We start from the raw sequence: 55,843 nt of genomic DNA, 5'->3' as shown, positions 1-55,843 counted from the left end.
CCGCAAGCGCCCAACCGCGGTCGGGATCGCGCGTGGCGCGAAGATAATCGCCGATCAGGCGAAGCTTGGCATTGCGCGAACGCGTATAGATCAGCCGGTCGAGCAAGTCTGCAAAGGCGCGCATTTCACCGTCATGGTTCGCATGCGGACACCAGGAAAGCGCCCGCAAGGGGCCGACGCGCAGCCCCTTGCGGTTGTTCCAAGATCAACCCTTGCGGCTGGCTTCGAACAGGAACCAAGCGCGCTCTTCGGCCTGATCGGTCCATTCGTCGACCACGCCGCTGGTAGCATTGTCGTTGGCCTCTTCGGCTGCGGCCTTCACAATGCGGAAGCTCTCGACAAGCTTGAGATTGTCGTCGCGGAGTTCGGCCAGCATGTCGGCGGCGGAGACGAAATCGGCGTCGTTGTCGCGGATCGTCTGCCGGCGGGCGATGTCGCCGATCGAGCGCAGCGTGGTGTTGCCCGTCTTGCGCACGCGCTCGGCAATGGCGTCGGTCACGCCCAGAATTTGGCTTGCCTGATCATCGAGCATCAGGTGGTAATCGCGGAAATGCGGACCCGAGACGTGCCAGTGGAAGTTCTTGGTCTTGAGATACAGCGTGTAGCAATCAGCCAGCGCGCTGTTCAGCGCGTCGGCGACGCTGCGCGTGTCGTTGCGGTTGAGGTCGGTAGGCGTCTGAAGCGCCCCTTTCGTGTCGGTCATGATCAGTCTCCACAGATCGGTTCGGATGCTCAACGAAGCCGATATAGTGTCGGCTCCCTTGCCGGCCATGGCTTATTTCCATCAGCCTGATCGAGGCAGCCAACGTCAGACCAGCCGAAGGGCTCCCAATCCGATGAAGATGCCGACACACAGGAACAGCATCGCCGCGGCGTTGCGGATCAGCCGAAGCGGCAGCGCGGACCAGCGAGCCTCCCCGCGAAAGGCACCAACGGCGCTGACGATGGTGGCACCCAGGGTTGCGCCGGTCGCCGCAAGCCACGGATCGTCATTGGCCGAGAGGGCGAAGGTGAAGAATTGCGTGCGTTCGCCGAGTGCCAGGATGAACAGCCCGAACGCCGCCGTGGCGAACGCGCCGAGCCGCCAGCGGTGCAGCCGGCTGGGGAGCTTGGGCGTCCACAGCCCCGTCAATCCGCCGAAGATGAGCGCCACCGCGAGCAGCAGCGACTTGGCCTCGGGCGTCAGTGTCGGCGCCAGCCCAGCGCCGACCGCGGCGGCGATAGCGTTGCCGGCGGCGTGCGCGAGAGCGGCGGCAACGATGATGGTGGCCGGGTGCCGATACCGGTCTGACAGAATCGCAGCGAGCAGCGGCGGGCGATCGCCGACCTGGCTGAGCAGCGCCAGCAGAAAGGCGGGGACGAGCGCTTCCATGCGTGGGTGCTAGAGCATACAGGGGCGGGAGGATAGCGGGGGCGGTCGCAGCTGGATGGCGTGTCTAGCCCTTTCCCTCGGGAGTGGATTGAAGCGACTCGTGTAGGGCTGCTCACCCTCGCCCAGCCCTCTCCCACAGCGGGAGACGGCTTTCAGGCCTGCGCGCGCGGAGAGAGCATTGGCCGCCCGCTGCGCCTTAGCCTTGACTTTCGCGGCGGAGTGGCGCATCCGCCCGCACCTGTCAGCGGTGCGCAGACGCGCGCCGCTTTTCCATTTTTGCAATCAAGGGTTTCGGGTCATGGCCAAGCCGACCACTGTCAAGATCAAGCTCGTCAGCTCGGCGGACACGGGTTTCTTCTACGTTACCAAGAAGAATCCGCGCACGCAGACCGAGAAGCTGAACTTCCGCAAGTATGACCCGGTCGTGCGCAAGCACGTCGAGTTCAAGGAAGCCAAGATCAAGTAAGTGCCTGCGGGGGACTTATTCCCCCGTATCGTCTGCTTCCTCTTCCTCCAGCTCTTCGGTGCTGCCCGGCACCAGCGCGCGTACTTCCTCCATGAAGCGCGCCAGCGAAATTGGCTTGGACACGTAGGCATTCGCGCCGGCGGCGCGAATGCGTTCCTCGTCCTCGCGCCCGGCATAAGCGGTCACCGCCATGATCGGGATCGTGTGCAGTTCGGTGTCTCGCTTCATCTCGCGAATCAGCTCCAATCCGGTTACGTGCGGCATCTGGATGTCCATGACGACTAGGTCGGGGTTGAATTCGCGTGTCTTGGCCACGGCCTCGCGCCCGTCCTTCACCGGCTCCACCGCGAAGCGATGCGCCCGCAGCAGATCGCAGAACAGTTTCAGATTGAGTTCGTTGTCCTCGACAACGAGCACCCTTTTTGCCACGCCAGCACCCGTAATGATTACAAGGACCTGTTAGGCGATGGTGCCCGCTGAGACAAATGCCGATGCGTTGGCGTTGCAGGCGCTGGTGTGGACGCTGGGCGATTCGGGGCGTGCGAATCGCTTGCTCGACCTGACCGGTCTTACGCCCGAGGAGCTGCGCGCCCGGATTGGCGATCCTGCGCTGCTCGCCGCCGCGCTCGGCTTCCTGGAAGCGCATGAGCCCGATCTGATCGCCTGTGCCGTCGAGATCGGCAGCACCCCCGCCGAACTCGTCGCCGCACGCGCGATGCTGGAGCGTGCATGAAGCCCCTGTTGATCACCGATTGCGACGAAGTGCTGCTCCATATGGTCCGCCATTTTGGCACTTGGCTGGACGAAGCGCACGACATCGAATTGTCGCTGGCCCTGGGTGGATTCGAGAATGCGATGCGCCGCCGCGCCGATGACAGCATCGTTGAGGCCCCGCGCATGTGGGAGTTGCTCGATGGCTTCTTTCCTGACGAGATGGCCCGGCAGACGCTGGTGCCGCACGCCCGCGGGGCCCTGGCCGCCATTGCCGAGCGGGCGGACATCGTCGTACTGACCAACTTGCGCGACCATTGCCGCCCCCATCGCATTGCCCAGTTGGACGAGCATGACATCGCCTATCGGGTCGAGTGCAATCAGGGACCTAAGGGGCCGGCAGTGGCGCGGCTGGTGGCCGAGTTCGGCAATCCCGTAACGGTGTTCGTCGACGATCTGCCCCAGCATCACGAATCGGTCGCACGCACCGTGCCGCAGGTCCACCGCCTACACATGGTGTCCGAGCCCGACATGGCGCCGCACATCGCACCTGCGCCGCACGCCCATGCCCGCATCGACGACTGGAAGGAGGCGCAAGGGTGGATTGAAGCGCGCTTCGCGCAAGGCTTGACCGCCGCCGCGTCTGGTGGTTCAGCGTCGGCATGACTGCTGTCATCGACGCAAAGCTGGCCGAACTCGGCCTTTCTCTTCCCGAAGCGGCCGCGCCAGTCGCGGCCTATGTTCCTGCCGTGGAGGCGGGCGGCATGCTGCATCTGTCCGGGCAGTTGCCGTTCAAGGACGGCGAACTGATGACCGGCCGGCTGGGCGAGGATCGCGATCTGACCTTTGGCCAGGAAGCGGCGCAGCGCTGTGGCCTGATGGTCGTCACGCAGATCAAGAAGGCGCTCGGCGGCGATCTGTCGCGCGTCGAGCGAATAGTGAAGCTTGGAGTGTTCGTTAACTCGGCGGCGGGCTTCACCGATCAGCCCAAGGTGGCTAACGGCGCTTCGGAACTGATGCAGGCGCTGTTCGGTGATGCCGGGCGCCATGCCCGTAGCGCCGTGGGCGTGCCGGTGCTGCCATTGGGCGCAGCGGTGGAGATCGACGCAGTGGTGCAGATCCGCAGCTGATCACGGCAACGGCGAGAGTGCGCCGAAAGGGCCGGGTATAACGCCTCGGCGTTCTTACCCCGAAGCCGCGCGGCTTTTAAAGCAGCCGCCGGAAGCCGTGGGTTGAGCCGAACTGGACGTGTCGGCGTGGCGTTTCGCCGTTTCTCGCGCGACGCGGCCAGGCGCGGGTATGTTCTTGAAGGCGCTACGGATTCTACTTACTCCCGAATCGATCCGACAATCTCTAGATCGCGAGCGAAGGGGGCAGGCATGCTGATCGACGAGCTTTGCGCGGAACATCGGGAGTTGGAAGCGCTGGCCGCCGAATTGTCGCGCGTGGTCACGGCGCAATTGCCCGATAGCGCCAGTGTGGCGGGATTACGCTGGCGCGTGATGCGGGTGCTGAGCGATCATTGCGAGCGCGAGGACCGCTGCGTCTACGATCCGCTGCTCTACTCCGGCGACGCGGTCGCGACCGTGCTCGCGCTGCGCTGCCGCCAGGAACATGGTGTGCTCGTCGAATGGTTTCGCACCTATGTACTTGATTGGCCGGTGGACCGGATCAACCGCGAATGGGGAGATTTCGGTGTGGCCACACGAGCCGTGCTGTCGTGCGTCGCCGCGCGCGGGGCGATGGAGGAAGCTCAGCTGTATCCGCACGCCGACCGAGTGATGACACGGTGCGCCGCGTGAACGGTTGAGGCCTGCGCGTGCTTACCGCATAAGCGGGGCATGCGTCCTGTTCTTGTGCAAAGCCTGACCTTCGTTGCGCTGCTCGCGCTGGCGGGCTGCGTCGCCCCGAGCGAGCCCGCCCCGCGCGCCGCGCCGCCGATTCCGGTCCCCACGCCCGCAGCCCCGCCGCCCCCGGCGTCGCGTCCGGCCCCGTCGGCTGATTGGCGGGACTGGGCGTTGACGCCCGGCACCTGGACCTATCGGCGCGAGGGGGCGGGCAGCGTCGCAGCGTTTGGTCGGTTGGGCGCGGCGCCGGTGCTTACGCTGCGCTGCAATTCCAGCGCGGGCGGGGTGCTGTTGTCACGCGCAGGCGCGGGGACAGGGGCCGCGTCGGCGACGATCCGGACCAGTTCAACCGTGCGCGCAGTGCAGCTTGTCCCCGGTGGCGATGGACAACTGTCCGCCAGCCTTGGCGCGCGCGACGGATTGATTGACGCGATGGGCTTCAGCCGCGGGCGCTTCATCGTGGAAATGGCCGGGCAGCCGCCGCTGGTGGTGCCGGCCTGGCCGGAGATTCTTCGCGTGGCGGAGGATTGCCGGCGCTAAGGCAGCGATCCATTTGGCCCAGAACTCCAGAGTTGCGCAGAAAGAAATGCAAAACAAGGCTTGTTCTGAAACGCGCCGTGATTCACATTCGCAGCGTGTCGAAAGGCACAGGCTCTTCAACTAGCGAAAGGAGGTGATCCGATGTCTCATGGTTCAGCAGTGAGGTCGGTTCAGTTCGTTCGGGAGACGCGCCGCTAACGCCGGGTGCGGACGGGCAGATGCCTTCCGCAACGCCGGCAACGCGGCCCGCATGGTCTCCCGGGCTGGAACACTCCGGCCGCTGACCATGTCGGAGGTCGCCGGGTGCCCTGACGGGTGCTCGGCGGCCTCTTTCATTTTGGGCTTGTGACAATCCTGAGAGGATGCAGCGCGATGATGCCGACGAGACGCGCAGTGTTGGGAGGCGGCGTGGCGCTGTTGGGCGGGGCCGCGGGACCAGGAGCGACGGCGCAGCTTGGTGTTGGCGACGAAGTGGTGCGGCTGTGGCCCGGCCGACCGCCCGGATATCGCGGGGCCGCCATCATGCGGAAAGCGGCCGACCAGTCGAAGCGTCCGGGCCATAGCGACCGCTGGGTTACGGGCATCGACGAGCCGGCGGTGGTGGTGCGGCGGCCGCGCCGGCCGAACGGCAGCGCGGCGCTACTGGTGCCGGGGGGCGGCTATGGTTTTCTGGCCTATGACAATGAGGGCGTTGAGCAGGCGGCGTGGCTGAATGCGCGCGGCGTCACGGCCTTCATCCTGCTCTATCGCTTGCCGGGCGAGGGGTGGGAAAAGCGCGAACTGGTGCCACTGCAGGACGCGCAGCGGGCCATGCGGGTAATCCGCCAGCAGGCGGCGCGGTTTGGCGTCGATCCCGAGCGCGTCGCCGTGCTGGGGTTCTCGGCGGGCGGCCATCTGGCCGGATCGCTGGCGACGCGACATGGCGAGGCGGTATATGCGCCGGTCGACCCCGCGGACCAACTGCCGGCGCGACCTGATCTCGCCGGGCTGGTCTACCCAGTGATCAACCTGGATGCAGCGATCACGCATGCCGGTTCGCGGGACAATCTGCTGGGACCGAACGCCACGCGTGAGGCGCTGCGCCACGCGTCGGTCGAGCAGCGGGTGGGGGCGGACACGCCACCACTGTTCCTGGTGCATGCCGTCGATGATGACGTGGTGCCCGTGGCAAACAGCCTGGCGCTCTACGATGCGGCGCTGAAGGCCGGGCGCAAGGGGGAGATGCACCTGTTCGACGAAGGCGGGCATGGCTTTGGCGTGCGCTTGCCGAAGGAGTTGCCCGGATCGGCGTGGCCCGGGCTGTTCCATGCCTATGGCGCACGCAAGGGCGTGTTCCGCGGCTGAGCGGCTCAGTCGCCGGCCAACGCCTTTAGCCGGTAGAGTACTTCAAGCGCCTCGCGCGGGCTGAGCGCATCGAGGTCGAGCGCGCCCAGTTCGCTGCGCAGTGCGTCTACCTGTGCTTCCTCCTGCTGCGCCATGGCGGCGAAGAGGGGCAAGTCGTCTAGCCCCGCTGCGAGTCCGCCGGTCTTCTCGCGGCCTGCTTCCAGCTTCTCGAGCACAGCCTTGGCCCGTTTGATCGCGCTGGGCGGCATGCCCGCGAGGCGCGCGACAGCGATGCCATAGCTGCGGTCGGCGGGACCGTCGGCAAGTTCGTGAAGGAGGACGAGGTTCCCCTTCCACTCGCGCGCGCGGACATGGTGGAGGCTCAAAGCGTCGCAGCGCTCGGCTAGGCGAGTCAGTTCGTGATAGTGCGTGGCGAACAGGCAGCGGCAGCGATTCTCCTCATGGATCGCTTCCACCACCGACCAGGCGATGGCTAGGCCGTCATAGGTCGACGTTCCGCGCCCGACCTCATCAAGGATCACGAAGCTGCGCGGCGTGGCCTGAGCGAGGATGGCGGCCGTCTCGACCATCTCGACCATGAAGGTCGAGCGCCCGCGCGCGAGATTGTCCGACGCGCCGACGCGGCTGAACAGCCGGTCGACCAGGCCCAATGTCGCACTGGTGGCGGGTACATAGCTGCCGGCCTGGGCGAGCACGGCGAGCAGCGCGTTCTGGCGCAGAAAGGTTGATTTGCCGCCCATGTTGGGGCCGGTGACGAGCCATAGCCGCGAGCTTTCCGACAGCTTGCAGTCGTTGGCGACGAAGCGGCCGCCGGAGCGTGCCACGGCGTCTTCGACCACGGGATGGCGACCGCCCTCCACGTCGAAGCAGCTATGCTCGACCAAAGCGGGGCGGGCCCAGTTGCTCTCCGCCGCGCGTTCGGCGAGCCCGGCGACGACGTCGATGCGGGCGAGCGCGTCGGCGGTCGCGGCGATGGCCTCGCGGCGGTCTAGTGCTTTGGTGGTAAGATCCTCGAGATGCGCGGCTTCGGCGGCGAGCGCATGGGCGCCGGCCTGAGTCACTTTTACCGCTACCTCGTGCAGTTCCGGGGCGTTGAAGCGGACCACGCCTGCCAGCGTCTGGCGATGCGTGAAGCCGCTGTCGGGCGCCATCAGCGCGTCGGCGGCGCGCGCGGGGACTTCGATATGATAGCCAAGCACGCCGTTGTGGCGAATCTTGAGCGCGCCGATGCCGGTCCGCCTGCGATAGTGGGCCTCCAGCGCGGCAATTGCGCGCCGCCCGCCGGCGCCCGCATCACGCAGATCATCGAGCGCGGCGTCATAGCGCTCCGTGATGTATCCACCATGCGCGGCGTCCACCGGCGGCTCGGGCACCAGCGCGCGCGACAGCAGGTCGATAAGCGCGCCGTGCCCACGCAGCTGCGGGATCAGCCGGCCGAGCAGCGCGGGCACATCCTTCAGCGCGGCGAGCCGCTCGCCCAGCCGCCACGCGCCGTCGAGTCCGTCGCGGAGCTGGCCAAGGTCGCGCGGCGACCCTCGTCCAGCAGCGAGCCGGCCCAGCGCGCGGCCAATGTCAGGCAATGCACGCAAGGCGCCGCGCACCATGTCGCGCACGCCAGCATCTTCGTGGAAGCGTTGAACCAGGTCGAGCCGCGCATCGATTGCAGCGCGGTCCATCAGCGGCGTCGCGATATCCTGTCCCAGCAACCGCGCACCTGCACCGGTTACCGTGCGATCGACGCTGTCGAGCAGGCTGCCCTTACGCACGCCGGCCTGGCTGACACACAGTTCCAGACTCTCACGCGTCGCTGCGTCGATCGCCATGAACGCCTCGGTCCGGCTCAGTCGCGGCGGGCGCAGGAAGGGGAGCGAGCCCTTGGCAGTGTGATCAAGATAGGCGACCAGCCCGCCTGCCGCGGCCAGCGCCGCGCGCGAGAAGCTGCCGAAACCGTCCAGGGTGGCAACGCCGAACAGCGACTTCAGCCGTTCCTCACCGCCGGCGCTGTCGAAGCCTTGGCGCGGGCGCAGCACGGTCGCGAGTGCGTCGAAGGCCGAAGCATCGCAGGCAATGGTTTCCGCGGGCGAGAGGCGGGCGATCTCGGCCGAGACGCGCTCGGAATCCGTTTCGATGATCTCGAAGCGCCCGGTGGAGATGTCGGCACAAGCAATGGCAACGCTGCCGCCCGCCTCGCCGATCGCGGCGCACCAATTCACCGAGCGGCTGTCGAGCAGGGTTTCCTCGGTAAGCGTGCCGGCGGTCACCACCCGGACGATGTCGCGCGCGACCAGCGCTTTCGATCCGGCGCGCTTCTTGGCTTGTTCGGGCGTTTCGGTCTGTTCGGCGATGGCGACGCGGTGGCCGGCCTTGATCAACCGCGCGAGGTAGCCCTCCATCGCATGCACCGGCACGCCGCACATCGGGATGCGCTCGCCCTCGTGCTCACCTCGCGCGGTCAATGCAATATCGAGGCAGGCGCTGGCCACCTTGGCATCGTCGAAGAACAGCTCGAAGAAGTCGCCCATGCGGTAAAACAGGAGGCAGTCCTCGGCCTCGGCCTTCAAGGCGAGATACTGCGTCATCATCGGCGTGGGGGCAGCGGAAGACATGCAGTGTTCGGTAGCCGATGCGCCGCGCCGATCAACACCCGGCTGCCGCTTTCCTGGGGACGACTCGGCGGGCAACAATTCGTTTCCCGGTGAAGGGCATCGCCCGATTGCAGCTACGGAACCGTCACCCTAAAGGAAGGAGACCAGGAGAGTTGAATGTCTGAGGAATCGAAGGTCCAGTTTTCCGAGCGCGAGGCACTGCGCTACCATTCGGAAGGGCGGCCCGGTAAAATCGAAATCGTCGCATCCAAGCCGATGGCGACTCAGCGCGACTTGGCGCTCGCCTATTCGCCCGGCGTCGCGGTGCCGGTGCGCGCCATCGCTGAGGATCCCTCGCTCGCCTATGACTATACCGCCAAGGGCAATCTGGTCGCGGTGATCTCCAACGGCACGGCCATTCTGGGCCTCGGCAATCTCGGCGCGCTCGCGTCCAAGCCGGTGATGGAAGGCAAGGCGGTGCTGTTCAAGCGCTTCGCCGATGTCGATTCGATCGATATCGAATTGAAGACGGAGGACGTGAACCGCTTCATCGACGCGGTCGAACTGATGGAGCCGAGCTTTGGCGGCATCAATCTGGAAGACATCAAGTCCCCCGAATGCTTCGTGATCGAGCAGACGCTTCGGGAGCGCATGAACATTCCGGTGTTCCATGACGATCAGCATGGCACCGCGATCATTGCCGCCGCCGGCTTGATCAACGCGCTGCACCTGACAGGGCGCGACATCAAGCATACCAAGGTAGTGATGCTGGGCGCCGGCGCCGCCGCGATCGCGTGCGCGGAACTGATCAAGGCGATGGGCCTGCCGCACGACCATCTGCTGATGTGCGACCTGAACGGCGTGATCTATCAGGGCCGCGAAGAGAGCATGAACCAGTGGAAGTCGGCGCACGCCGTGGCCACGGACAAGCGCACCTTTGCCGAGGCGATCGACGGCGCCGATGTGTTCGTCGGCCTGGCCTCGGCCAACTCGCTGCCGCCCGAGTTGCTGAAAACCATGGCGCCGCGGCCGATCGTGTTCGCGATGGCAAATCCCGATCCGGAGATTAGCCCACCGTTGGCCAAGGAAGCGCGCCCGGATGCGATCATCGCCACCGGCCGCTCGGATTATCCAAACCAAGTCAACAACGTGCTGGGCTTCCCGTTCATCTTCCGCGGTGCGCTTGACGTGCGCGCGACGACGATCAACGACGCGATGAAGGTCGCCGCAGCCCGCGCCCTGGCCGAACTGGCCCGCCAGCAGGTGCCAGAGGAAGTCGCTGCCGCCTATGGCACACAGCACAGCTTCGGCCCCGATTATATCATCCCGGCGCCGTTCGATCCGCGGCTGATGGAGATCGTTCCCGCCGCCGTTGCCCAGGCGGCGATGGATTCGGGCGTGGCGACCAAGCCGATCACCGACATGGCGGCGTATCGCCAGTCGCTGCGCGCACGCCTGAATCCGACCACCTCGGTGCTCAGTCTGGCCTATGAGGGCGCGCGCGCGCATCCCAAGCGAGTGATCTTCGCCGAGGGCGAGGAAGAAGTGGTGCTGCGCGCTGCCATCGCCTTCAAGGAAGGCGGCTATGGCATTCCGGTGCTGGTCGGCCGCGAGTCGGTGCATGATCGGTTGAAGGCGCTGGGCGCCGACCCCGAAGGCTTCGAGCTCCACAACAGTGTCAATTCGCCGCTGGTGCCACGAATGGTCGAGTTCCTCTACGAACGGCTCCAGCGCCGCGGCTATCTGCGCCGCGACATCGAACGGCTGGTCAACCGCGACCGCAACATCTTCGGCGCGCTGTTGCTCCAGCTGGGGGAGGGTGACGCCATGCTGACCGGCGTCACGCGCACCTATGCCGAGACGATGCGCCAGGTGCGCCGCGTGATCGACTATGCGCCGGGCCGCACCGCCTTTGGCATGCACGTGCTGGTCGGCCAGTCGCATACCGTGTTCATCGCCGACACTACGGTGAACGAGCGCCCGAGCGCCGAGGAGCTGGCGCAGATCGCCGAGGGCACCGCACAGGTTGCGCGGCGCATGGGCCACGAACCCCGCGTCGCATTTCTGAGCTATTCGACCTTTGGCAATCCCGAGGGCCGCTGGCTCGAGCATGTGCGCGGCGCGATTAAGCTGCTCGACGAGCGCAAGCCCGAGTTCGAATATGAAGGCGAGATGTCTGCGGACGTGGCGCTCAACTCGAAGCAGCTGGCGAACTATCCGTTCGCGCGGCTGTCCGGTCCGGCGAACGTGCTGATCATGCCGGGGCTTCAATCGGCGAATATCTCGGCAAAGCTGCTGCGCGAGCTGGGCGGCGATTCCACGATCGGTCCGATGCTGATCGGCATGGAAAAGCCCGTGCAGATCGCGCCGATGACCGCGACCGCCAGCGAACTGGTGACGTTGGCGGTGCTCGCCGCAGGCGGCATCGCGCGCTGAACAAGATCCTCCAGCTTGCTGGGAGAGGGGGACCGCCGCCGAAGGCGGTGGTGGAGAGTGCGGTGGGTTACCGCCGCCCTGCGGCGGCTCTCCACCATGCTGCGCACGGTCCGCCTCCCCGAGCAAGCTCAGGGAGGATTTCGTTATGCGTCGATGCTGCCGCCCAGGCTGGCATTGACCAAACCGCCATCCACTGTGAGCGTCTCGCCGACGACGTAATCGCCAGCGCGGCTGGCGAGGTAGATGGCGGCCCCGGCCATGTCCTCTTCCATGCCGATCCGTCCTGCCGGGATCCGCTTGGCGACGCCGTCACCATGATCGCGCGCGGCCTTGTTCATGTCGCTGGGAAAGGCGCCGGGGGCAAGCGAGGAGACGACGATCTGGTCGCGGATCAGCCGGGCGGCCATGCGGCGGGTCAAGTGGATCAGCGCCGCCTTGGACGCCTGGTAGCTGTAGGTCTCCCAGGGATTTACCCGCTGGCCGTCGACCGAGGTGATGTTGATCACCTTGGCCGGGCGGCCCTGCGCGCCCGACGCCTTCAACAGCCCATGCAACGCCTGGGTGAGAAAGAAGGGCGATTTCACGTTCAGCTCCATAACCTTGTCCCAGCCTTTTTCGGGAAAGATGTCGAACGCTTCGCCCCACGCCGAGCCGGCATTGTTGACGAGGATGTCGAGCTGCTGTTCGCGGGCGGCGAGTGCAGCGGCGAGCGCCTGACAGCCTTCCACGGTCGCCACGTCCATCGGCAGCGCGATGCAATTGGGGCCGAGCGCGGAAGCGGTCTCCTCGCATGCTTCGGCCTTGCGCGACGACACATACACCTTCGCGCCCTGGGCGACGAAGCCGGCGGCGATCATCCTGCCGATCCCGCGCGAGCCGCCCGTGACGAGCGCAACGCGGTTGTCGAGGCGAAACAGGCTGTTCGTGTCCATGTGCTTCTCCTCGCGCGCTCGTCCCGCTTGGGATCTCGTAGTGTCATTCCTGAACGCGAATTCGTAGCGGCAGAGCGCCGCCGCGCGTTCCTGTTGTTCTAAGCGGGTCAGGCTACCGCGCTATCGGAGTGGTAACAAGCCATACCCGATCTTCCAAGGTATTCGGCGGGTCGTATCGCGTTCAGCGCTGGCTGGCCATCAGGCGGGGGATATGGGGCAACAGTTCGCGGCCGAGAAAACCGAGCTGGCCGATCTGCTCGGCACAGCGGCGGCCAGCCTCGCCATGAAGCCACACTCCCCAGGCGGCCGCCGTACGCGGGGGCGTGCCGCGGGACAGCAGTCCGCCGATGATGCCGGCGAGCACGTCGCCCGATCCACCGGTGGCGAGGCCTGGACCGCCCCCGGCGAAACGGAGTACCGGCTGGTTTGGGCAGGCGATCCAGGTCTGCGCGCCTTTGAGCAGCACGGTGGCGCCGAAGCGTTCGGCCGCTTCGCAGGCTAGGGCTTCGGGATCGTCCTCGGGGCGACTTTTGTCGCGCTGCATCAGTTGCGCCATTTCGCCCGGGTGTGGGGTAAGGACGACACGACCTTCATGCGCGCGGACAGCGTTGGGCATGTCGGCGCATGCCCCCAGCGCAGCGGCGTCGATCACGAGCGACAAGCCTTTGCGCGGTTCGCCGATTACGGCCGACAGAATCGCGGTAGCGGCTGCCTCGGCGCCCATGCCGGGGCCGAGCACTAGTGTGTCGCAGCGGTCCAGATAGCCGGCCAGCACTGAGCCCGCGGCGGCGCCGAGCTCGCCGGCATCGTTGGCGGGCAGCGGAAATGTCGCCGCCTCCGGCATGGTTAGGCCAAGCGCCAGTGCGGCGCGCTCCACCGTGGCGAGTTGCACCTTGCCAGCGCCGGCGCGAAACGCGGCTTCGCCGGTGAGGCGGAGCGCGGCGGGGACGGTTTCTGACCCGCCGGCGACGAGCACGCGGCCGCGGCTGTTCTTGTCGATGTCGCCGTCGGGTTGGGGCAGCGGGCGTGCCGCCAGCCAGCTGCTATCGAGCGGTGTCATCCGCGCGCCGCCACTGGCAGGTCGGGCTCCGAGGTGACTTGGGCGACCGCGTCCTGCTCGACGGGGGCGGTGACGTTATAGCGCACCAGCGTCATGCCGCCATCCTTGCCGGCCTGGGGGTCGAAGGCATATTCGGTGACCGAGCAATTGGCGACGTCGCCAGCCTTGTCGATCGCTAGGATCTCCGTCTCCGAAAGGTTTTCGATGATGTAGCGCAGGCACAGCACGACAACCTGGTGCGCGACAATCATTACCTGTCGACCGCCGTAATGCAGGGACACCGTGTCCAGCAGCGAGCGCAGGCGGAAGATGACGTCGCACCAGCTCTCGCCGCCCGGTGGGCGGTGATAGAATTTGCCGAGCAGGCGGCGGAACTCGGCCTGGTCGGGCTGAAGCGCGTGGATGCCCGCGGTGGTGAGCCCGTCGAGGATGCCGAACTCCTTCTCGCGCAGGCGCTCGTCGGCACAAATTGGCTCGTCGGCGTGCGCACCCCCCGCGTCGCGCACGCGGCGGGCGGTTTCCCGAGCGCGGATATAGGGGCTGGCGAGGATCACGTCGGGTTGGCCATTGCCCTTGCCCGTTGCGAACCAGCGGCCGAGCGCGTCGGCCTGCTGCTCGCCAAGCTGCGACAACGGCACATCGACGTCGCGGATGTCGATGCCGATGCGGTGCTCGCCAGATTCGTGCGCACGGTCGCGAGCGACGTTGCCGGCGCTCTGGCCGTGGCGGACGATCCAGAGGCGCGTCGGCCAGCGGGGATGGGTCTGATCAGGCATTGCTGGGGAAAATGCCGGGGGAGGGGTTTGGTTCACTTGAGTACGAGGTCGAGCGTGCGCTGGCCTCAGCTATTGTCAGATGTCCGCCGTCGTGAGGCGGTCGAGCTGGTCGGCGGTCAGCGTCACATTCCAGGCGTCCAGCAGTTCATCGAGCTGCTCGATGGACGTGGCGCTGGCGATCGGCGCGGTGACGCCGTCCTGCGCGGCAAGCCAGGAGAGGGCGATCTGGGCATGGCTGGCCCCGGTTTCGGCGGCCACTGCGCCCATCGCGGCCAGCACCGCGCCGCCCTTGCCCTTGAGCAATTCGCCCATGCGGCCGCCGCGCACGCTTTTGCTGAGATCGGCGTCGCTGCGGTACTTGCCGGTCAGGAAGCCCGAGGCGAGTCCGTAATAGGGCAGCACACCGATATTGTGCGTGACGCACAGGTTCTGGAGCTCGCCTTCAAACTTGTGGCGGCTCACCAGATTATACTCGGGCTGGAGCACTCGGTAGTGTGGCAGCCCCTCGCGCGCGGCGATGTCGAGTGCCGCTTTGAAGCGAACCGCGTGGAAGTTCGAGGCGCCGAGCACGCGCACCTTGCCGGCGTCGATCAGCGCGCCGAACGCGGCGAGCACGTCCTCTTGGGGAACGCTGTCGTCGTCCTGGTGTGCGTAATAGAGGTCGATCGTGTCGACGCCCAGCCGCTGCAGCGAGGCTTCGGCAGCGGCGGCGATGCGGGCGGGCGCGAGGCCGGTGCCGCCTTCGCCCGGCAGCATGCCAACCTTGGTGGCGAGCAGCACCTGGTCCCGCTTGGCCGAGGTGCGGAGCCATTCGCCGATGATCGTCTCGGACTCGCCGCCCTGGTGACCGGAGACCCAGGCCGAATAGACGTCGGCGGTGTCGATCATCACCCCGCCGGCTTCGGCGAAGCGGTCGAGGATGCGGAAGCTCTGCGCCTTGTCGATTGTCCAGCCGAAGACGTTGCCGCCGAGCACCAGCGGAGGAATGGTCAAGCCGCTGGCGCCGAGTTCGCGGGTGGGGGTCATTGGGCGTCCTCCGAAAGATTGACGGGCGTGCTGGAATTGATGTCGATCGCCGCCGCCGCTTCGTTCAGCCGACGCGCCTCATCGGGGCTCAACCCGCTGGGGTCTTCGTCAGCCCGCCCGCAGGCAGTGAGCGCCAGGGCGAGGGGCAGCAACCGCAAGACACGCATCCTGCTTCTCCTATATGAGGACCCCCAACGGTTAGTCGGTGATGTCGTTGCCTGCCACGCCTTCGTCGGTGACATTGGCTTCGTAGCTGTTCTCGGCAGCGTCGAAGGCGGCGTCGGTCGCCGCATTGGCGGCGTTCACGTCGGCGACTGCTTCACCCATGGTGTTGCTGTCGCCGGTGATGGTCTCATTGGCTTCGGCGGCTTCGTTCTGCGCCTTGTTGTTGCAGGCCGAGAGCGCGAGCAGTGCGAGGGCGGGAAAGAGGAGGGTGCGCATAAAGTATACCTTCTTGTCGACGCGGAAAACGGAGGTATCCGGCGTCGACCCGCGAGGCAATGGGCGTGCTAGATTGACCTGATATAAAGATATCTTTATATCTATATTCCACATGAACTCGGCCCTTTCCATCTTCCGCGCGCTGGCGGATTCGACGCGGTTGCGGATCGTGGCGCTGCTGCGTTCGATGGAGCTGAGCGTCGGTGAACTCGCCCAGGTGCTCGGCCAAAGCCAGCCGCGGGTGTCGCGCCATGTGAAGATCCTGTGCGACGCGGGGCTCACCGAGCGACGCAAGGAAGGTAGCTGGGTGTTCGTCGCGTTGGGCGCGGACCACAAGGTGCAGCCGATCCTCCAAGCGTTCGACAGCTGGAACGAGCAGGATCACTGGACGATCGCCGACGAGGCGCGGCTGGCTGCGGTGCGCGCCGACCGGGCGAGCGCGGCGGCGGAGTGGTTCGAAACGAACGCCGGGCAGTGGGACGCGATCCGGTCGCTCCACGTCGCCGAAAGCCAGGTCGAGGCCGCGATGGCGAGAGCGCTGGGCGACGGGTCGCTCGGTCAGCTGGTCGATATCGGCACCGGCACCGGACGCATGATCGAACTGTTCGGGCCCAAGGCGCGCCAGGCGCTGGGCATCGACCGGTCGTCCGAGATGCTGCGGCTGGCACGGGTGAAGCTGTCCGAACAAGGGCTCGACAACACCGAGTTGCGCCAGGCCGACCTGTATGCGCTGCCGCTAAGCGATGGCGGCGCGGACACTGCGATCCTGCACCACGTACTTCACTTCGCGCAGCAGCCCGGTGCGGCGATCGGGGAGGCCGGGCGGGTGCTGAGCGATGGAGGACGGCTGCTGATCGTCGATTTCGCCCCGCACGAGCGCGAGGAACTGCGCACCCGCGACGCGCATGCCCGGCTGGGCTTTTCCGACGAGCAGGTGCTGGGCTGGTTCGCCTCGGCCGGGCTGTCCCCGGTCTCGGTGGAAACCCTGGAGGGCGGCGAACTCACCGTGAAACTATGGCTGGGTCGCAAGACCGGCGAAGAAATAAGGGAAGTGAAGGCGGCATGAGCAACGTGGATCCTTTGGCCCCGCCGCTGTTCGCCGATGTGGCTGGCGACATCGATGTGAGCTTCGAATTCTTCCCGCCCAAAAGCGAGAAGATGGAAGAAACGCTGTGGGATTCGGTCCAGACGCTGTCGCCGCTGGGGCCGCGCTTCGTCAGCGTGACCTATGGCGCGGGCGGCACCACCCGCGAGCGGACCCACAACACGGTGGCGCGGATCGCCCGCGAGACGGCGATTCCGGCCGCCGCGCACTTGACCTGTGTCGAGGCGACGCGCGAGGAGATCGATCAGGTCGCGCAGGAATATTGGGCGGCCGGCGTTCGCCACATCGTCGCGCTGCGCGGAGATTCGCCGCGCGCCGGCGAGAAATATGCGACCCATCCGGGCGGCTATGAGAATGCCGCCGATCTGGTCGCGGGGCTCCGCAAGCTGCACCCGTTCGAGATTTCGGTCGCGGCCTATCCCGAATGCCATCCGGATTCCGAGCATGCGCAGGCCGATCTCGACAATCTGAAGCGCAAGATCGATGCCGGCGCGAACCGGGCGATCACGCAATTCTTCTTTGAGCCCGAGACGTTTTTTCGATTTCGCGATGACGCCGCGAAGGCGGGGATCAACGCCGAGATCGTGCCCGGGATCATGCCGGTGATGAACTATGCCAGCGTCGTGCGCATGTCGGCGATGTGCGGCACGGCAGTGCCCGGGTGGATGGAGACGCTGTTCGAGGGATTGGACGACCATCCCGCCGCGCGTCAGCTGGTGGCGGCGACCCTGACGGCGGAATTGTGCCGCAAGCTGTATGCTGGCGGCGTGCGGCAGTTCCATTTCTACACGCTCAATCGGGCGGAGCTTAGCTACGCGATCTGCCACTTGTTGGGGGTTCGGCCCCGGGCGGCTGCGGGGATGATCGCGGCTTAATAACCCTCCCGGGAACGGGGAGGGGCCAAGGCGCGAAGCGGCTTGGTGGAGGGGGCCCTCCACCAGCAGAGAACTATGAGGAGGGCCCCCTCCACCACCAGCTTGCGCTGGCGGTCCCCCTCCCCGGTCCGGGAGGCATGAGAGTGAAACGATGACTGCACGCGAAAAACTGCTGGCTGAGGCCGCCAAGCGCATTCTGATCACCGACGGCGCGTTCGGGACCGAGATCCAGAACTGGAAGCTCGACGAAGCGGCCTATGCCGGCGATCTGGGGCTGAGCCACGACCAGAAGGGCAACAACGATATCCTGGCGCTGACCAAGCCCGAGGTGCCGGCGTCGATCCACCGCGCCTATTTCGAGGCGGGCGCCGACATCGCCGAGACCAACACCTTTTCGGCCAACCGGATCAGCCAGGCCGATTATGGCGCCGAGCATCTGGTGCGGGCGATCAATGTCGAAAGCGCCAAGCTCGCCCGGACCATTGCCGACGAGTTCGAAGCAAGGGACGGCCGCCCGCGCTTCGTTGCCGGGGCGCTGGGGCCGACGAACAAGACGCTGTCGCTGTCGCCGGACGTCAACGATCCGGGCTATCGCGAGATCGACTTCGATCATCTGAAGGACGTGTATCGCGAGCAGATCGACGCGCTGGTCGAGGGTGGGGTGGACTTCATCCTGATCGAGACAGTGTTCGACACGCTGAACGCCAAGGCGGGGATCATGGCGGCGATCGAGGCGGGCGAGGCGCTGGGGCGCGATCTGCCGATCATGCTGTCGATGACGCTCACCGACCTTTCTGGGCGCAACCTGTCGGGCCACACGGTGGAGGCGTTCTGGCACGCGGTGCGGCATGCCCGGCCGGTCACGATCGGGCTTAATTGCTCGTTCGGCGCGGAACAGCTGCGGCCGCATGTGAAGACGCTCTCGGCGCTCTGCGATACGCTGATCATGGTTTATCCCAATGCCGGGCTGCCCAACGAACTCGGTGCCTATGATGAGGAACCGGCGACGACTGCCGGGCTGGTCAAGGAATGGGCCGATGCGGGGCAGGTGAATGTGCTCGGCGGATGCTGCGGATCCACGCCAGCGCATATCAAGGCGATCGCCGACGCCGTGCAGGCTCTGCCGCCGCGCGCGATTCCCAAGCCGCCAGTGCAGACGCGATTGGCCGGGCTCGAGCCGTTCACGATGGTGGCGGCCTGAGCCGATGCCGGACACACATTGGACAGTATGTGAGGCGGGGCTTGCCGACGCACCCGCGCTTGCGGTGATCGGCGCTGCATCCTTTCTCGACACCTTTGCTGGCGTGCTGTCGGGATCAGCGATCGTGGAGCATTGCCTGGGCGCGAACAGTGCCGAGCGCTATGCGCAATATCTGAGCGACGGTGGCCGCGCATGGCTTGCCAAGATCGCGCCGGGCGCGGCCCCGATCGGGTTCGCCCTTCTCACCAAGCCCCAGATCGAGGGCGCGCAGGATGGCGATATTGAACTCAAGCGTATCTACACCCTGTCCCGCTTCCACGGAACGGGAGTGGGCGCTGCCCTGATGCAGGCCGTGGTCGCCGGAGCGCAGGGCCATGCGCGGCTGCTGCTCGGCGTTTACGGGGCCAACGAACGCGCCATCGCCTTTTACCGCAAGAACGGCTTTGACCAGATCGCCACGCGCAAGTTCGACATCGGCGGAACGCTGTATGACGATGTTGTCCTTGCGCGCCCGCTCGCTGCCTGACCTCCAAGATAGAATAGACCCATGACCAACCTTTCCACAGGCTTCGTCAATATCGGCGAGCGCACCAACGTCACCGGCTCCGCGCGCTTCAAGAAGCTGATCATGAACGGCGACTATGCCGCCGCGGTGGAAGTCGCGCTGCAGCAGGTCGAGGCTGGCGCGCAGGTGCTCGACGTCAACATGGACGAGGGCCTGCTCGACGCGCACGAGGCAATGACCACTTTTCTCAAGCTGATCCAGGCTGAGCCCGACATCGCCCGCATCCCAGTGATGGTGGATTCGTCCAAGTGGGACGTGATCGAGGCGGGGCTGAAGTGCGTGTCCGGCAAGCCGATCGTCAACTCGATCAGCATGAAGGAAGGCGTCGATCAGTTCCTCGACCATGCGCGCAAATGCATGGCCTATGGCGCCGCGGTGGTGGTGATGGCGTTCGACGAAGTGGGCCAGGCCGATACCAAGGAGCGCAAGGTCGAGATCTGCGCGCGCGCCTATGACCTGCTGGTCGGGATCGGCTTCCCGCCGGAGGACATCATCTTCGATCCCAATGTGTTCGCGGTCGCGACGGGGATCGAGGAACATAATAATTACGGCGTCGACTTCATCGAGGCATGCCGCGAGATCAAGGCGCGCTGCCCGCATTGCCATATCTCGGGGGGGCTTTCGAACCTGAGCTTCTCGTTCCGCGGCAACGAGCCGGTCCGGAAAGCGATGCACTCGGTGTTCCTATACCACGCGATCCCCGCGGGCATGGACATGGCGATCGTCAATGCCGGCCAGCTCGATGTCTATGACCAGATCGAGCCCGAGCTGCGCCAGGCGTGCGAGGACGTCATCCTCAACCGCGACCCCGATGCGGGCGAGCGGCTGGTCGCGCTGGCCGAGAAGTTTCGCGGCACCGATGCGGTGGCGGAGAAGGCAGCGGCGGAATGGCGCAGCCTGCCGGTTACCAAGCGGCTCGAATATGCGCTGGTGAAGGGCATCGACGCGCATGTCGTCGACGATACCGAGGAATGCCGCCAAGCATTCGCGCGGCCGATCGAAGTGATCGAAGGCCCGCTGATGGACGGCATGAACGTGGTCGGTGACCTGTTCGGATCGGGCAAGATGTTCCTGCCCCAGGTGGTGAAATCCGCGCGCGTGATGAAGAAGGCGGTGGCGCATCTGTTGCCGTTCATCGAGGCCGCCAAGGAGCCCGGCGCCAAGGGCAAGGGCAAGGTCATCATGGCCACGGTAAAGGGCGACGTCCACGACATCGGCAAGAACATCGTCGGCGTGGTGCTCCAGTGCAACGGCTTCGACGTGGTCGATCTGGGCGTCATGGTGCCCTGGTCGAAGATCATCGAGGCGGCGAACGAGAATGACGCCGACATGATCGGCTTGTCGGGGCTGATCACCCCGTCGCTGGACGAAATGGTGACCGTGGCCGAGGAGATGCAGCGATCGGCGATGACCATGCCGCTGCTGATCGGCGGAGCGACCACCAGTCGCGTCCACACCGCGCTCAAGATCGAGCCGATGTACAAGGGACCGGTGGTGCATGTGCTCGACGCGTCGCGCGCGGTGGGCGTGGCCACGGCTCTGGTCTCCGACACGCAGCGCGACGATTATGTGGCGAAGATCGCCGCCGAATATGAGCAGGTGCGCGTGGCGCGTGCCGGCAAGGGACAGAGCGAATTGCTGCCGCTCGCCGTAGCGCGCGAAAAAGCGTTTGTCGCCGACATGGCGCTGAAGCCGGGCAAGCCGAACCAGCCCGGCGTGCATGTGTTCGAGGATTGGGATCTGTCCGACCTGCGCGCTTATATCGATTGGACGCCGTTCTTCCGCGCCTGGGAACTGGCGGGCAATTATCCCGCCATCCTCCAGGACGAAGTGGTGGGCGAAAGCGCGACCAGCCTGTTCGCCGATGCGCAGAAGATGCTCGACCAGATCATCGCCGAAAAATGGCTGACCGCCCGCGGTGTTGCCGGGCTGTGGCCGTGCCACCGCCATGGCGACGACATCTGGGTGCAGACGCAGCATCCCGAGGCGCATCGCAGCCCGGATGGCGCGAGCGTGCCTGAATTCTTTCATGTCCCCAATCTCGACCGCAGCAAGGAAGCGAGCGTTCGCCTGCCGATGCTGCGTCAGCAGATCGCCAAGCGCGAGGGCCGGGCCAACATGTGCCTTGCCGATTTCATCGACGAACATGGCGACTGGATGGGCGGCTTTGCCGTATCGATCCATGGCATCGAGCCGCATCTGGAACGCTTCAAGGCAGCGATCGACGATTACTCGGACATCCTGCTGAAGGCTTTGGCCGATCGCCTGGCCGAGGCGTTCGCCGAGCGGCTGCACCAGCATGTGCGCACCACTTTGTGGGGCTATGCCGTGGGCGAGCAGCTGGACAATGAAGCCTTGGTCCGCGAGCAGTATCGCGGCATCCGCCCCGCACCGGGCTATCCGGCCTGCCCCGAGCACAGCCTGAAGCCAATCCTGTTCGAGATGCTGGAAGCGCAGGCGAACACCGGCGCGACGCTGACCGAGAGCTTTGCGATGCTGCCGACCGCGGCGGTGTCGGGCTTCTATTTCGGGCACCCGCAGGCGGAGTATTTCGGCGTGGCGCGGGTGGGGCGCGACCAGCTCGAGGACTATGCGGCGCGCCGCGGCGTGAGCCTGGAACAGGCCGAGCGCTGGCTGCGGCCGAATCTGGACTGACAGGTGGAGCCCCATCGGCTTTGCGTCGTGGCCTGCGGGTCGCTAACCGAAGCCGATGACCTCCTCCCCCCTTCGCCTGCGGCTCGATGGCGCCGCCCTGATCCATAACTGGAAGACGCTTGCCGTGATGAGCGGCGCCGCGGCGTGCGGCGCGGCAGTTAAGGCAGACGGCTATGGCCTGGGCGCGCGCGAAGTGGTTCGGCGGCTGGCGCAGGCGGGGTGCCGCGACTTCTTCGTCGCGCATTGGAGCGAGGCGCGCGCGCTTGCCGATCTGGGTGTGCAATTGTCGGTGCTGCACGGCGTGCGCGCGGAGGACATGGCCGATCGGCCCGAGGGCGTGCGCCCGGTGCTCAACACCGCCGAGCAGGTGCGGCGCTGGCGGGATGCGGACGGCGGACCGTGCGACGTGATGGTCGATACCGGCATGAATCGGCTGGGCGTGTCGGTGGAGGATGTCGCGGCGGGGCTGCTCGACGGGTTGCAGATCGAGACGCTGATGAGCCACCTCGCCTGCGCCGACGAAGACAGCGCGATGAACGCGCGCCAGCAGGCGCGGTTCGCGGGCTTGCACGGTCGGACGGCGGCGCGGCGGATGAGCCTGGCCAACTCGGCGGGGATCGCATTGGGCGCAGACTATCGGTTCGACCTGACCCGGCCCGGGCTGGCGCTGTATGGCGGCGTTGCCCGCCGCGAACTGGCCGGCGCTATCCGCCAGGTCGTGCGGCTCGAGGCGCAGGTGCTGCAACGCCGCTTGGTGAAGGCGGGCGAGAGCGTGGGGTACAACGCGACGTTCACCGCGACGGCCGATACCGAGGTTGCGATCCTCAACATCGGCTATGCCGACGGGTACCTGCGGTGCTTTTCGGGGAAGGGGCGGGCGCGGTTCGGGGAAGTGGCGCTTGCGGTACTCGGCCGCGTGTCGATGGATCTGCTAGCGATCTGCGCGGACGGTGCGCCCGCGCTGCGCGAGGGCGACTGGGTCGAACTGTGCTATGCGCTGCCGGAAACCGCCGCGGTAAGCGGGTTGTCGCAATATGAGCTGCTGACTGGACTTGGCCAGCGTTATGCGAGGATGTGGGGCTGAGGCTCAGGCGGCGCTTTCGGGCCCGCTCCAGACGTCGAACGGACGCGCGCGAATCCAGCGGGTTGCGAGCCATTTCACACCCTGTGTGACTGGGGCGCCTGCATGAATAGCACGTGGGTCGGGCGATCCGCCCGGAAGCGTGTTGCGGAACAGGATCGCGTCGCCCATCCTTGGTTTCACGTCCAAACCATAGGTCGGAAAGCGCGTTTCACCGCCATTCGTGTCGTTCAGATAGACTAATACCGTGATGACGCGCTGATTGTGGGTGTTGGGCAGCGCATCGAGATGGGGGCGGAACTCCTGCCCCGGCGCGTAGCGGAGCACGATCAACGCTTCGCCTTGTTCAGTGGCCGTGCCGCTGATTGCGGCAATGCGCTGGTTGATCGCGCGGATCGGAAGGGTTTCCCGGGTTGGCCCCAACACCGCGCCGTCGGAGGTACGATGCGGATGCCGAACCTGCTGGCCGGTTCGCGGATCGACCACCACCGCGGGCTCCAGCCATCCGGCAGCCGCTTGCGCGATCAGTTCGCACTCGCCGGCGGTCAGCAGGTTTTGGAAGCGGATGACAGCGCCGTCGGGTACGAGTTGTTCCGCTTTGGGCAGGCGGGTGGGCTTCCCATCGTCCGCTAGGTCCATGGCCTCGACAAGCTTCAGTTCGGCCGCTGCCGTGGAGTTTCGCAGCGCTGCGCCGCGCAGGAGGCGAAGTGCGCCAGACCAGTCCGCCGGTGCTCCGGTACCGTTGGCGGTCAGCGCTATTTCCATCGCGGCGGCATCGGCATCGCCCAGTTCGCGGGCGGCGCGTAGATAGGCGCGCGTGCGCGCCAGGTCGCGTGGAACGAACCGGCCTGCAAGGTGCCACAAAGCCAGAGAGAAACATGCGTCGGGGTCCTTGCTCGCCGCGGCATCGTGCAAGAGCGCCAGCGCTTCCGGCACTCTGCCGTTCTGCGCCAGTATTTCGGCGCGCCCTCCGATTGGCATCTGGTTTGTCATCGAAGCTTAGGTGCCATGCTCAGCCTGGGCACGCCATCCTAAAGCAGCGCTCGGCCAGGCAAACGAAAGGGGACCGGAACATTGTTCCGATCCCCCCGAGTAAGTGCTTGCTCTGGCTTAGAAGCGCGCGCGGAAGCCCGCGTACACCTTACGGCCGAAGGCGTCGTAGATTGCGGCGTTGCCGGTCCCGCGGTCGCCGTTGGCGCCCACAGTGCCGGTGCCAGAAAGGCCGAGCGGCGGGTGCGTGTTGAGGATGTTGTCGGCCCCGACATAGAACTCGAACTTCTTGTTCACGAGATACGCGAAGCGCAGATCGTGGTAGAATACCGACGGGAACTCCTCCGGGCTGACCACGTCCAGGTTGTTCGGCGGGCACGTGGTAGGCGTGGAGCAAGCGCTCGGAAGCGGTTGGAAGTTCTCGTATAGGCTGGTGTACATCGGACCGATGTAGCGCATGCGATAGCCCAGCGTGAACGCACCGATCCCGATATCAGTATCCCAGCGGAACTCGTCCTTGGGATCGCCCAGTTCACCCAGAACTCGGTTCTCGAAGTCCGGCAGAGCAGGATTCTCAAAATTGCTGATCTGGAGATTGTGCGTGTAGATCACATTCGTGCTCAGCGTGACATCACCGCCCAGATTGGTGCGGTATGCCAGGTTGGTGTCGATGCCGCGACGCTTACGCGCTGCGAAGTTGACACCCGCCTGGATCAGCGTGTTACCCGCAATCTGTCCCTGCACTTCGGCGAGAGGGCCCGGCGTCGGGCCGAGGTAGCGCTGGAAGAGGCTGCAGAACACATTGTCGGTCGTCGGCTGATCCACGCAGTTGTTGGCGATCGCTTGCGCGCCTAGCGAGACGATCACGTTCTCAACCTTGATGTTGTAATAGTCGACGCTGAGCGAGAGCCCCGGAACGAACCGGGGCTGGAACACGCCGCCGAAAGTCCAGGAAGACGACTTTTCTTCCTCAAGGTTGGGATTGCTGCCGCTGATCACCGCCAGCGACTGCGTCACGTTGGGAATCCCGGCGAGGATCGCGGCATTGCCGCCGACCTGCGCCAAGCAGTTAGCTGGACGGTTCGGATTGTTTGCGAGCTGGTTGGGCGAGCAGGGATCCACAAAGCCGGGCGCGAAATTGGCCACCGGGGGGAAGTACAGCTCGGACAGGTTCGGAGAACGAACCGCACGGCTGTAGTTTGCGCGTAGGCGCAGATCCTGCACCGGCGCCCAATCGACACCTGCATTGTACGTCCACACGGTGCCGGTAGCGTTGTTGTAGTCCGCCACGCGCGCCGCGCCGCTGAGGCTTAGTTCGTGCAGCAGGAACACGTCCTTGACGAGGGGCAAGCGAAGTTCGCCGAACAGCTCCTTCACAACGAAGGCGGGCGGATCGAAGTTGCCAATCACAACTGCGTTGGTGTTGCTCTGCGTCCCCGCAGCGGCGTTGCCCTCGCCGACGAACGCATCGTCGAAATAGGTGCCGTCTTCGCGCCGATATTCCGCGCCGATTGCAAAGCCGATCGGACCGCCGGGCAGTTCGAACAATTGGCTCAGGTCACCTGACACGAACGCCGATGCGACGAACTGCTCCAGCGACGCGTCGGTGTGCGCGCGGCGCGTGAAATAATCCACAGCAGCCTGATTATTGGCTGCGCCGAACGGGTTATACGCCACGCAGGCGGCGATGTCAGAGGCAAGCCGCCCCGGCTGGCCGGGACTGGTGCGCGACGCTGCGCCCGTCCGGAACGCACCCGAGTCGAACGCGACGGCGGCAGTCGGGTCGAACTGCGAACGGCACTGGACTGCGCCCGTCACCGGGTTGCGTCCGGCGTCGAGTGCCAGCATGAAACGCTGACGATCGACATAGCCATTCGTGTCGACGGTCTGCTCGAACTTCCCGTAGTTCAATGAGACTTCGTAGCCCCAATCCTCGTTGAACGTGCCGCGCACGCCGCCGACGATCCGGTACGTGTCACGCCGGAAGACTTCGTCGCGATTGCCGACGTCCTCAAGCGACCGCGCGGTGACGAAGCGATAGGTGCCCGCATTGATCGCGGCGATGTCCGCCGCGTTGAGCTGACCGCCCGTGCCCTGTCCTGCCGTGGTCGACCGTGCAGCGGCGCAAGAGACCTGAAGGCTCGGGTTGCATCCCGAAGCGAGGAGCAGATTCGCAATTTGCGTGCGTTGAGCAGGCGTCAGGAAGGGATTGTCGAGCCGCGTCCGCTCACGGAAGTCAAACTGGCTGAAAGTGCCTTGGATGCCAGTCGGGCTCGCGTTGTTACCGACTGCATCCACGCGGGTGTACTTCGCCTCAACAAAAGGCTCGAAGGCTTCGCTGATGGCAAAGTGCGCCAGCAGATTGAAGTTGTACCGCTTCACTTCAGGCTGGATCGAGAGGAGCTTGCCCTCCCGTCCGGTTTGACCATTGCCGCCAAGAATGCCGCCGATCACGCCGGTGCCATAGCGAGAACCGGTTTGCGTGACGAAAGCGCCGTCAGGCTGGAACAAGTACGTGCAATTAAAGGGCGTTCCGCCCACCGAGGATGTCGCGCCATTGCTGGCGCCCGCACCGATGCCGCAACCAGCTTGGGCTGCGCTCTGATTGATGGGCACCAGGCCGAAGCGATTGATCGAGGCGCTGCGAATGTCGCGAAGGAAGATCGAGTCCGGAAAACCGTCGCTGCCGTTCGGCAAACCGGAGGGATCGACGTCGACGACGGCCGTGCCGTCCACACGACGGAGCCAAGGAAGCTCCGACCCGAACACGCGATCCTGATTGGAGTATTCTGCGTGCAGCGTGACGTTGCCCCGACCTTCCGCAAAGTTCTGGCCGACCATGCCAGAGATGTACTGATTGGCACCGAAACCATCGGGCGAGATGCCGGTCTGGCCGCGGACCTGCACGCCGTCGAAGTCGCGGCGCAAGACGAAGTTGACGACCCCAGCTATGGCGTCCGAGCCGTAGATGGCAGAGTTACCGCCTGTAACGATGTCGACGCGCTCAATCAGATCGTTCGGAATGCTGTTGATGTCGGGTGAGACGGCGTTGTTCAGGATGTCCGCAGCGACGTGTCGGCGGCCGTTGACCAGCACCAGCGTACGCGCCGTTCCTAGGCCGCGCAGATCAAGCAGGTTGAGCCCGGCGATGCCGATGCCGAGACCGGGGTTCTGCTGCGAGAAGGTGCTGCGCAGCTGCGGTAATTCGTTCAGCGTGTCGCCGATGTTCGAATCGCCCTGTGCGAAGAACTGCTCGCCCGACAACGAGGTGACCGGAACCGTGGATTCCAGGTTCGGACGACGAATGCGCGAACCGGTGATGGTCACGGTACCTGACTCGGCTTCGGCCCCAGTTGCATCCTGCACGCAGTTCGGATCGCCGTTCGGATCCTCATTGCACGGCGCCGCCTCGATGGGCTGGCTGGCCTGCGCAAGCGCGATCTGAGGGAAGAGGAACGCCGCACTCGCCAGCGCGGTAGCTCCCATCAGATTAGAGATTTTCATTCGTTTATTGCCCCTGTGCTTCATGCAAGGCGCAATGAAATGCTTTCTTCGAAAAGCGGCAAGCAGGATTATTCTAACGCGCCAATTTCCGCTCTCATGTGTTGCAGCAATGTTACTATGAATTTCCGTTAGTTACGATCACCACGGGCAGTGCGCAACATTAATTCAAGGTTCATATTGGTACTACCGTTACCGTTCCAAACACATCGCGATTCCCATGCCGCCGCCGATGCACAGAGTCGCCAAACCCTTCTTCGCGTCGCGCTTCCCCATTTCGTAGAGGAGCGTCGTCAGCACCCGCGCGCCGCTGGCGCCGATCGGGTGGCCGATGGCGATGGCGCCGCCATTGACGTTGACCTTGTCTGCATCCCAGTCGAGTTCCTTGCCGACCGCAAGTGCTTGTGCGGCAAAGGCTTCGTTGGCTTCGATCAGGTCGAGGTCGGCGACCTCCCAGCCTGCCTTTTCCAGCGCGCGGCGGCTGGCCGGAACCGGGCCGATGCCCATCACCGAGGGGTCAACGCCGACGCTGGCCCAGCTGGCGATCCGCGCCAGGATCGGGGCGCCGCGGCGTTCGGCCTCGTCGCGTCGCATGACCACCAATGCGGCGGCACCGTCGTTGATGCCGGACGCGTTGGCGGCAGTGACGGTGCCGTCCTTCTTGAAGGCCGGGCGCAGGCCCGACACGCCTTCCACCGTGGCGCCGGCGCGAATATACTCGTCCTGGCCGACGATGGTGTCGCTCTTGCGTCCCTTGATCGTCACCGGTGCGATCTCGTCGGCGAAGCGGCCTTCGGCGCGGGCGCGCTCGGCCAGGTTCTGCGAGCGGACGGCGAAGCTGTCCTGGTCCTCACGGGTAATCTGATACTGTTCAGCCAGGTTCTCGGCGGTGATCCCCATGTGATAGCCGTTGAAGACGTCGGTCAGGCCGTCCTTGATCATGGTATCGACCAGGCTGAGGTCGCCCATCTTGGTGCCGGGCCGCAGCGACTGGGCATGCGGGCTCATCGACATCGATTCCTGTCCTCCGGCGACGACGATCGTGGCATCGCCCGTTGCGATCGCCTGATAGGCGAGCGCCACCGCGCGCAGGCCCGAGCCACAGACCTGCTGCACGCCCCAGGCGGGCACTTGCTTGGGAATACCCGCCGCCATCGAGGCCTGACGCGCCGGGTTCTGGCCCTGCGCGGCGGTGAGTACCTGCCCTAGGATCACTTCGGAAACCTCTTCGCCCGCGACACCGGCCTGCGCCAGCGCGGCTTCGATCGCGACGCGGCCAAGCTCATGCGCGGGCGTGTTCGCGAACGCACCCAGGAAGCTGCCCACCGGAGTGCGCTTGGCGGCGGTGATGACGATGTCGTGGGGCGAAGACATGGGCGCGCTCCTGCAGTCTCTATTTTCTTGGGCCGCTATCTAGGCTGGGCAACGGCGCTTAGCCAGTCCGCCAGCGGCTGCCACAGCGCGGCGCGCGCGCGGCTGCCCACGACCATGCCGACATGGCCGAGCGTGGTTTCGAATATGGTGTCGGCCGGCGGTGCGCTGCTGGCCGGAGCAATGCGGTCGGTGGAGGACACGAACGCCAGGCTGGGGCAGGCGAGCGCGCGCGGATCGACGGCGCGCCCCTCCACCTGCCAGCCGCCGGTGCCGGGCAGGTCGCGGGTGAAGAAGTCGCCGAACAGCTGGCTTGCCGCGCCCAGGGTCAGCGGCGCCCCCTCATTGGCCCAATCCTCGAGCGCGACAAACGCGCGCGCCGTCGCACTTGCCGGCGGCAGGCGGCCGAAGCGTTCGAACTTCGCCACCGTGCTGGCGGGATCGAGCTGCCAGAAGCCGGCCTGAAGCACTTCCATCGGCATCAGGCCAAGCTGCTCGCTGGCCGCGCGCACTCGTTCCCAGAGCTGGACGGCTGGACCGACGGCATCACCATAGCCGGCGAAGCGCCAGGGCGCGGCGATCGTCACCAGCCCGGACACCCGAATGGCGGATGCCGCAGCGATCGCCAACGTTCCGCCCAGGCAATAGCCGACCAGTATCGGCGGACGCGCAAGGTTGCGGAGCATCGGCAGCAGCAGCCGTTCGACATGCGCGGTGATGTCCATGCCGCGATCAGTGGGCGACGGTGTGCCCCAGTCGACCAGCATCGGGCGGACGCCCTGCCGGCTCAGCCAGCGCAGCAGCGAATTGCCTCGCGCCAGATCGAGCACCAGCGGGGGATTGATCAGCGACGGCACGAAAACGATCGGCATGCCGCTGCCGCCATAATCGAGCAGGCGCGCGCGCCCGGCGGCCGCAATCGCCGGCTTGGGAGCGCGCGGGGTAGGGCGGAGCGCGTGCTGATAGCGGCGCAGGCCTGCCAGTGCGGCGGCGCGGCGACCGGGCGATGCTGCGGTTTCCTTGTGCAGCATTGCCAGAAACAAGGGCAGCGGACGCGGTCCGTGTTGCGGCGCAGAATGAAAGTCTGATAGGTATGCTTCAATCACGCGAGAGGGTCCCCATGAAGAAGGCAGCACCTGGAAGCGGTCCGGTCATCATAAAGAAATACGCGAACCGGCGGCTCTACAATACCGAGACTTCGTCCTACATCACGCTGGAGCATCTTGCCGCGATGACGCGCGAAGGCCGCGACTTCAAGGTGGTCGACGCCAAGACCGACGACGACATCACGCACAATGTGCTCACCCAGATCATCATGGAAGAAGAGTCGCGGGGCCAGACGATGCTGCCGGTCAGCTTCCTGCGGCAGTTGATCTCGCTATACGGCGACTCGATGCAGGCGATGGTGCCGGGCTATCTGGAAGCGTCGATGGACAGCTTTCGCCACAATCAGGAGCAGTTCCGCACCGCAGTGGAAGGCGCGTTCGCAGGGTCGCCCTTTGCCGAACTGGCCAAGCGCAACATGGCGATGTTTGAAGCCGCGGCGAGCGCGTTTAAACCCGCCAATGCACCCGTAGCGGCCGCGCCCGGCGGCACTGCCCCCGAAAGCGGCGGCGGAGACGATGTCGCGGCGCTCAAGGCCGAACTGGCACGGCTTCAGGACAAGATCGAGAAGCTGGCCGGGTAACGCTCAGCGCGCCCGGCGTTCCCTGAGCCCGCCGAGCGACGCCAGGATCTCGTCCGCGCTCAGCATCTTCTGCTCGATCACGCAGCGCAGGCCGAGCCCGTCGAATCCGTGATACTCCGACGCCGAGGCATAGGCGACCGTTGCGTCCGCGCGCGCCTCCGCGCCGCGGACAGCGCGGGCCGGCAGGGCGATGGTCTCGCCATAGCGCGAGCCCGACGAGTCGGCGACGATGCGCGCGTCCTCGTCGATGATGGAGATGCGGGTGCGGTCCCAATCCTTGTCGCCGAACAGCGTCCGATCGGAGATGATGGCAGGGATGTGCCCCTCCCAATCGAATTCCAAATAGAAGACGCCGGCCGGGGTGCCCGACTGGCCGTGCGGGCGGATGCCGGTGACGAACACCAGCACGGCGCGGTGATCGGACCAGGGGTTCTGCCAGACCGCGTCGGTGAACCATTGCTCGCGCTGGGTGCTCGCCATCGCCTTCAGGAACTGCGCCGCGGTGGCGAGATTGGTCGTTCGGACCCGGGCATGGGGATCGGAGGTAAGGAGGACCCGGCCATCGGCGTCGGCAACGAAAGCGTTGAGATAATAAGGCGAGGTGGCGGTGAAGAGCGCGAGGCGCGCCTGGGCCGCCGCCAGCTTTTCGGGCGTGGGGTCGAGCGTCGCCGCGACGATCTCGGCGTCGGACGCCATGATGCGCAGGTCGATGCTGCGGCCATAGAGGTGTCGGGTGACGTTCTGAATCAGCGCCTGGGCAAGCTCGACCAGGCGTGTGCCTTCGATTTCGCTGACCATTTCGTCGGCAATCCCCGCGCCGAGCGCAAGGCGCTCGCGGACTTCCGAACGAAACTCGTGGCTCGCGCTCCGCGCCTGCTGCGCAAGTGCCTTTACTTCCTGGGCAACGACGGAGAAGCCGCGGCCTGCCTCGCCCGAGCGCGCCGCCTCGATAGCGGCGTTCAGCGCAAGCAGGTTGGTCCGCGCGGCGATTTCCTCGCTCGTGCTGGCATAGGTGTCGACTTCATCGCGAAGGACCGACAAGAGGGAGCGGATTCGGCGGGGCACGAGCGTTGGTGGTAAAGCGTAATGGTTAAAGCTTTGTTTGCTACGGATATTCGTTGCGATGAGGTTTCGTTGCCGGCGGCAGGCGCGGGGGGTCATGCACGCTGAACTGTGGGCCGGGGCAGGCGCGGCGCTTGCACTCGCGGTGGTGAGCGGAATCGGCGAACATCGCCGCAGCCACCGCCGCGATCTGGACCGCGTCGGGCTGATCCCCTGGCCGCTGATCCAGCTGCTTGCGCTGTTGCTCGCGATCGTGTGCGTCAGCGTCGCGCTGAACTTGCGCTAGGCTAGTAGAAACGGCGCAGTGTCAGCGCCCGCCTTGTGCCGTCGCACAGTGTGAGCCGCACCGTCGTGCCCGGCGCGCCGGCGCCCCAGTTGATCGCGCCGCCCAGCCGCGTCATGTCCGCAACCGCGACGCCGTTCACCTCACAGATTGTTTCGCCGTCGCGCCACCCGGCATGCGCGGCGGGCGAGTTGCGCATGACGTGAACCACCCGAAGCTGCGTCGCGTCCTGGTGCATCAGCAACCCGCTGGTGGAGCGAATGACGGGCGCGCCGATCTGCTTGCCGGGCTGAAGCACCATGCGACCGGCGCCGGGATCGAGCAGCACGCGGAAGCGCATCAGCAGGCCCGTGCCGACCCGGCCCGCACTGCCGCTGACAGTGAGAAAGCCGCCCGGGTCCTCGATGCGCAGCTCCGATTCGTGCACGCTGAGGTTGCCGAAGCTCACCGACGACACCACGGCGGTGTCAGCGACCGATACGCCTCCCATGCCCCAGCCGAGCGTCGTGGTGAGCCGCGCTCCCTTGTACCCGGCTGCAACCCAATTGGCGCGGCTGACGGTCAGGCTGGAGCCGTCGCCCGTGTCGATCACGACCGGTCGGACACGGCGGCCGGCGACAGCGATTTCGGACCGGAAGAGCCCGGTGCTCGCCCGGGAAAGCGGGAGGGTAGTGCCGGTGAACGGCATGCGACCGCTGGGCAACAGCCGGAAGCGGCGATTGTCGTGATCGATGTCCAGCGCGCAGCATGACAGCACGTCCGCCCCCACGAACATGTCCGCTCCGAACGGGAACAGGCCGTCGGCACCCGAGATACCGATCCGACTGGCGGTGCGGGTAAGTCCGCCAAAGGCGATGGTGCCGCCGCGCGCCCAGCCGATCTCGACTGAGCCGCCGATCGCGGTCGCCTGTTCGTGACTGCGCGCCTTGAGGCCGATGCGGCCGGCAAAGGCAGCGGTGACGAAGCTATCGGTCACCCCGCTGTCGAGGATCGCGGTCGCCGGCCTGCCATTGACCTGGATCGTGAAGCGAAGCTGGTTCCCCTCGCTCAGTTCGAAAGGAACCCAGCGCGCTTCGGTGTCCGGCGACAGGCTGGTACTCGCCTGCGGCTGGGCGGCGACAAGGGCGGGCAGCAGCAGCGTGGCGAACATCGGCTATATTTAGGGGCAGGCGGGGTTCGGGTTCAATCCTCCGCCGCGCGTACCGAGGACAGCTTAGAGACATGCCTCCAGCATCGCATGGTCGAAGCCGAACTGCTTGGCCTTTTCCAGCGTGTACGGGCGCAGCCCCATCGAACGATACTCGCCGATGATCTTGCCGTCGGCGCTTTCATCCAGATACTCGAACTTGAACAGCTCCTGGGTGACGATCACCGGGCCCTCCATGCCGATCACTTCGGTAACGTTGGTCACCCGGCGCGAACCGTCGCGCAGGCGCTTGACCTGGATGATCAGATCCACCGAGTCGGCGATCTGGCGCGAGATCGCTTCCTTGGGCACCTTGATGTCCGACATCATCACCATGTTCTCCATACGCGCCAGCGCCTCACGCGGGCTGTTGGAGTGGAGCGTGCACATCGAACCGTCGTGACCGGTGTTCATCGCCGAAAGCATGTCGAAGCACTCGGATCCGCGGATCTCGCCCAGGATGATGCGGTCCGGGCGCATACGCAGCGCGTTCTTGACCAGATCGCGGATAGTGATCTCGCCCTGACCCTCAAGGTTCGCGGGGCGCGTTTCAAGCGGCAGCCAATGCGGCTGCTGAAGGCGAAGTTCCGCCGCGTCCTCGATCGTCAGCACGCGCTCGCCCGGGTCGATCATCTTCGACAAGGCATTGAGCATTGTCGTCTTGCCCGAGCCGGTGCCGCCCGAGATGACCACGTTGAAGCGGCTGGCGCCAGCGATCTTGAGCATGGTCGCCATCTTGTCGGACATGGAGCCGCCCTTGGCCATCATGTCGAGCGTGATCGGCTTGGCCGAGAACTTACGGATCGAAATCGCCGTGCCCCTCAGGCTCAGCGGCGGCACGATCACGTTGACGCGGCTGCCGTCCTTCAGGCGCGCGTCGGCAAGCGGCGTGGTCTGATCGACGCGGCGGCCGACCGAATTGCAGATGCGCTGCGCGATCTGAAACAGATGCTCCTCGTCGCGGAACTGGATATTGGCGAGCTCCAGCTTGCCCTTGCGCTCCACGAACGTCTGTTCGGGACCGTTGACCATGATGTCGGAAATCGCAGTGTCGGCGAGCAATTCCTCGAGCGGCCCGAGGCCGAGCAGTTCGTCGACGAGCACCTTTTCCAGGGCAAATTGCTCGCGCCGATTGAGCGTCAGCTTCAGTTCGGCGAGCACTTCGCCGATGATCGGGCGGAATTCCTCGGCAAGTTCGTCCTTGCTGAGCGTCGCTGCGGCTTCGGGATCGACGCGCTCCAGCAGGCGCGGCAGCACTTGTTCCTTGATGCGGTGGATCGAGGCTTCAAAGCCTTCCATCCGCGAATTGCCTGCTTCGCCCGATGCTGCCTGACGATCGGCGAGCCGCTGCATCGCGTCGCTGCTGGCGACACTGGGGCTGGCGGGATCGCGGGGTTCGAGCAGGTCGGTAAAGGCGCCGCCCGCACCAGGCAGTGGCACCATGTCCAGCGGCGGAAATTGATCCCCGCCAATGGGCGGCGGTTCGCTGGGGCGTGCGCCTGCGGGGGTTCCCTGCATCGGTCGAGCGATGCCGAACGCAGGGCGTCCGCCCCCGGGGCCACTCATTCCACTGCGTCGTCCGAATGCGCTCATTGCTGACTCTATGATCCCGGAATGAAAAGGGATTAGCGCATCAAGGATTTAGATTTGCCTAACCACGCCGCCTGCGGTGATCGCTTGCCCGCGGGGGTTCCGCAGAGGGGACGATATGCTGCCCGGCACGGCGCATCTCGATGCCGCGCTCGGCTGCATCAGCGGGTAAGGAGCGCGTGCAAGATCAGCGGCAGTGCAGCCGGCTGGGCCATGAGCCAGATGGCGCAAAGGCGCTGTGTGACTGGCCGTGGCGCGCCCGAAAACAGCTGCGTCAGCGGACGGCATATTGCCCCGGCATCCCGCCGATGGCATACTTCGATCGTCTGGTGTCACTCGGCCTTTTCGGCGAGTACCGTCAGGCCTCTATCATTCACTTCGGCGAAGCCGCCTTCGATGCGGATCGTCTCCGGCGTGGTGGCTCCGCTTTTGTAGATTTCCAGAACGCCGTCACGCACCGTCGACATGAACGGCGCGTGGCCTTCCAGCACGCCGAAATCGCCCGCGGTGCCGGGAACCACGACCATGTGCACGTCCTCGGAGCGGACGAGACGTTCGGGGGTGACGAGTTCGAAGTGCAGCATTGCCTTGCTCCAGCCCCTCCCCTTCAGGGGAGGGGTAAAGTGGTGTAGCGGCGGCAGCGGCCCGATGCCTCTGACGTCGTTTGAGGTGAGTGCAGGCGCTTGTGGCGCTCACAACCCACCCCACAACCCCTCCCTTGGGGAGGGGCTAGTTACAGTTTACGCTTCGCCGGCCATCTTCTGAGCCTTGGCGACGGCCTGATCGATGCCACCGACCATGTAGAAGGCGGCTTCGGGGAGGTGATCGTACTCGCCGTTGACCACGGCCTTGAACGACTTGATGGTGTCCTCGATCTGCACGAACGCGCCGGGGATGCCGGTGAACACTTCGGCGACGTGGAAGGGCTGGCTGAGGAAGCGCTGGATCTTGCGGGCGCGCGAGACGGTCAGCTTATCCTCTTCGGACAGCTCGTCCATGCCCAGGATCGCGATGATGTCCTGCAGCGACTTGTACTTCTGCAGGATCGCCTGAACGGCGCGCGCGGTCTCATAATGCTCCTGGCCGACGATGCGCGGCTCGAGCACGCGGCTGGTCGAGTCGAGCGGATCCACGGCCGGGTAAATGCCGAGCTCCGAGATCGCGCGGTTAAGCACGGTGGTCGCGTCCAAGTGGGCGAATGAAGTTGCTGGCGCCGGATCGGTGAGATCGTCGGCGGGAACGTACACGGCCTGGACCGAGGTGATCGAACCCTTGTTGGTCGAGGTGATGCGCTCCTGCAGCGCGCCCATGTCAGTCGACAGGGTGGGCTGATAGCCCACTGCCGATGGGATACGGCCGAGCAGTGCCGACACTTCTGCGCCCGCCTGAGTGAAGCGGAAGATGTTGTCGACGAAGAACAGGACGTCCTGGCCTTCCTGATCGCGGAAGTATTCCGCGATGGTCAGGCCCGACAGTGCGACGCGGGCGCGGGCGCCCGGCGGCTCGTTCATCTGGCCGTATACCAGCGCGACCTTGGAGCCCTCGCTGATGGCGTTGCCATCGGCGTCCTTGGCGATCACGCCTGCGTCGAGGAACTCGTGATACAGGTCGTTGCCTTCACGGGTACGCTCGCCGACGCCGGCAAACACCGAGGTGCCGCCATGGCCCTTGGCGATGTTGTTGATCAGTTCCTGGATGAGCACGGTCTTGCCGACGCCGGCGCCGCCGAACAGGCCGATCTTGCCGCCCTTTGCATAGGGCGCGAGCAGATCGATGACCTTGATGCCGGTGACCAGGATCGCGCTCTCGGTCGACTGATCGACGAACTCCGGCGCCTTTGCATGGATCGGCGCGCGCATGTCGGTCGCAACTGGGCCACGCTCGTCGATCGGCTCGCCGACGACGTTGAGGATGCGGCCGAGCGTCGCCGGACCCACGGGCACGCGGATCTGCGAGCCGGTGTCGGTCACGGTCTGGCCACGGGTCAGACCATCGGTCGAGTCCATCGCGATCGTGCGGACGGTGTTCTCGCCCAGATGCTGCGCAACTTCGAGCACCAGGCGGTTGCCGTTATTGTCGGTTTCGAGCGCCGACAGGATCGCCGGCAGGGTGTTTTCGAAGTGCACGTCCACAACGGCACCGATCACCTGAGCGATCTTGCCGACATTGTTGGTCGTACCCGGACGGGTCATTTCTGCGGCGGTAGCCATTATTCGCTTCCTTGGCGTTCTAGCTGTTGGCAGGGGCACTAGCCCCGATGCGGTGGAAAGTCACGGAAAGGTGCTTGGCGCCGTTCTGCGGCGTCGAAGTGATCTTGTACTGGATGCCGGCCAGATCGCCTTCACTCGGCTGTTCCTTGGCGATCGCGGCGTGGATGGGACCACCGTCGATTTTCGACTGGAACAGATAATCCCGCACCAGATCGGCGAAGCGCGTGCGCGCGACGGCGGCATGCGTGGCGTCGGCCAGGGTCAGATCGAACGACAGCATGTCGATCCGGTCTGCAGCACTGCCCGTCCCGGCGAAGCGGGCCTGGTTCGGCTGCTTCGCGCTCGGATCGCTCAGCGCGATCGGCCCGCCTTGCGTGCGGAACTGACCCTGTGCCGCAGCGGCGTAGGGCTGCGCATGGAAACCGAACTGGTTGGCGGCGCTGACCGCCAGGTCAGGAGTAAATGCACGCTGCCAGCCGGTGACGGTCTTTACCTGCGTTGCGCGCGCCTGCTCCTGTTGCTGACGCGTTTCGCCGCGCTCGCCATTGCCGCAACCGGCTAAGGCGACGGCGGTCACCGACAGGATAAGGCCTGCGCGCATCAAAGCGCCTCGGCGCCCGAGATGATCTCGACCAGCTCGGTCGTGATCGCGGCCTGGCGGGCACGGTTGTACTGGATCGACAGGCGCTTGATCAGGTCGCCCGCATTGCGCGTCGCGTTGTCCATCGCCGTCATCTTGGAACCCTGCTCAGACGCGGCGTTCTCGCGGATCGCGCGGTAAAGCTGGATGGCGATGTTGCGCGGGAGCAGATCGTCGAGGATCGCCTCTTCGCTGGGCTCATACTCTACTACCGCAGAACCGGCAGTATCGCCCTTGGTGACGGGAAGGGCGACCGGGATGATCTGCTGCTCGGTCGGGTCCTGCGTCAGGACCGACTTGAAATGCGAGTAGAACAAGGTTGCGACGTCGAACTCGCCTGCTTGGTAGCGCGCGATGATGTCGTCGGCATAGGCGCGCGCCTCGGCGAAGCCCAGCTTGCCGAGATCGCCTGGCTCGACCGAGTGGACGATGTTGTCGCGGAACTGGCGCGCCAGCACGGCACGGCCCTTGCGGCCAATCGTGTAGATCTTGACCGTCTTTCCCTGCGCGGTGAGCTCCTGCGCACGGCGGCGTGCCAGACGCGCGATGTTGGTGTTGAACGCGCCGGCCAGGCCCTTGTCGGACGTGGCCACGACGAGCAGGTGCACCTGATCCTTGCCGGTGCCCGCGAGCAGCGGCGAACTGCCCGGGCCGCTCGCGACCTTGGCGGCGAGGCTCGCCACGACGGTCTCCAGCCGCTCGGCATAAGGACGGCCGGCCTCGGCCGCCTCCTGCGCGCGGCGCAGCTTGGCGGCGGCGACCATCTTCATCGCCTTGGTGATCTTCTGGGTCGACTTGACCGACCCGATCCGAATTTTCAGCGCCTTGAGGGTGGCCATGTTCTTCTCATCTTGCTCCCTCTCTCCGTCAGGGGAGAGGGCCGGGGAGAGGGGCATGAGGGGAAAGCTTGCGGGCTTTCCCCTCTCCCAACCCTCTCCCCGGGAGGAGAGAGGGCTCTTTTCACTTACGCGAAGGTCTTGCCGAACGCTGTCAGCGCGTCCTTCAGCTTGTCGCGGACATCGTCCTTGAGGTCCTTGCTGTCGCGGATCGCGCCGAGCAGGTCGGCATGGCTGGTCCGCATTTCGGTCAGCATGGCCTGTTCGTACCGGGTGACGTCGGCCACCGGCACGGCGTCGATGAAACCCTGCGTACCGGCGAAGATCGACACCGTCTGCTCTTCGAACGGCAGCGGCGAGAACTGCGGCTGCTTAAGCAGCTCGGTCAGGCGCGCGCCGCGGTTGAGAAGCTTCTGGGTCGAGGCGTCGAGGTCCGAGCCGAACTGCGCGAACGCCGCCATTTCGCGATACTGGGCTAGCTCGAGCTTGATTGAGCCGGACACCTTCTTCATCGCCTTGGTCTGCGCGGCCGAGCCGACACGGCTGACCGACAGGCCGACATTGATCGCCGGGCGGATGCCCGCGAAGAACAGGTCGGTTTCGAGGAAGATCTGGCCGTCGGTGATCGAGATCACGTTGGTCGGGATGTAGGCCGAGACGTCGCCAGCCTGCGTTTCGATGATCGGCAGCGCGGTTAGCGAGCCGCCACCATTGGCGTCCGACATCTTGGCCGCACGCTCGAGCAGACGGCTGTGGAGATAGAAGACGTCACCGGGATAGGCTTCGCGGCCCGGCGGGCGGCGCAGCAGCAACGACATCTGGCGATAGGCAACGGCCTGCTTCGACAAATCGTCGAACACGATCAGCGCGTGCATGCCATTGTCGCGGAAATACTCGCCCATCGCGGTGCCGGTGTAGGGCGCCAGGAACTGCAGCGGGGCCGGCTCCGACGCCGTCGCGGCGACGACGATGGAATATTCCATCGCGCCATTCTCTTCGAGCGTCTTGACCAGCTGCGCGACGGTCGAGCGCTTCTGGCCGATCGCGACATAGACGCAATAGAGCTTCTTGCTCTCGTCGGTGCCGGCGTTGACGCCCTTCTGGTTGATGAAGGCGTCCACTGCGACGGCAGACTTACCGGTCTGGCGATCGCCGATGATCAGCTCGCGCTGGCCGCGGCCGACCGGAACGAGCGCGTCGATGGCCTTGAGGCCCGACTGCATCGGCTCGCTGACCGATTGGCGCGGGATGATGCCCGGCGCCTTGACCTCGACGCGGCTGCGCTTCTCGGCGACGATCGGCCCCTTGCCGTCGATCGGGTTGCCGAGGCCGTCCACAACGCGGCCGAGCAGACCCTTGCCGACGGGAACGTCGACGATCGTGCCGGTGCGCTTGACGACGTCACCTTCCTTGATCTCGGCGTCGGAGCCGAAGATCACGACGCCGACATTGTCGGCCTCGAGGTTGAGCGCCATGCCCTGCACGCCATTGGCAAATTCGACCATCTCGCCGGCCTGGACGTTGTCGAGGCCATAGATGCGGGCGATGCCGTCACCGACGCTCAGCACCTGGCCGGTTTCGGAGATCTGGGCCTCGGTGCCGAAGCTTGAGATCTGGTCCTTGATGACCTTCGAGATTTCTGCGGCGCGGATATCCATGATTCTAGCTCTCAGCCTTTCATCGCGTGGGCGAGGGAGTTCAGACGGGTTTTGATCGACGAATCGATCATTTGGCTGCCGATCTTCACGACCAGGCCGCCCAGGAGCGAAGGGTCGACCGAGAGGTCGACATTGACGTCACGGCCGAGCCGGGTGCGCAGCTGCTGCTTGAGCGCGTCGACCTGGCCGGCATCGAGCGGGTGGGCTGAAACGACTTCGGCCGTCGTCTCGCCGCGATGCGTGGCGGCAAGCTGGCGGAAGGCGCGGATCATCGTCGGCAGCTCCTTCAAGCGCCGGTTCTGCGCGAGCACGCCGAGAAAATTGGTGGTGGTCCCATCGAGCTGCAGCACGCCGGCGGCAGCAGCAACCGCGCGCGCGGCCTCGGTACGGGTCACCACCGGGCTGTTCACCAGCAGGCGGAGCTCGGCCGAAGCGGTAAGCGCCTGGCGCACGGTGACGAGGCTAGCCTCCACCTGCGGCAGGGTGTTCGCATCGCGTGCGATCTCAAACAGGGCGGTCGCATAACGTCCGCTTAGGCTGGCCTGGATACCGCCGGAATTCTCCACGCGATTCGGTTCCTCTTGGAGGTTCGGGTTGTCGTCCCATGCACAAAAAGCGGGGACGCCGGAAGCGTCCCCGATGGGTCGCCGCGCGGTTAGCATTGGTGTCACGGGGATGCAACCTGAGTCCGAGATGAACCGACGTGCCGATTGCCCGCCGCGGGGCAATTGTGGAGATCCTGACGCTCGATTATTTCGCGCGTGAAAACGAGCGCGACGCTCGCCGCCTGTGCATCGTCCCCGGCCGGCATTGAACTGACGGCGTGACTAGGCGCCATATATTCAATGTGTTCGAGACACTGGGGGGCTGCTGCCCGCCCCGCCTGGACGGAAAATGCGCTGATTGTCCGATCCGCTCCGTCGCGATGTCGGGCGAAGGCGAGGTGTCGGGGCTCCCGAGCAAGTCCAGATCGGCACGAATGCCCGCTATGATCGCCAGACGCGGCGCTGGGAGCTTGTTCAATAAACCGTATCCCCCGAGCGGCTTGCGTCGCCCGGGAGGACATTTCGATTAGCGGCCGCGGCCCTGGCCGCCCTGGGTGCGGTTGCCGGAGTTGGCAGGCTTGGCGCTGAACTTGCTCTTCGGCCGGGCATAGTTGCGCGGACGCTCGCCACCGGCGGGTGCGCCACCCTGCGGCGCGTCGAAGCGGCGCGGACGGGCCTCACCAGTCGCATCCTGGCGTCCGCCGCCCTGTGGGCGTGCACGCTGCGGCTGGCCGGGACGGCCGCCACCGCGCTGCATTTCGCGGCCGCGCTGGCCGTTCTGCTGGTCGCGGCTCGGGGCGATGTTGATGCGCGAGCTGCCGATCTTGGCGGCTTCGGCGACGAAGTCCTCGGGCAGCGGCACGACGGTGAGCTTCTGGCGGGTCAGCCGCTCGATGTCGCGCAGGTACGGACGCTCGTCATCGGCGCAATAGCTGATCGCCAGCCCGGTCGCGCCGGCACGCGCGGTGCGGCCGATGCGGTGGACATATTGCTCCGGCACGTTGGGCAGTTCGAAGTTGAACACATGGCTTACGCCCGACACGTCGATGCCGCGCGCCGCGATGTCGGTGGCGACCAGGATCTTGACCTTGCCCGCGCGGAACTCGCCCAGCGCCCGCTCACGCTGCGGCTGGCTCTTGTTGCCGTGGATCGCGTTGGAGGCGATGCCGTTGCCCGCTAGCAGGCGGACGACGCGGTCGGCACCATGCTTGGTGCGGGTGAACACCAGTGCGCGGTCGATACTCTCGTCGCGCAGCGCGATGGTGAGCAGCGCCTGCTTCTCGCCCTGGGTGACGTACGTCACCTGCTGCTCGACGCGCTCGGCAGTGGTGGCGACCGGAGTCACCTTCACTTCGACCGGATCCTTGATGAACTGGCCGGCCAGCTCGCGGATGGTCTTGGGCATGGTCGCGGAGAAGAACAGCGTTTGGCGCTTCGAGGGAAGCTCGCGGACGATGCGCTTGAGCGCATGGATGAAGCCGAGGTCCATCATCTGGTCGGCTTCGTCGAGCACCAGGATCTCGATGCCGAGCAGGATCGCATAATGCTGGTCGATCAGGTCGACTAGACGGCCCGGGGTCGCCACGACGATATCGACGCCGCGTGCCAGGTCGGTCTTGTTCTTGTGGATCGACGTGCCGCCGAACAGCGTGCAGACCGAGAGCTTGGTGCCCTTGGAATAGAGGCGCGCCTGGTCGGCGATCTGGCCGGCGAGTTCGCGCGTCGGGGCGAGCACCAGCATGCGGCAGCCGCGCGGCTGGGCGCGCTTGCCCGATGCGATCAGGCGATCGATCGACGGCAGCATGAACGCGGCGGTCTTGCCGGTGCCGGTCTGGGCGATGCCCAGCAGGTCGCGCCCTTCAAGCAGCGACGGGATCGACTGTGCCTGGATCGGCGTCGCCTCGGTATAGCCCTTGGTGGCGAGCGCAGCGAGAATGGTCTCGGAAAGACCAAGTTGATTGAATTGCATTGCGAAACCTTGCGAATACGGCCAGCGAGCCCGAACGGAGTCCAGGCGCGAAGGCGGGGTCAAAAATGACGACCCGCGTGACTAGGGAAGCCGCTAAATCAACCGAGACAGAGCCGGGACGGTGCCAAAGGCCCTCGTCCGATCACGCTGCTAAATGCCTCGATAATCGGCCATATGGAAGCATTGCTGCCGTAAGTCAAGGTGGACCCTTGTACGCCCTTGGCCGTTGCGGTGGCGATGGCCGTCACCGATATCGCAACCCGCACCTATAATCACAATTGGCGGCACGATCCGATCGTCCGCAGCCTGCTCGACACCGACTTCTACAAGCTGTTGATGCTGCAGATGATCCGGCACCTTTATGCCGACGTGCAAGTCACCTTCCAACTGATCAACCGTACAAAGACGGTGCGGCTGGCCGACGACATCGACGAAGCCGAATTGCGCGCGCAGCTGGACCATGCCCGCACCGTGCGTTTTGCGAAAAAAGAGCTGATCTGGCTAGCCGGCAACAGCTTCTACGGCCAGCAGCGGATGTTTGCGCCCGACTTCATCGACTGGCTCAGCGGGTTCCAACTGCCCGAATACGAGCTGCGCGCAGTCGATGGGCAGTATGAGCTGCGCTTCGAGGGTCCGTGGACCCACACGACGATGTGGGAAATCCCGGCGCTGACGATCATCAACGAACTGCGCGCCCGTGCCGCGATGCGCGACCGCGGCCGCTTCGCGCTCGACGTGCTCTATGCCCGCGCCAAGGCCAAGCTGTGGGAAAAGGTCGAGCGGCTTCAGCAACTGCCCGATCTCGTCCTTTCAGACTTCGGTACCAGGCGGCGGCACGGCTTCCTGTGGCAGCGCTGGTGCGTCGAGGCCTTGAAGGAAGGGCTGGGCAGCCGATTCATCGGCACCTCCAACGTGTTGCTGGCGATGGACAATGACCTGGAGGCGATCGGCACCAATGCCCATGAACTGCCCATGGTGCTCGGGGCGCTGGCCGACGGGGATGACGCGCTGCGCCGCGCACCGTACGATGTGCTCGATCAATGGCGGCGGCACTATGGCGGCAACCTGCTGATCGTCCTGCCCGACGCGTTCGGCACCGCGTCCTTTCTGCGCGATGCGCCGGACTGGGTCGCCGACTGGACCGGCTTCCGTCCCGACAGCGCGCCGCCGATCGAAGGGGGCGAGGCGATCCTGGACTGGTGGCGCGCGCGCGGACGTGACCCGCGGCAAAAGCTGCTGATTTTGTCGGATGGCATGGATGTCGAGTCGATTGAGGCAGCCTATCGCCATTTCCATGGCCGGGTGCGGTTGAGTTTCGGCTGGGGCACCAATCTCACCAACGACTTCCGCGGCTGCGATCCCCAAGATGCCGTCGGGCTGAAGCCCGTCTCGCTAGTGGTCAAGGTCGCAGAGGCCAATGGCCGCCCCGCGGTCAAGCTGTCCGACAATCCCGCCAAGGCGACCGGGAACCCCGAAGCGATCGCCCGCTATCTGCGCGTCTTCGGCAGCGATGGCCATGTCCGCAGCGACGTTCTGGTCTGACTTTACGTCGCTTTAACCCGGCATCGCCAAAGCTCGACTCCTTGCCGGGAGTTGAGCGTGCTGGTCGCAAGGCTGGAAGTATTGGGAGAGATCGACCAGCGGGGAGCCGTGCGCTTCTATGTCGCGGGCGAAGCGCGGCTGCGCGGTGGCGACGGGGGTCCGGTGGACGTGCAGATCGAGAATCTGTCCCGCACCGGCTTTCTGTTCCTGTCGCCGCTTGAGTACCCCGTCGGCACCCTGGTGACCATCGGGCTGTCCGGGGCCGGCCTGCGCGAGGCGCGCGTCGTGCGCAGCGAGGGCGAACGGCATGGCTGCGAGTTTCTCGAGCCCCTGGCCGAGACGCAGATGGAACGCGCCTATCGGGGCCAGGCCTCCATGTTCGCTGAGTTGCGCGAAGCGCTCGCGCACTGGCCGCTGCCGGATCCCGCACCGCAGGACTCGCTGCCCGACAATGTCACGCCTTTTCCCAAACGCTGACACGGTTTGACCGCAAGCGGCGGGATGCGGTGCCGCGGCGCCGCGGGTATACCCCTCGCATGACACAGCAGCAGGCACTATCCGACGATGCGGCCTGGGCGGCGTTCGAGGCGCGCGACCGGGCCTATGACGACCGGTTCGTCGTCGCGGTGACTACCACCGGCATTTATTGCAAGCCCACTTGTCCGGCGCGTCGGCCGAAGCGCGCGCATGTCCTTTTCCTGCCCGGCCCCGAAGCGGCACGCATGGCGGGGTTTCGGGCCTGCCTGCGGTGCAAGCCCGACGAAATCACCCGCGAACGCTTGGCGGTGGCCAAGGCAGTGGCGCTTCTCGATGGTGCCGAGGCGAGCTTGACGCTGGAGGCACTGGCCGGCGCTGTCGGCTACGCGCCGCATCATTTCCAGCGGCTGTTCAAGCGCGCAACGGGCGTCAGCCCCGCCGCTTATGCACGCGGTCTGCGTGCGCGCCGCGCCGCCGAAGCTCTGGACGAAGAAGCCAGCGTCACCGCCGCGATCTATGCGGCGGGCTATTCCGCGCCCAGCCGCTTCTACGAAAGCGCGCAGGCGCGACTCGGTATGACACCCAGCATATGGAAGCAGGGCGGGGCAGGGGTGACGATCCGCTGGACGGTTGCACCGACCAGCCTGGGCCCGCTGCTGATCGCCGCGACGGACAAGGGATTGTGCCGCGTCGCCTTCGATGAAGATGCGGAGGGCCTCGCCAGGCGCTTCCCCGCCGCGGAGATCCGAGAAGGCGGCGAAGCCCTGGAGCGCCTTGGCGCGCGTGTCGTCGCAGAACTGGAAACGCCCGGGCGCGACATCAGCCTGCCGCTGGACGTGCGGGGCACCGCCTTTCAGGAAGCGGTGTGGCAGGCGCTGCGCGCCATTCCGCCAGGCGAGACGCGTAGTTATTCCCAGCTGGCCGTTGCCGCCGGTCGCCCGGGAGCGGTGCGGGCGGCCGGCACGGCCTGCGGCGCGAACCAAGTGGCGGTGATCATCCCCTGCCACCGTGCACAGCGTAGCGACGGCACCATGGGCGGCTATGCCTATGGCATCGATCGCAAGCGGGTTCTGCGCCGGCGCGAAGGGGTGCAGGACTGAGGGTGCCGAGACGCGCGTGTACCTCGAAAGAACGAGACCGGAGCCCCGCACGCCTCGACACCGATGCTTGAGCCGTCCGATGTTACGAAACTATGACATCGGCAGGGGCACGGCAGGACGTTCGTCGATTCGGCAGCGGACGCGCGGCTAAGCTGCGTGTCCGCCGCTAGTCCGCGGCGGACGCTCCTGGCGCCGCGCGGCAGCCATAGACCAGCTTTTCGTTGTACACCTGCGGCAACGATGCGCGGATTGCCTGCTGCTGCGTCGCCAGGTTCGCCCGTGCCGCCTGATCGGCGGAGCAGGTCTTGAGCGGCACCGCCGCCCGCAGCTGCCGCGCGCGCGTCATCTGCTCGGCAGAGAGCAGGTAGCGCGTGTTGGTGTAGGTTCGCGTCGCCGGGTCATAATCCAGCACCGAGACGGTCTGTTCCTGCCCGGGCACCAGGATGCGCTGCCACCGATCGCCCGCTTCGGCATATTGCGTACGCCCGTTGATGCACCCGTCGCGGCCGATATCCAGGTTCACCGTATTGGTCGCGGTCACCGTCACGCGGCTGCGCTCGGGCTGAAGCGTGCAGACCAGCTTGCCGCGCCCGGCATTGGGCGCCGGCACGGCGCTGTTGCCGGGGGCCGCCTTGGGCAGCGCCAAGACTCGGTCGGGGTTGAAGTTCGGGCGGCTGAGGAACAGCACCACCGCGCCCAGCATCAGCACGCCGCCGCCTATCGCGACCCAGACGGCCTCGCGCCGGCGCTCACGCGACAGCAGCAGCCCGGCGCCGCCCAGCGCCAGCGCCCCGAGCACCAGCAGCACCGCGGCGCCGGCCATGAAGTTCTCGCGCGTCGCCTCGTTGCGGGCGCGTGCCTGTTCCAGCGCCTGCTGGCGGTTCGCCTCCGCCTTGGCGGCCGCGGCGCGTGCTTCCTGCTCGGTTAATTGGCGCGCCTGTTCGTCGGCACTCCGATCGCGCGCCATCTGCTCTTCGACAGTGGTGCAGGAGGTTCCGACCGCCGCCACCGGCTGGCGCGCTTCCTGAAGGAAGGCGGCCAACTCGCTCTGGGCGATGGCGAAGGCGAAAGTCGCGTCCCCTTCATCCGCGCGCGTGATCGCCGAATTAACCCCGATTACGCGGCCGCAGCGGTCGAGCAGCGGGCCGCCCGAATTGCCGCGCGCGATGTTGGCGGTGTGCAACAGCACATTGGTGCCTTCCAGCGCGCGCGCGCCGGCGAAGCCGCCCTGCGAGCGCACCGGCGATTGCGGCTTGATGAAGTCCGCGGCCGAGCGCGCGGTGGCGAGATCGACATTGCCGGGATAGCCCAGCGCGATCAGCGCCTCGCCGTCGGTGGGCGCGCCGGTGAACAAGGTAAGGGGAGAGAGGCGCACGCCCGAAAACTCGATGAGCGCCAGGTCGCGCGCCGGATCGATCGCGATCAGCCTGCCCTGGACGGACTTGTCGCCCTCAGACGGCACGACGCCGATCACGACATTGTCGGGATAGCGCGACGCAAGCTCGACGACATGGGCGTTGGTGACGATCCGGTTGGGCGCCACGGCAAAGCCGCTGCCATGGCCAAAGCCGACCACTTCGTCGTCGACGACCGCGATGGTCACGATCCGCACCACGCCGCGCCCCGCCGCGGAAATGTCATCCGCGCGCGCCGGCGCGCTCCACACCAGCATCAACGCCACCAGCGCCAGCAACCGCCGAACCATGAAATCCCGACCCTCTCGTTGTGCCAGAGCTTTCGGGGAAAACGGCCTTGGGTTCAAGCTGGCGGGGCGACGCCGGGCGGGTTTATGTTGGCTCGCGCGCGTCCTCGCCGTCCTTCGCCTCATCCAGCTTGTGCAGCACCGCGTCGGTGTCGCCACTGTCGATCAACGTGATCAGCGCGTTGGATATCACCGCCAGCCCTTTACCGTGCGGCTGAAAGGCGAGCGGCGCCAGCATCGCGCGCGCACCCTTCTTGTCGCCGTCGCGCAGCAGCATGGTGGCCAGGTTGAAGCGGAGCCGATTGTCCTGCGGCGCCAGCTGGAACGCTTTATGCAATCCGGCCTTGGCATTGTCGCTGGGCGCCGCGCCGATATCCACGAAGCTGCGGTAATAGAGGATCAACGGCTCGGGATCCTCCGGATCGATGCGGTTGCCCGCCGCGATGATCTTCCGGATTGCGCTCCAGGTGGCGGGCGTCTTGTCGCCTGCTTTCTGGGCGGCCGCCATACGCGCCATCGCCTTGTACACATGGGCGTCAACCGCGTTGGCATCAGCCTTCAACGCGCGGTCGGCCGCAGCCTCCGCCGCCGGGTAGTCGCGCGCATCATAGGCCGCTTCAGCCAGCACCAGCTGCGCGCCGCAATCATTGGGGTAAGCGGCCGCGGCGCGCCGTGCGCGCTCGTACACGCCCGGCGCGGACTTGGCATTCACGCCCACCTTGGAGCGGATGCGCACGTCCATCGTCGCGGCTTCGCCGGCCGTCAGCTTGCGCATCTGGACCGCGGCAGGCTTGATGACCGACGCGCTGAGCTTGCGCACGCCGAAGGTGCCACGCTTGTAGCGCTCCAGCTCGCGGTCGAGCGCGTCCAGATCGCCGAACGCCTTTGCCGCCTCCAGCGGCGGTTTTCCCGCGTTGATGGCGGTCAGATACTCGGCCAGTTGACCGCGGCGCTGCCCAGACAGCAGCAGGTAATGCGACAACAGCCAACCCCGGCCATACAGGCCCTCGCGCTGCTGGTCGCTCAGCTTCAGCGTGTCGGCCATCAGCAGTTTCTTGATCGGCAGCGCGTTGCCGGTCATCAGCCCATAGCCGCGATATTGCGGCGGACGCCCGTAATCGATCGCGCCGTCGTCATAGAACTTCACCGTCGCCAGCGTCTCGGCATATCCCTCGATATACCAAGACGGGTAGACGGCGTTGGGCGACTGGGTCCAGAACAGGTGGTGGGTATATTCGTGCAGCAGGATCGCCTGTGCGCTCAGGCTCGTCTCCGCCGCCCCTGCCGAGCGCGGCACCACCGCCAGCGATCCGCCCGCGCGCGGCTGGTAGAAACCAGCGGCATTGCGAAACGAGAGCCGCTCCACATCGGCGGTATCATCGACGACATACACCGTGACGCGGTTCGCCTTGCCGACCGGCTCGTCCGGCAGACCCCGCATCCAGCGAATCGCGGCATCGAACCGCTCCAGCCGGCCAGCGAACTGCTCCAGCTTTGCCGGCGATTGTTCGGAATAGACCACGAAATGCGCGGTGCTGGCTTCGTGCCACTCCGCCGCATGGGCGCTGACCGGCGCCAGCATCCCGGCCAGCAACAGCGAAATTCTCTTCATTCCTCGCCCCCTCAAGCAGTCGACCGACGATAGCCGTGTCTGCCGCATCGGGATTGCAGCAAAGCGACACGCGCTAGAGGAAGTTATACGGGTCCACGTCCACCGCGACGCGCACCTTGGCGCCCCATTCGAGCCCACCCAGCCATTCGCGGATCACGTCCTGCACGTCGAACGCGCGCCGGGCATGCACCAGCAGGCGAAAGCGATGCCGCCCGCGCAGCATGGCGAGCGGGGCTGGGGCGGGGCCGTAAACGTGCATCTCTTCGCTCTGCGGTGCCGTGCGGCCGATCATCCGCGCGACGTCATGCGCCGCGCCCTTGTCCTCGCTCGACACGATGATCGCGGCATAGCGCCCGAACGGCGGCGCCTCCGCCTCGCGCCGCGCCTCGGTTTCGGCTTCGTAGAAGGCGGCGCTGTCGCCGGACACCAGCGCCTGCATCACCCCGGCGTCCGGAGCGTGCGTTTGGATAAACACGGTGCCCGGCTTCTCGCCGCGCCCGGCGCGTCCCGACACCTGCATGATCTGCTGGAAGGTCCGTTCGGCTGCGCGCAGATCGCCGCCATCGAGCCCCAGATCGGCGTCGACCACCCCCACCACCGTCAGGTTCGGGAAGTGATAGCCCTTGGTCACCAATTGAGTGCCCACGACGATGTCGATGTCGCCATGCTCCATGCGCTGCACGAACTCGGCCGCCTTGGCCGGCGACCACAAGGTGTCGGAGGTGACGATCGCCGTCTTCGCCTGTGGCCACAGCGCCGCCACTTCGTCGGCGATCCGCTCCACGCCCGGCCCGCACGCGACCAGGCTGTCGGGCTCCTCGCATTCGGGGCAGATCTCGGGCGTCGGCACGCTATGCCCGCAATGGTGGCACGACAGCCGCCGGATCAGCCGGTGCTCGACCATCCAGGCGGTGCAGTTCGGACATTGAAAACGGTGTCCGCAATGCCGGCACAGCGTCAGCGGCGCATAGCCGCGGCGATTGAGGAACAGCAGCGACTGTTCGCCCCGCTCCAGCGCCGCGTCGATCGCCAGCACCAGCTTTGGCGCCAGCCAGCGCCCGCGCTCGGGCGGTTCCTTGATCAAGTCGATCGCCTCGATCTCGGGCAATTCGGCCACGCCGTAGCGGCCCGGCAGCTTCAGCTCTTCGTAGCGGCCAAGCTCGACCTGGTGCCGCGTTTCGATCGCCGGCGTAGCGGAAGCGAGGATCACCGGGCAGCTCTCGAACTTGCCGCGCATCACCGCAACGTCGCGCGCATGGTAGTGCACGCCGTCTTCCTGCTTAAAGCTGGTCTCGTGCGCCTCGTCGACGACGATCAGGCCCAGGTTGCGATAGGGCAGGAACAGCGCCGAGCGCGCACCCACCGTTACCATCGCCTGCCCCCTTGCGATCGCCCGCCAGGCGCGGCGGCGCTGTGAGGTGCGCAGCCCCGAATGCCAGGCGATCGGCTCGCACCCGAATCGCTTGGCAAAGCGCGTGAGGAACGGCTCGGTCAGCGCGATCTCGGGCAGCAGCACCAAGGTCTGCTTGCCCGCGGCCAGCGCTGCTGCGACGGCTTCGAAATAGACCTCGGTCTTGCCCGAGCCCGTGACGCCATCGAGCAGGAAGGGCTGGAACGCCGCCGCGCCCACCGCCTGGCGAAGGATGCTCGCGACGTCGATTTGTTCCTTGCTGAGCTCGGGCGGGGCGAAGTTCGGATCGGGTAGGGGGTAGGGCGAGTCGGTATCCACCGTCACCGCCTCGATCGCGCCGAGCTTGCACAAGCCCCGAATCACTGCCTCGGACACGTCAGCGATAGTGGCGAGTTCGCGCACCAGCCCCTGGCGGTCGCCGATCCGCTCCAGCGCCTGTTCGCGCTGCGGCGTCATCCGATCGGGCACCAACCCGGTGGCGCGATATTCGATGATGGTCGGCGCATTCTCGAACGCCGCGGTCGAAGACAGCGCCATGCGCAGCACCGACGAGAGCGGCGCCAGATAGTAGTTCGCCGTCCATTCCACCAGCCGCCGCACCGCTGCGGTCAGCGGCGGCGCATCGGCGACCGACAACAGGTTGCGCAGCCGGTTGTCGCCGACTTCCTCGGTCGGCAGCCGCTCGGCTTCCCACACCACCCCGGCATAAGGACGCGGCCCGATCGGCGCAGACACGATCGACCCCGGCTCGACACGCATGCCGTGCGGCACGCGATAGTCGAGGGGGCCAAGCGCTGGATGCAGCACGAGGACACGGGCGCGGTTGCCGGGCATTGTTCCCAATATGGGTATTTTGTGCCCCGACGGAATCCCCTTCAGAGCGACAGCGACAGTTGCAGCGACATTGCGTGGTCCATCTGCGCGCGATTGCCGTCGCGCGCGAAGCGATATTGGTTCAGATATCCGATGTCCGCGGACAAGTCTTTCATCAGCGGCACCGTGACGCCGACAAGGTTGCGCATTCGGTCATAGCCGGCGCTCTGGCCCCATCGCGTGTCATTCGCCATGAAGAAACTCTCATGGCTGGCAAACAGCGACACGCCGTTGCCGACAGGATGATTGTAGCGGATTAGCGGGCGGATGCGGAAGCCAATCTCGTTCCCGTCAGGATGGAAACGCTCGTCGACCCGGAAGCGCCCCGTTATCCGTCCAAAGGTCAGCACGACATGCTGGCGCAGCCGGCTTTCATCGTCGGCGGTATTGCCGCCATGCCCGGCGACATGACGATAGCCAAAGCCGACCTCGACATGTTCCGACAGTTTGTGGCTGACGATCCCGCCCAACTCCGTGTGGAACAGCCCGTCTTGCCGGTCGCTCCATCTGGCGATGCCTTCCACGGTGAGGCGGGTGTCTTCGCTCAGCCCGATATTGACGTTGGTCTGCGTCCAAAGCTGCGCATCTTCTGTCTGCGCCGCGGCAGTGGCCGGGAGCAGCAGCGCGGCGGAGAATGCGAGCAGGCGCAAGGCAGGGTGCTCCAGGTTCGGCGGCGCGGATACGCGATCCGTTGCCAAATGGACGCATCGCGATAGGCTGTCGATCCTGCAACAAGGGGGAGGGGAGTTATGTTCCTGACTGCACTCGCGCTGAGCCTGACGCCGGCGCCTTGCCGGACCTACGACGCCGCGCTGCCGCCGCAACTGCGCGGCTGGCCCCGTGCGGGACGAACGCTCGACACCGGCCACGCGGTGACGCTGAACGCGGGCCGTGACCACAGCCTGGCCACTACCGTGCGAATCCGCAAGGCAGGGACCTTCGGTGTCGCTCTGGATCAGTCCGGCTGGATCGACGTCGCACGCGGGCGCGGCAAGCCGCTGCGCTTTTCCAGTGAGGCGCATGGTCCGCGCTGCTCGACCATCCAGAAGATCGTCCGCTACCGGCTGCAACCGGGCACCTATCGCGTCTCGGTCTCCAGGCTTAAAGGAACGCGGGCGCGGCTGATGCTGGTGCGCTACTGACTCCTACTGATCCGAGGATCCGACCATGAAGTTCTTCGCCGATACCGCCGACACCAAGGACATTCGCGACCTGGCCGATGCGGGCCTGCTGGACGGGGTCACCACCAACCCGTCGCTCATCCACAAGGCGGGGCGCAACTTCCTGGAAGTGGTCAAGGAAATCAGCGACATCGTGCCGGGCATGCCGGTGTCGGCCGAAGTCGTCGCGCTCGATTATGAGACGATGATGAAGGAAGCTGAGGTCGTCCGGAAAATCGCCGACAATATCGCGGTCAAGGTGCCGTTGACCATTGACGGTCTGAAGACCTGCAAGGCGCTGACCGACGACGGAACCATGGTCAACGTGACTCTCTGCTTCTCTGCCAACCAGGCGCTGCTCGCCGCCAAAGCCGGCGCGACCTTCGTCTCGCCGTTCGTCGGCCGCCACGACGATGTCGGCTTCGACGGCATGGACCTGATCGAGGACATCCGCCTGATCTACGACAATTACGATTTTGACACCCAGATCCTGGTCGCCAGCGTCCGCCATCCGGTCCATATTCTCCAGGCCGCCAAGATCGGCGCCGACGTGATGACCGCGCCGCCCGCGGTGATCCGCCAGCTCGTCAAGCACCCGCTGACCGACAAGGGCATCGAAGGCTTCCTGTCCGATTGGGCCAAGACCGGCCAGACCATCGGCTGATCTGATCGGGCGGCGGTTCCAAGATCCTCCCCCGGAGGGGGAGGGGGACCGCCGCCGCAAGGCGGTGGTGGAGGGGTATTGGCCGCAAGTGACACAGCTCGTGGAGACTACCCCTCCGTCACGCTCTGCGTGCCACCTCCCCCTCCGGGGGAGGATTGCGTAAGCTGACCGGGTGACTACTCCGCTCCCCCTCCTCTACGCCCAACACCTCGCCCGCGACCGCCGCCGCTCGGCGCACACGGTTCGCGCCTATGCGGCCACCGCGGTTCGCCTGCTTGCCTTCCTCCAGTCGCACTGGGGCGGCCCAATAGCCCGTGACGCCCTCGCCAAGATCACCCCCGCCGACCTCCGCGCGTTCCTCGCCCACCGTCGTACCGAAGGCCTGTCGAACGCCTCCGCCGCGCGCGAGCTGTCCGCTGTTCGCGGTTTCCTCAAGTTCGCATGTGGCGACGGCGCCGAACTGCCCCGCCTGCGCGGACCCCGCGTCAAGAAAGGCATTCCCCGCCCGATCTCCCCGCAGGAAGCCGTGGCGCTTGCCGAAACCGTGTCGGAGGAGGCGCGCGAGCCCTGGATCGCCGCACGCGATTGGGCGGTGCTGTTGCTGCTATATGGCGCGGGCCTGCGCATCGGCGAGGCGGTTGGCCTCACCGCCGCAGTGTTGCCGCTGGGCGAGACCTTGTCGGTCACCGGTAAGCGCAACAAGACCCGCCTCGTGCCGCTGCTGCCGCAGGTGCGTGCGGCGATCGATGCCTATGCGGAAGCCTGCCCTTACGCGCTGAGCCGCGACGCGCCCCTGTTCCGCGGCGCCAGGGGTGGGCAGTTGTCGTCCGGCATCATCCGCAAATCGGTCCAGGGTGCCCGCGCCATGCTCGGCTTGTCGGAACGCACCACGCCACATGCGCTGCGCCACAGCTTCGCGACGCATCTGCTGGGCCGCGGCGCGGATCTACGCTCGCTTCAGGAACTGCTCGGCCACGCCAGCCTGAGTTCGACGCAAATCTACACCGCCGTCGACGCGGCGCACCTGCTCGACGTCTATCGAAACGCCCATCCCCGCGCCTAACGTTGTGCGCGCGGCTTCCAGGTCGCGACTCGCCACACATAGCCGCCGATGCACAGCGCGCCGAAGGCGATCAGCCCTGGCACGATGAACCGCTCGATATCGGCGATGTGCGTGTCGAGTCCCATGCCCACGGCCACCAGCAGGCAGTTCCACAACAGGCTGCCGGCGCAGGTGAACAGCGAGAAGCGCCAGAACGGCATGTGCATCATGCCCGCCGGGATCGAGATCACCGTGCGCCCGAACGGCAGGAAGCGGAACACGAACACCGTCACGCCGCCCCAGCGATCGAAATACCGGTGCAGCTTTTCCACATCGTCCCATTCAAGCGTCAGCCACCGGCCCCAGCGCGCGACCATGGGCCGCAACCGCTCATAGCCCAGGCGTCGCCCGATCTCCCACCAGAACAGATTGCCGACCAGCGTTCCCAGCGTGCCGACCACGATCACGCCGATCAGGTCGAGCTTGCCCTTGGACACGGCGATGCCCGCCATGCCCATGATCGCTTCAGAGGGGACCGGCGGCACGACATTTTCGAGCATCATCAACAGGAAAATGCCCCAATAGCCCCAGTCCAGAAATCGGGTCATCGCGGATCGCTCAACCGGCCAGGGCGGCGATGCGGCGTTCGATCGCCTGCCAGATCACCGCACCGGTATCGGTGCCGTTGAACCGGTCGATCGCGACGATGCCGGTGGGGGAGGTGACGTTGATCTCGGTCAGCCACTCGCCGCCGATCACGTCGATGCCGACGAACAGCAGCCCGCGCTTCTTGAGCTCGGGCCCAAGCACGCCGCAAATCTCCTGCTCGCGCGGCGTCAGCTCGGTCTTTGCCGCCGAACCGCCGACCGCCAGGTTCGACCGGATCTCGCCTTCGCCTGGGATGCGGTTGATCGCCCCGGCCACGTCGCCATCGACCAGCACGATGCGCTTGTCGCCCGCCGCGACGGACGGGAGGAATGCCTGCACCATGTGCGGCTCGCGATAGGCGGTGTTGAACACTTCGATCAGCGCCGACAAATTGGCGCCGTCACTGCCAACCTTGAAAATCGCCTTGCCGCCATTGCCGTGCAGCGGCTTGATGACGATCTCGCCATGTTCGGCCAGAAACGCGCGTGCTTCGTCCAGGCTGCGGGTGATCAGCGTCGGCGGCATGTACTGCGCGTAATCGAGCACGAAGATCTTTTCCGGCGCGTTCCGCACATTGGCTGGGTCGTTCACCACCAGCGTCTTGTGCGCGATCCGCTCCAGCAGGTGCGTCGCGGTGATATAGCCCAGATCGAACGGCGGATCCTGGCGCATCAGCACCACATCGGCTTCTTCGCCGAGATCGAGCTTCACCGGGTCGCCGAAGCTGAAGTGATCCCCCTCCACTCGCTGCACCGTCACCGGGTGCGCCCGCGTCCAAACGCGCCCGCTCGAATAGTTGAGGTCCTCCGGGCCATAGTGGAACAGCCGGTGGCCGCGCGCCTGTGCCGACAGCATGAGGGCAAAGCTGGAGTCCCCTGCGATGTTGATGTCCTTCAACGGGTCCATCTGCACTGCAACGACAAGCGACATGAGGCCTCCTTCAGGATGGTGAGTGACGTAGCGAATTAAGTCACCCGATCCAGGCGTTCTCGATATGGCGAGGCGGGGTGCGCGGGGCAATCAGGATCACGTCGACTCGAATGTCTTCACCAGCCAAAGCGTAACG

54 protein-coding genes (2 of these 54 cut by a window edge) are annotated in these 55,843 nt (G+C 65.9%); 22 read left to right on the top strand and 32 right to left on the bottom strand.

What is annotated here, in order from left to right:
* The 3 genes from FHT02_RS07845 to FHT02_RS07835 form a co-directional block, all read right to left on the bottom strand.
* Positions 1-124, bottom strand: partial view of a cisplatin damage response ATP-dependent DNA ligase gene (locus FHT02_RS07845; protein WP_184086204.1) — the start only. The gene continues 1,472 nt to the left of window position 1, outside the view; 124 of the gene's 1,596 nt are visible here — the first part of the coding sequence; the start codon lies at positions 122-124; the stop codon falls past the left edge of the window.
* Positions 125-205: 81 nt separating this feature from the next.
* Positions 206-703: a Dps family protein gene (locus FHT02_RS07840; RefSeq protein ID WP_184086202.1), complete on the bottom strand. Its 498-nt coding sequence runs from the start codon at positions 701-703 to the stop codon at positions 206-208.
* 105 nt (positions 704-808) lie between these two features.
* Positions 809-1,372, bottom strand: a complete 564-nt coding sequence (locus tag FHT02_RS07835) for a TMEM165/GDT1 family protein (protein ID WP_184086200.1) — start codon at positions 1,370-1,372, stop codon at positions 809-811.
* A 298-nt stretch (positions 1,373-1,670) separates the two neighbouring features.
* Here FHT02_RS07835 and rpmG point away from each other — a divergent pair, with 298 nt between their 5' ends.
* On the top strand, positions 1,671-1,838 hold the full coding sequence (gene rpmG / locus FHT02_RS07830) for a 50S ribosomal protein L33 (protein ID WP_184086322.1): 168 nt from the start codon (positions 1,671-1,673) through the stop codon (positions 1,836-1,838).
* A 15-nt stretch (positions 1,839-1,853) separates the two neighbouring features.
* Here rpmG and FHT02_RS07825 read toward each other — a convergent pair whose 3' ends face one another.
* Positions 1,854-2,267 carry a response regulator gene (locus FHT02_RS07825; protein ID WP_184086198.1) on the bottom strand — a complete coding sequence of 138 codons (414 nt, stop codon included), beginning with the start codon at positions 2,265-2,267 and terminating at the stop codon, positions 1,854-1,856.
* Positions 2,268-2,304: 37 nt separating this feature from the next.
* Here FHT02_RS07825 and FHT02_RS07820 point away from each other — a divergent pair, with 37 nt between their 5' ends.
* From FHT02_RS07820 to FHT02_RS07795, 6 genes are all read left to right on the top strand, one after another.
* On the top strand, positions 2,305-2,571 hold the full coding sequence (locus FHT02_RS07820) for a DUF3572 family protein (protein WP_184086196.1): 267 nt from the start codon (positions 2,305-2,307) through the stop codon (positions 2,569-2,571).
* Positions 2,568-3,215, top strand: a complete 648-nt coding sequence (locus tag FHT02_RS07815; RefSeq protein WP_184086194.1) for an HAD family hydrolase — start codon at positions 2,568-2,570, stop codon at positions 3,213-3,215. Before FHT02_RS07820 ends, FHT02_RS07815 begins: the two co-directional genes overlap by 4 nt.
* Positions 3,212-3,679 (top strand): RidA family protein, encoded by a 468-nt coding sequence (locus FHT02_RS07810; RefSeq protein ID WP_184086192.1) that lies wholly within the window; start codon positions 3,212-3,214, stop codon positions 3,677-3,679. The genes FHT02_RS07815 and FHT02_RS07810 overlap by 4 nt, the downstream gene beginning before the upstream one ends.
* Before the next feature lie 249 nt (positions 3,680-3,928).
* Positions 3,929-4,351, top strand: coding sequence for a hemerythrin domain-containing protein (locus tag FHT02_RS07805; RefSeq protein WP_184086190.1), 423 nt, complete (start codon positions 3,929-3,931; stop codon positions 4,349-4,351).
* Positions 4,352-4,390: 39 nt separating this feature from the next.
* Positions 4,391-4,936, top strand: a complete 546-nt coding sequence (locus FHT02_RS07800) for a hypothetical protein (protein ID WP_184086188.1) — start codon at positions 4,391-4,393, stop codon at positions 4,934-4,936.
* A gap of 372 nt (positions 4,937-5,308) precedes the next feature.
* Complete coding sequence (locus tag FHT02_RS07795; RefSeq protein WP_184086186.1) at positions 5,309-6,280, top strand: alpha/beta hydrolase; 972 nt, start codon at positions 5,309-5,311, stop codon at positions 6,278-6,280.
* Between the two features lie 5 nt (positions 6,281-6,285).
* On the opposite strand, the gene mutS is transcribed toward FHT02_RS07795, so the two are convergent.
* Positions 6,286-8,862 carry a DNA mismatch repair protein MutS gene (gene mutS / locus FHT02_RS07790; protein WP_184086320.1) on the bottom strand — a complete coding sequence of 859 codons (2,577 nt, stop codon included), beginning with the start codon at positions 8,860-8,862 and terminating at the stop codon, positions 6,286-6,288.
* A 180-nt stretch (positions 8,863-9,042) separates the two neighbouring features.
* On the opposite strand from mutS, the gene FHT02_RS07785 reads away from it, so the two are divergent.
* On the top strand, positions 9,043-11,301 hold the full coding sequence (locus tag FHT02_RS07785) for an NADP-dependent malic enzyme (protein WP_184086184.1): 2,259 nt from the start codon (positions 9,043-9,045) through the stop codon (positions 11,299-11,301).
* A gap of 143 nt (positions 11,302-11,444) precedes the next feature.
* Here the strand turns inward: FHT02_RS07785 and FHT02_RS07780 are convergent, their stop codons facing one another.
* The 6 genes from FHT02_RS07780 to FHT02_RS07755 all read right to left on the bottom strand — a co-directional run bounded on the left by FHT02_RS07780 (position 11,445) and on the right by FHT02_RS07755 (position 15,536).
* A complete protein-coding gene (locus tag FHT02_RS07780) occupies positions 11,445-12,233 on the bottom strand; it encodes an SDR family oxidoreductase (protein WP_184086182.1) in 789 nt (262 codons plus the stop codon).
* A gap of 181 nt (positions 12,234-12,414) precedes the next feature.
* Positions 12,415-13,293, bottom strand: a complete 879-nt coding sequence (locus tag FHT02_RS07775) for an NAD(P)H-hydrate dehydratase (protein WP_184086180.1) — start codon at positions 13,291-13,293, stop codon at positions 12,415-12,417.
* Positions 13,290-14,069, bottom strand: a complete 780-nt coding sequence (locus tag FHT02_RS07770) for a histidine phosphatase family protein (RefSeq protein ID WP_184086178.1) — start codon at positions 14,067-14,069, stop codon at positions 13,290-13,292. The genes FHT02_RS07775 and FHT02_RS07770 overlap by 4 nt, the downstream gene beginning before the upstream one ends.
* Positions 14,070-14,144: 75 nt before the next feature.
* Positions 14,145-15,095 carry an aldo/keto reductase gene (locus tag FHT02_RS07765; protein WP_184086176.1) on the bottom strand — a complete coding sequence of 317 codons (951 nt, stop codon included), beginning with the start codon at positions 15,093-15,095 and terminating at the stop codon, positions 14,145-14,147.
* Positions 15,092-15,262 (bottom strand): hypothetical protein, encoded by a 171-nt coding sequence (locus tag FHT02_RS07760; RefSeq protein WP_184086174.1) that lies wholly within the window; start codon positions 15,260-15,262, stop codon positions 15,092-15,094. Before FHT02_RS07760 ends, FHT02_RS07765 begins: the two co-directional genes overlap by 4 nt.
* 31 nt (positions 15,263-15,293) lie before the next feature.
* Positions 15,294-15,536 (bottom strand): hypothetical protein, encoded by a 243-nt coding sequence (locus FHT02_RS07755; RefSeq protein WP_184086172.1) that lies wholly within the window; start codon positions 15,534-15,536, stop codon positions 15,294-15,296.
* Between the two features lie 112 nt (positions 15,537-15,648).
* On the opposite strand from FHT02_RS07755, the gene FHT02_RS07750 reads away from it, so the two are divergent.
* The 6 genes from FHT02_RS07750 (at position 15,649) to alr (ending at position 23,021) form a co-directional block, all read left to right on the top strand.
* The gene (locus tag FHT02_RS07750; protein ID WP_184086170.1) at positions 15,649-16,602 is read left to right on the top strand and encodes an ArsR/SmtB family transcription factor; all 954 of its coding nucleotides are present in this window, start codon (positions 15,649-15,651) and stop codon (positions 16,600-16,602) included.
* Positions 16,599-17,516: a methylenetetrahydrofolate reductase gene (gene metF, locus FHT02_RS07745; protein ID WP_184086168.1), complete on the top strand. Its 918-nt coding sequence runs from the start codon at positions 16,599-16,601 to the stop codon at positions 17,514-17,516. The genes FHT02_RS07750 and metF overlap by 4 nt, the downstream gene beginning before the upstream one ends.
* A gap of 151 nt (positions 17,517-17,667) precedes the next feature.
* Positions 17,668-18,717, top strand: coding sequence for a homocysteine S-methyltransferase family protein (locus FHT02_RS07740; RefSeq protein ID WP_184086166.1), 1,050 nt, complete (start codon positions 17,668-17,670; stop codon positions 18,715-18,717).
* Positions 18,718-18,721: 4 nt separating this feature from the next.
* Complete coding sequence (locus tag FHT02_RS07735) at positions 18,722-19,243, top strand: GNAT family N-acetyltransferase (RefSeq protein ID WP_184086164.1); 522 nt, start codon at positions 18,722-18,724, stop codon at positions 19,241-19,243.
* Between the two features lie 21 nt (positions 19,244-19,264).
* The gene (metH, locus tag FHT02_RS07730; protein ID WP_184086162.1) at positions 19,265-21,937 is read left to right on the top strand and encodes a methionine synthase; all 2,673 of its coding nucleotides are present in this window, start codon (positions 19,265-19,267) and stop codon (positions 21,935-21,937) included.
* 55 nt (positions 21,938-21,992) lie between these two features.
* Complete coding sequence (alr, locus tag FHT02_RS07725) at positions 21,993-23,021, top strand: alanine racemase (protein ID WP_184086160.1); 1,029 nt, start codon at positions 21,993-21,995, stop codon at positions 23,019-23,021.
* Between the two features lie 3 nt (positions 23,022-23,024).
* Here the strand turns inward: alr and FHT02_RS07720 are convergent, their stop codons facing one another.
* The 4 genes from FHT02_RS07720 to FHT02_RS07705 all read right to left on the bottom strand — a co-directional run bounded on the left by FHT02_RS07720 (position 23,025) and on the right by FHT02_RS07705 (position 29,911).
* The gene (locus tag FHT02_RS07720; protein WP_246352237.1) at positions 23,025-24,011 is read right to left on the bottom strand and encodes a 2OG-Fe(II) oxygenase; all 987 of its coding nucleotides are present in this window, start codon (positions 24,009-24,011) and stop codon (positions 23,025-23,027) included.
* A gap of 117 nt (positions 24,012-24,128) precedes the next feature.
* A complete protein-coding gene (locus tag FHT02_RS07715; RefSeq protein ID WP_184086158.1) occupies positions 24,129-27,512 on the bottom strand; it encodes a TonB-dependent receptor domain-containing protein in 3,384 nt (1,127 codons plus the stop codon).
* Between the two features lie 189 nt (positions 27,513-27,701).
* Complete coding sequence (locus tag FHT02_RS07710; protein ID WP_184086156.1) at positions 27,702-28,883, bottom strand: acetyl-CoA C-acetyltransferase; 1,182 nt, start codon at positions 28,881-28,883, stop codon at positions 27,702-27,704.
* Positions 28,884-28,918: 35 nt separating this feature from the next.
* Positions 28,919-29,911 carry an alpha/beta fold hydrolase gene (locus FHT02_RS07705; RefSeq protein ID WP_184086316.1) on the bottom strand — a complete coding sequence of 331 codons (993 nt, stop codon included), beginning with the start codon at positions 29,909-29,911 and terminating at the stop codon, positions 28,919-28,921.
* A gap of 89 nt (positions 29,912-30,000) precedes the next feature.
* Here FHT02_RS07705 and phaR point away from each other — a divergent pair, with 89 nt between their 5' ends.
* On the top strand, positions 30,001-30,567 hold the full coding sequence (gene phaR / locus FHT02_RS07700; RefSeq protein WP_184086154.1) for a polyhydroxyalkanoate synthesis repressor PhaR: 567 nt from the start codon (positions 30,001-30,003) through the stop codon (positions 30,565-30,567).
* Positions 30,568-30,570: 3 nt separating this feature from the next.
* Here phaR and FHT02_RS07695 read toward each other — a convergent pair whose 3' ends face one another.
* Positions 30,571-31,608 carry a methyl-accepting chemotaxis protein gene (locus tag FHT02_RS07695; RefSeq protein WP_281393064.1) on the bottom strand — a complete coding sequence of 346 codons (1,038 nt, stop codon included), beginning with the start codon at positions 31,606-31,608 and terminating at the stop codon, positions 30,571-30,573.
* A gap of 118 nt (positions 31,609-31,726) precedes the next feature.
* Between FHT02_RS07695 and FHT02_RS07690 the strand changes: the two genes are divergently transcribed.
* Entirely contained in the window at positions 31,727-31,915 is a 189-nt protein-coding gene (locus FHT02_RS07690) for a hypothetical protein (protein ID WP_184086150.1), read from the top strand.
* Between the two features lies 1 nt (position 31,916).
* On the opposite strand, the gene FHT02_RS07685 is transcribed toward FHT02_RS07690, so the two are convergent.
* The 9 genes from FHT02_RS07685 to FHT02_RS07645 form a co-directional block, all read right to left on the bottom strand.
* Complete coding sequence (locus FHT02_RS07685) at positions 31,917-33,062, bottom strand: aspartyl protease family protein (RefSeq protein ID WP_184086148.1); 1,146 nt, start codon at positions 33,060-33,062, stop codon at positions 31,917-31,919.
* Positions 33,063-33,125: 63 nt separating this feature from the next.
* Entirely contained in the window at positions 33,126-34,664 is a 1,539-nt protein-coding gene (locus FHT02_RS07680; protein ID WP_425506421.1) for a TadA family conjugal transfer-associated ATPase, read from the bottom strand.
* Positions 34,665-35,020: 356 nt separating this feature from the next.
* On the bottom strand, positions 35,021-35,272 hold the full coding sequence (locus FHT02_RS07675) for an ATP synthase F1 subunit epsilon (RefSeq protein ID WP_184086144.1): 252 nt from the start codon (positions 35,270-35,272) through the stop codon (positions 35,021-35,023).
* Between the two features lie 156 nt (positions 35,273-35,428).
* Positions 35,429-36,898 carry a F0F1 ATP synthase subunit beta gene (atpD, locus tag FHT02_RS07670; protein WP_425506419.1) on the bottom strand — a complete coding sequence of 490 codons (1,470 nt, stop codon included), beginning with the start codon at positions 36,896-36,898 and terminating at the stop codon, positions 35,429-35,431.
* Positions 36,899-36,917: 19 nt separating this feature from the next.
* Complete coding sequence (locus tag FHT02_RS07665) at positions 36,918-37,499, bottom strand: hypothetical protein (protein ID WP_184086142.1); 582 nt, start codon at positions 37,497-37,499, stop codon at positions 36,918-36,920.
* Positions 37,499-38,377, bottom strand: coding sequence for a F0F1 ATP synthase subunit gamma (locus tag FHT02_RS07660; RefSeq protein WP_184086140.1), 879 nt, complete (start codon positions 38,375-38,377; stop codon positions 37,499-37,501). Before FHT02_RS07660 ends, FHT02_RS07665 begins: the two co-directional genes overlap by 1 nt.
* A 125-nt stretch (positions 38,378-38,502) precedes the next feature.
* Positions 38,503-40,032 carry a F0F1 ATP synthase subunit alpha gene (atpA, locus tag FHT02_RS07655; RefSeq protein WP_184086138.1) on the bottom strand — a complete coding sequence of 510 codons (1,530 nt, stop codon included), beginning with the start codon at positions 40,030-40,032 and terminating at the stop codon, positions 38,503-38,505.
* An 11-nt stretch (positions 40,033-40,043) separates the two neighbouring features.
* Positions 40,044-40,598, bottom strand: a complete 555-nt coding sequence (locus FHT02_RS07650) for a F0F1 ATP synthase subunit delta (RefSeq protein ID WP_184086136.1) — start codon at positions 40,596-40,598, stop codon at positions 40,044-40,046.
* A gap of 505 nt (positions 40,599-41,103) precedes the next feature.
* On the bottom strand, positions 41,104-42,546 hold the full coding sequence (locus tag FHT02_RS07645; RefSeq protein ID WP_184086134.1) for a DEAD/DEAH box helicase: 1,443 nt from the start codon (positions 42,544-42,546) through the stop codon (positions 41,104-41,106).
* Positions 42,547-42,783: 237 nt separating this feature from the next.
* On the opposite strand from FHT02_RS07645, the gene pncB reads away from it, so the two are divergent.
* Genes pncB through ada form a run of 3 tightly spaced genes read left to right on the top strand, consistent with a single transcriptional unit; the run spans position 42,784 to position 45,665 of the window.
* Positions 42,784-44,088: a nicotinate phosphoribosyltransferase gene (pncB, locus tag FHT02_RS07640; protein WP_184086311.1), complete on the top strand. Its 1,305-nt coding sequence runs from the start codon at positions 42,784-42,786 to the stop codon at positions 44,086-44,088.
* A gap of 57 nt (positions 44,089-44,145) precedes the next feature.
* Entirely contained in the window at positions 44,146-44,565 is a 420-nt protein-coding gene (locus FHT02_RS07635; protein WP_184086133.1) for a PilZ domain-containing protein, read from the top strand.
* 59 nt (positions 44,566-44,624) lie between these two features.
* Positions 44,625-45,665 (top strand): bifunctional DNA-binding transcriptional regulator/O6-methylguanine-DNA methyltransferase Ada, encoded by a 1,041-nt coding sequence (gene ada, locus FHT02_RS07630; RefSeq protein ID WP_184086131.1) that lies wholly within the window; start codon positions 44,625-44,627, stop codon positions 45,663-45,665.
* A 166-nt stretch (positions 45,666-45,831) separates the two neighbouring features.
* On the opposite strand, the gene FHT02_RS07625 is transcribed toward ada, so the two are convergent.
* The 4 genes from FHT02_RS07625 to FHT02_RS07610 form a co-directional block, all read right to left on the bottom strand.
* The gene (locus tag FHT02_RS07625; RefSeq protein WP_184086129.1) at positions 45,832-47,370 is read right to left on the bottom strand and encodes a S1C family serine protease; all 1,539 of its coding nucleotides are present in this window, start codon (positions 47,368-47,370) and stop codon (positions 45,832-45,834) included.
* Positions 47,371-47,452: 82 nt separating this feature from the next.
* A complete protein-coding gene (locus FHT02_RS07620) occupies positions 47,453-48,979 on the bottom strand; it encodes a tetratricopeptide repeat protein (protein WP_184086127.1) in 1,527 nt (508 codons plus the stop codon).
* 73 nt (positions 48,980-49,052) lie between these two features.
* Complete coding sequence (locus tag FHT02_RS07615) at positions 49,053-51,224, bottom strand: primosomal protein N' (RefSeq protein WP_184086125.1); 2,172 nt, start codon at positions 51,222-51,224, stop codon at positions 49,053-49,055.
* A 41-nt stretch (positions 51,225-51,265) separates the two neighbouring features.
* A complete protein-coding gene (locus FHT02_RS07610; RefSeq protein ID WP_184086123.1) occupies positions 51,266-51,913 on the bottom strand; it encodes a DUF2490 domain-containing protein in 648 nt (215 codons plus the stop codon).
* 99 nt (positions 51,914-52,012) lie between these two features.
* Between FHT02_RS07610 and FHT02_RS07605 the strand changes: the two genes are divergently transcribed.
* The 3 genes from FHT02_RS07605 to FHT02_RS07595 all read left to right on the top strand — a co-directional run bounded on the left by FHT02_RS07605 (position 52,013) and on the right by FHT02_RS07595 (position 54,150).
* Entirely contained in the window at positions 52,013-52,405 is a 393-nt protein-coding gene (locus FHT02_RS07605) for a hypothetical protein (RefSeq protein WP_184086122.1), read from the top strand.
* Between the two features lie 25 nt (positions 52,406-52,430).
* Positions 52,431-53,087 (top strand): fructose-6-phosphate aldolase, encoded by a 657-nt coding sequence (gene fsa, locus FHT02_RS07600; RefSeq protein ID WP_184086121.1) that lies wholly within the window; start codon positions 52,431-52,433, stop codon positions 53,085-53,087.
* A 172-nt stretch (positions 53,088-53,259) separates the two neighbouring features.
* A complete protein-coding gene (locus FHT02_RS07595; RefSeq protein WP_184086120.1) occupies positions 53,260-54,150 on the top strand; it encodes a tyrosine-type recombinase/integrase in 891 nt (296 codons plus the stop codon).
* On the opposite strand, the gene FHT02_RS07590 is transcribed toward FHT02_RS07595, so the two are convergent.
* The 3 genes in view from FHT02_RS07590 to FHT02_RS07580 are tightly spaced (at most 40 nt apart) and all read right to left on the bottom strand, a layout consistent with a single transcriptional unit that may run on beyond the window.
* Positions 54,147-54,737 (bottom strand): DedA family protein, encoded by a 591-nt coding sequence (locus FHT02_RS07590; protein WP_184086119.1) that lies wholly within the window; start codon positions 54,735-54,737, stop codon positions 54,147-54,149. The genes FHT02_RS07595 and FHT02_RS07590 overlap by 4 nt on opposite strands.
* 10 nt (positions 54,738-54,747) lie before the next feature.
* Entirely contained in the window at positions 54,748-55,707 is a 960-nt protein-coding gene (gshB, locus tag FHT02_RS07585) for a glutathione synthase (protein ID WP_184086118.1), read from the bottom strand.
* A gap of 40 nt (positions 55,708-55,747) precedes the next feature.
* Positions 55,748-55,843: the end of a YraN family protein gene (locus FHT02_RS07580; protein ID WP_184086116.1), read on the bottom strand. It continues 279 nt past the right edge of the window; 96 of the gene's 375 nt are visible here — the last part of the coding sequence; the start codon falls outside the window, past its right edge — the gene reads right to left on this strand; its stop codon occupies positions 55,748-55,750.

It is taken from the genome of Sphingomonas xinjiangensis (assembly GCF_014199255.1).
Classification (GTDB): domain Bacteria; phylum Pseudomonadota; class Alphaproteobacteria; order Sphingomonadales; family Sphingomonadaceae; genus Sphingomonas; species Sphingomonas xinjiangensis.
This window is presented reverse-complemented; position numbering and strand designations above follow the sequence as displayed.

What these genes read in the sequence shown, in the direction of transcription:
- FHT02_RS07840 (WP_184086202.1), bottom strand. Translation starts at nt 703, where the DNA reads ATGACCGACACGAAAGGGGCGCTTCAGACGCCTACCGACCTCAACCGC.
- FHT02_RS07835 (WP_184086200.1), bottom strand. Translation starts at nt 1,372, where the DNA reads ATGGAAGCGCTCGTCCCCGCCTTTCTGCTGGCGCTGCTCAGCCAGGTC.
- rpmG (WP_184086322.1), top strand. Translation starts at nt 1,671, where the DNA reads ATGGCCAAGCCGACCACTGTCAAGATCAAGCTCGTCAGCTCGGCGGAC.
- FHT02_RS07820 (WP_184086196.1), top strand. Translation starts at nt 2,305, where the DNA reads ATGGTGCCCGCTGAGACAAATGCCGATGCGTTGGCGTTGCAGGCGCTG.
- FHT02_RS07815 (WP_184086194.1), top strand. Translation starts at nt 2,568, where the DNA reads ATGAAGCCCCTGTTGATCACCGATTGCGACGAAGTGCTGCTCCATATG.
- FHT02_RS07810 (WP_184086192.1), top strand. Translation starts at nt 3,212, where the DNA reads ATGACTGCTGTCATCGACGCAAAGCTGGCCGAACTCGGCCTTTCTCTT.
- FHT02_RS07805 (WP_184086190.1), top strand. Translation starts at nt 3,929, where the DNA reads ATGCTGATCGACGAGCTTTGCGCGGAACATCGGGAGTTGGAAGCGCTG.
- FHT02_RS07800 (WP_184086188.1), top strand. Translation starts at nt 4,391, where the DNA reads ATGCGTCCTGTTCTTGTGCAAAGCCTGACCTTCGTTGCGCTGCTCGCG.
- FHT02_RS07795 (WP_184086186.1), top strand. Translation starts at nt 5,309, where the DNA reads ATGATGCCGACGAGACGCGCAGTGTTGGGAGGCGGCGTGGCGCTGTTG.
- mutS (WP_184086320.1), bottom strand. Translation starts at nt 8,862, where the DNA reads ATGATGACGCAGTATCTCGCCTTGAAGGCCGAGGCCGAGGACTGCCTC.
- FHT02_RS07785 (WP_184086184.1), top strand. Translation starts at nt 9,043, where the DNA reads ATGTCTGAGGAATCGAAGGTCCAGTTTTCCGAGCGCGAGGCACTGCGC.
- FHT02_RS07780 (WP_184086182.1), bottom strand. Translation starts at nt 12,233, where the DNA reads ATGGACACGAACAGCCTGTTTCGCCTCGACAACCGCGTTGCGCTCGTC.
- FHT02_RS07775 (WP_184086180.1), bottom strand. Translation starts at nt 13,293, where the DNA reads ATGACACCGCTCGATAGCAGCTGGCTGGCGGCACGCCCGCTGCCCCAA.
- FHT02_RS07770 (WP_184086178.1), bottom strand. Translation starts at nt 14,069, where the DNA reads ATGCCTGATCAGACCCATCCCCGCTGGCCGACGCGCCTCTGGATCGTC.
- FHT02_RS07765 (WP_184086176.1), bottom strand. Translation starts at nt 15,095, where the DNA reads ATGACCCCCACCCGCGAACTCGGCGCCAGCGGCTTGACCATTCCTCCG.
- FHT02_RS07760 (WP_184086174.1), bottom strand. Translation starts at nt 15,262, where the DNA reads ATGCGTGTCTTGCGGTTGCTGCCCCTCGCCCTGGCGCTCACTGCCTGC.
- FHT02_RS07755 (WP_184086172.1), bottom strand. Translation starts at nt 15,536, where the DNA reads ATGCGCACCCTCCTCTTTCCCGCCCTCGCACTGCTCGCGCTCTCGGCC.
- FHT02_RS07750 (WP_184086170.1), top strand. Translation starts at nt 15,649, where the DNA reads ATGAACTCGGCCCTTTCCATCTTCCGCGCGCTGGCGGATTCGACGCGG.
- metF (WP_184086168.1), top strand. Translation starts at nt 16,599, where the DNA reads ATGAGCAACGTGGATCCTTTGGCCCCGCCGCTGTTCGCCGATGTGGCT.
- FHT02_RS07740 (WP_184086166.1), top strand. Translation starts at nt 17,668, where the DNA reads ATGACTGCACGCGAAAAACTGCTGGCTGAGGCCGCCAAGCGCATTCTG.
- FHT02_RS07735 (WP_184086164.1), top strand. Translation starts at nt 18,722, where the DNA reads ATGCCGGACACACATTGGACAGTATGTGAGGCGGGGCTTGCCGACGCA.
- metH (WP_184086162.1), top strand. Translation starts at nt 19,265, where the DNA reads ATGACCAACCTTTCCACAGGCTTCGTCAATATCGGCGAGCGCACCAAC.
- alr (WP_184086160.1), top strand. Translation starts at nt 21,993, where the DNA reads ATGACCTCCTCCCCCCTTCGCCTGCGGCTCGATGGCGCCGCCCTGATC.
- FHT02_RS07720 (WP_246352237.1), bottom strand. Translation starts at nt 24,011, where the DNA reads ATGACAAACCAGATGCCAATCGGAGGGCGCGCCGAAATACTGGCGCAG.
- FHT02_RS07715 (WP_184086158.1), bottom strand. Translation starts at nt 27,512, where the DNA reads ATGAAAATCTCTAATCTGATGGGAGCTACCGCGCTGGCGAGTGCGGCG.
- FHT02_RS07710 (WP_184086156.1), bottom strand. Translation starts at nt 28,883, where the DNA reads ATGTCTTCGCCCCACGACATCGTCATCACCGCCGCCAAGCGCACTCCG.
- FHT02_RS07705 (WP_184086316.1), bottom strand. Translation starts at nt 29,911, where the DNA reads ATGCTGCACAAGGAAACCGCAGCATCGCCCGGTCGCCGCGCCGCCGCA.
- phaR (WP_184086154.1), top strand. Translation starts at nt 30,001, where the DNA reads ATGAAGAAGGCAGCACCTGGAAGCGGTCCGGTCATCATAAAGAAATAC.
- FHT02_RS07690 (WP_184086150.1), top strand. Translation starts at nt 31,727, where the DNA reads ATGCACGCTGAACTGTGGGCCGGGGCAGGCGCGGCGCTTGCACTCGCG.
- FHT02_RS07685 (WP_184086148.1), bottom strand. Translation starts at nt 33,062, where the DNA reads ATGTTCGCCACGCTGCTGCTGCCCGCCCTTGTCGCCGCCCAGCCGCAG.
- FHT02_RS07680 (WP_425506421.1), bottom strand. Translation starts at nt 34,664, where the DNA reads ATGAGTGGCCCCGGGGGCGGACGCCCTGCGTTCGGCATCGCTCGACCG.
- FHT02_RS07675 (WP_184086144.1), bottom strand. Translation starts at nt 35,272, where the DNA reads ATGCTGCACTTCGAACTCGTCACCCCCGAACGTCTCGTCCGCTCCGAG.
- atpD (WP_425506419.1), bottom strand. Translation starts at nt 36,898, where the DNA reads ATGGCTACCGCCGCAGAAATGACCCGTCCGGGTACGACCAACAATGTC.
- FHT02_RS07665 (WP_184086142.1), bottom strand. Translation starts at nt 37,499, where the DNA reads ATGCGCGCAGGCCTTATCCTGTCGGTGACCGCCGTCGCCTTAGCCGGT.
- FHT02_RS07660 (WP_184086140.1), bottom strand. Translation starts at nt 38,377, where the DNA reads ATGGCCACCCTCAAGGCGCTGAAAATTCGGATCGGGTCGGTCAAGTCG.
- atpA (WP_184086138.1), bottom strand. Translation starts at nt 40,032, where the DNA reads ATGGATATCCGCGCCGCAGAAATCTCGAAGGTCATCAAGGACCAGATC.
- FHT02_RS07645 (WP_184086134.1), bottom strand. Translation starts at nt 42,546, where the DNA reads ATGCAATTCAATCAACTTGGTCTTTCCGAGACCATTCTCGCTGCGCTC.
- pncB (WP_184086311.1), top strand. Translation starts at nt 42,784, where the DNA reads ATGGCCGTCACCGATATCGCAACCCGCACCTATAATCACAATTGGCGG.
- ada (WP_184086131.1), top strand. Translation starts at nt 44,625, where the DNA reads ATGACACAGCAGCAGGCACTATCCGACGATGCGGCCTGGGCGGCGTTC.
- FHT02_RS07625 (WP_184086129.1), bottom strand. Translation starts at nt 47,370, where the DNA reads ATGGTTCGGCGGTTGCTGGCGCTGGTGGCGTTGATGCTGGTGTGGAGC.
- FHT02_RS07620 (WP_184086127.1), bottom strand. Translation starts at nt 48,979, where the DNA reads ATGAAGAGAATTTCGCTGTTGCTGGCCGGGATGCTGGCGCCGGTCAGC.
- FHT02_RS07615 (WP_184086125.1), bottom strand. Translation starts at nt 51,224, where the DNA reads ATGCCCGGCAACCGCGCCCGTGTCCTCGTGCTGCATCCAGCGCTTGGC.
- FHT02_RS07605 (WP_184086122.1), top strand. Translation starts at nt 52,013, where the DNA reads ATGTTCCTGACTGCACTCGCGCTGAGCCTGACGCCGGCGCCTTGCCGG.
- fsa (WP_184086121.1), top strand. Translation starts at nt 52,431, where the DNA reads ATGAAGTTCTTCGCCGATACCGCCGACACCAAGGACATTCGCGACCTG.
- FHT02_RS07590 (WP_184086119.1), bottom strand. Translation starts at nt 54,737, where the DNA reads ATGACCCGATTTCTGGACTGGGGCTATTGGGGCATTTTCCTGTTGATG.
- gshB (WP_184086118.1), bottom strand. Translation starts at nt 55,707, where the DNA reads ATGTCGCTTGTCGTTGCAGTGCAGATGGACCCGTTGAAGGACATCAAC.